The organism is Segatella copri, assembly GCF_026015295.1.
GTDB lineage: Bacteria > Bacteroidota > Bacteroidia > Bacteroidales > Bacteroidaceae > Prevotella > Prevotella copri_C.
The window spans coordinates 1,958,709-2,016,379 of record NZ_JAPDUW010000001.1; the positions used below are offsets into that span (position 1 = coordinate 1,958,709).

39 protein-coding genes, 2 tRNA genes, 1 other RNA gene and 2 pseudogenes (2 of these 44 cut by a window edge) are annotated in these 57,671 nt (G+C 46.4%); 22 read left to right on the forward strand and 22 right to left on the reverse strand.

The annotated features are described in order from the left end of the window. Together ONT18_RS08385 and ONT18_RS08390 are read right to left on the reverse strand one after the other, a co-directional pair. On the reverse strand, positions 1–802 hold the 5' portion of the coding sequence (locus ONT18_RS08385; protein WP_437183716.1) for a M64 family metallopeptidase. It extends 545 nt beyond the left edge of the window; only the first 802 of its 1,347 coding nucleotides appear in the window; the start codon lies at positions 800–802; its stop codon lies off the left edge, out of view. Positions 803–858: 56 nt separating this feature from the next. Continuing rightward, complete coding sequence (locus ONT18_RS08390) at positions 859–2,211, reverse strand: DUF6055 domain-containing protein (protein WP_264904911.1); 1,353 nt, start codon at positions 2,209–2,211, stop codon at positions 859–861. Between the two features lie 135 nt (positions 2,212–2,346). On the opposite strand from ONT18_RS08390, the gene ONT18_RS08395 reads away from it, so the two are divergent. Further along, positions 2,347–2,607 carry a hypothetical protein gene (locus ONT18_RS08395; protein WP_264904913.1) on the forward strand — a complete coding sequence of 87 codons (261 nt, stop codon included), beginning with the start codon at positions 2,347–2,349 and terminating at the stop codon, positions 2,605–2,607. A 107-nt stretch (positions 2,608–2,714) separates the two neighbouring features. On the opposite strand, the gene ONT18_RS08400 is transcribed toward ONT18_RS08395, so the two are convergent. From ONT18_RS08400 to ONT18_RS08410, 3 genes are all read right to left on the reverse strand, one after another. Continuing rightward, positions 2,715–4,766, reverse strand: coding sequence for a RagB/SusD family nutrient uptake outer membrane protein (locus ONT18_RS08400; RefSeq protein ID WP_264904915.1), 2,052 nt, complete (start codon positions 4,764–4,766; stop codon positions 2,715–2,717). Positions 4,767–4,779: 13 nt separating this feature from the next. Continuing rightward, positions 4,780–8,064 carry a SusC/RagA family TonB-linked outer membrane protein gene (locus ONT18_RS08405; protein WP_264904917.1) on the reverse strand — a complete coding sequence of 1,095 codons (3,285 nt, stop codon included), beginning with the start codon at positions 8,062–8,064 and terminating at the stop codon, positions 4,780–4,782. 221 nt (positions 8,065–8,285) lie between these two features. Continuing rightward, complete coding sequence (locus ONT18_RS08410) at positions 8,286–11,186, reverse strand: beta-L-arabinofuranosidase domain-containing protein (RefSeq protein ID WP_437183717.1); 2,901 nt, start codon at positions 11,184–11,186, stop codon at positions 8,286–8,288. 278 nt (positions 11,187–11,464) lie between these two features. On the opposite strand from ONT18_RS08410, the gene ONT18_RS08415 reads away from it, so the two are divergent. The 3 genes from ONT18_RS08415 to ONT18_RS08425 are packed head-to-tail and all read left to right on the forward strand — an operon-like array spanning position 11,465 to position 18,419. After that, complete coding sequence (locus tag ONT18_RS08415) at positions 11,465–13,450, forward strand: glycoside hydrolase family 97 protein (RefSeq protein ID WP_264904919.1); 1,986 nt, start codon at positions 11,465–11,467, stop codon at positions 13,448–13,450. Positions 13,451–13,478: 28 nt separating this feature from the next. Next, complete coding sequence (locus tag ONT18_RS08420) at positions 13,479–15,938, forward strand: family 43 glycosylhydrolase (protein WP_264904921.1); 2,460 nt, start codon at positions 13,479–13,481, stop codon at positions 15,936–15,938. Between the two features lie 6 nt (positions 15,939–15,944). Continuing rightward, positions 15,945–18,419, forward strand: a complete 2,475-nt coding sequence (locus ONT18_RS08425; RefSeq protein ID WP_264904923.1) for a glycoside hydrolase family 127 protein — start codon at positions 15,945–15,947, stop codon at positions 18,417–18,419. 405 nt (positions 18,420–18,824) lie between these two features. Here ONT18_RS08425 and ONT18_RS08430 read toward each other — a convergent pair whose 3' ends face one another. The 6 genes from ONT18_RS08430 to ONT18_RS08455 all read right to left on the reverse strand — a co-directional run bounded on the left by ONT18_RS08430 (position 18,825) and on the right by ONT18_RS08455 (position 26,801). Then, positions 18,825–20,252 carry a PepSY domain-containing protein gene (locus ONT18_RS08430; RefSeq protein WP_264904925.1) on the reverse strand — a complete coding sequence of 476 codons (1,428 nt, stop codon included), beginning with the start codon at positions 20,250–20,252 and terminating at the stop codon, positions 18,825–18,827. Then, on the reverse strand, positions 20,221–21,123 hold the full coding sequence (locus tag ONT18_RS08435) for a hypothetical protein (RefSeq protein WP_119228953.1): 903 nt from the start codon (positions 21,121–21,123) through the stop codon (positions 20,221–20,223). Before ONT18_RS08435 ends, ONT18_RS08430 begins: the two co-directional genes overlap by 32 nt. A gap of 124 nt (positions 21,124–21,247) precedes the next feature. Next, entirely contained in the window at positions 21,248–22,186 is a 939-nt protein-coding gene (locus ONT18_RS08440) for an HmuY family protein (RefSeq protein WP_264904927.1), read from the reverse strand. Then, complete coding sequence (locus ONT18_RS08445) at positions 22,186–24,540, reverse strand: TonB-dependent receptor (RefSeq protein WP_264904929.1); 2,355 nt, start codon at positions 24,538–24,540, stop codon at positions 22,186–22,188. The genes ONT18_RS08440 and ONT18_RS08445 overlap by 1 nt, the downstream gene beginning before the upstream one ends. Positions 24,541–24,690: 150 nt before the next feature. After that, positions 24,691–25,356 carry a DUF4903 domain-containing protein gene (locus tag ONT18_RS08450; protein WP_264904932.1) on the reverse strand — a complete coding sequence of 222 codons (666 nt, stop codon included), beginning with the start codon at positions 25,354–25,356 and terminating at the stop codon, positions 24,691–24,693. An 8-nt stretch (positions 25,357–25,364) separates the two neighbouring features. Next, on the reverse strand, positions 25,365–26,801 hold the full coding sequence (locus ONT18_RS08455) for a hypothetical protein (protein ID WP_264904933.1): 1,437 nt from the start codon (positions 26,799–26,801) through the stop codon (positions 25,365–25,367). 861 nt (positions 26,802–27,662) lie between these two features. Here ONT18_RS08455 and ssrA point away from each other — a divergent pair. Further along, positions 27,663–28,060, forward strand: a transfer-messenger RNA (tmRNA) gene (ssrA, locus tag ONT18_RS08460). Between the two features lie 64 nt (positions 28,061–28,124). Here ssrA and ONT18_RS08465 read toward each other — a convergent pair. The 4 genes from ONT18_RS08465 to rsmA are packed head-to-tail and all read right to left on the reverse strand — an operon-like array spanning position 28,125 to position 31,437. Then, positions 28,125–29,039: a helix-turn-helix domain-containing protein gene (locus ONT18_RS08465; protein ID WP_022121437.1), complete on the reverse strand. Its 915-nt coding sequence runs from the start codon at positions 29,037–29,039 to the stop codon at positions 28,125–28,127. Positions 29,040–29,087: 48 nt separating this feature from the next. Further along, positions 29,088–30,020 (reverse strand): ribosome small subunit-dependent GTPase A, encoded by a 933-nt coding sequence (gene rsgA / locus ONT18_RS08470; RefSeq protein ID WP_264904940.1) that lies wholly within the window; start codon positions 30,018–30,020, stop codon positions 29,088–29,090. A 34-nt stretch (positions 30,021–30,054) separates the two neighbouring features. Next, entirely contained in the window at positions 30,055–30,615 is a 561-nt protein-coding gene (gene frr, locus ONT18_RS08475; protein WP_006847159.1) for a ribosome recycling factor, read from the reverse strand. Between the two features lie 12 nt (positions 30,616–30,627). Further along, a complete protein-coding gene (rsmA, locus tag ONT18_RS08480) occupies positions 30,628–31,437 on the reverse strand; it encodes a 16S rRNA (adenine(1518)-N(6)/adenine(1519)-N(6))-dimethyltransferase RsmA (RefSeq protein WP_022121436.1) in 810 nt (269 codons plus the stop codon). Positions 31,438–31,665: 228 nt separating this feature from the next. Here rsmA and ONT18_RS08485 point away from each other — a divergent pair, with 228 nt between their 5' ends. The 4 genes from ONT18_RS08485 (at position 31,666) to ONT18_RS08500 (ending at position 37,460) form a co-directional block, all read left to right on the forward strand. Next, positions 31,666–32,664: a lysylphosphatidylglycerol synthase transmembrane domain-containing protein gene (locus ONT18_RS08485; protein WP_264904942.1), complete on the forward strand. Its 999-nt coding sequence runs from the start codon at positions 31,666–31,668 to the stop codon at positions 32,662–32,664. An 82-nt stretch (positions 32,665–32,746) separates the two neighbouring features. Next, the gene (locus tag ONT18_RS08490) at positions 32,747–34,210 is read left to right on the forward strand and encodes an aminoacyl-histidine dipeptidase (protein ID WP_022121434.1); all 1,464 of its coding nucleotides are present in this window, start codon (positions 32,747–32,749) and stop codon (positions 34,208–34,210) included. Between the two features lie 318 nt (positions 34,211–34,528). Beyond that, positions 34,529–35,455, forward strand: coding sequence for a magnesium transporter CorA family protein (locus ONT18_RS08495; RefSeq protein ID WP_022121433.1), 927 nt, complete (start codon positions 34,529–34,531; stop codon positions 35,453–35,455). A gap of 235 nt (positions 35,456–35,690) precedes the next feature. Next, the gene (locus ONT18_RS08500) at positions 35,691–37,460 is read left to right on the forward strand and encodes a DUF349 domain-containing protein (RefSeq protein WP_118191423.1); all 1,770 of its coding nucleotides are present in this window, start codon (positions 35,691–35,693) and stop codon (positions 37,458–37,460) included. 118 nt (positions 37,461–37,578) lie between these two features. Here ONT18_RS08500 and ONT18_RS08505 read toward each other — a convergent pair. Beyond that, positions 37,579–37,649: transfer RNA gene (locus tag ONT18_RS08505), tRNA-Gln, on the reverse strand. Between the two features lie 25 nt (positions 37,650–37,674). After that, positions 37,675–37,745, reverse strand: a tRNA-Gln gene (locus ONT18_RS08510). Positions 37,746–37,957: 212 nt separating this feature from the next. Here ONT18_RS08510 and rsfS point away from each other — a divergent pair. The 3 genes from rsfS to ONT18_RS08525 all read left to right on the forward strand — a co-directional run bounded on the left by rsfS (position 37,958) and on the right by ONT18_RS08525 (position 41,356). Continuing rightward, complete coding sequence (rsfS, locus tag ONT18_RS08515) at positions 37,958–38,317, forward strand: ribosome silencing factor (RefSeq protein WP_117586022.1); 360 nt, start codon at positions 37,958–37,960, stop codon at positions 38,315–38,317. A gap of 70 nt (positions 38,318–38,387) precedes the next feature. Beyond that, the gene (ftsH, locus tag ONT18_RS08520) at positions 38,388–40,478 is read left to right on the forward strand and encodes an ATP-dependent zinc metalloprotease FtsH (protein WP_117691719.1); all 2,091 of its coding nucleotides are present in this window, start codon (positions 38,388–38,390) and stop codon (positions 40,476–40,478) included. Between the two features lie 11 nt (positions 40,479–40,489). Next, positions 40,490–41,356: a phosphatidate cytidylyltransferase gene (locus tag ONT18_RS08525; RefSeq protein WP_022121429.1), complete on the forward strand. Its 867-nt coding sequence runs from the start codon at positions 40,490–40,492 to the stop codon at positions 41,354–41,356. A gap of 228 nt (positions 41,357–41,584) precedes the next feature. Here ONT18_RS08525 and ONT18_RS08530 read toward each other — a convergent pair. From ONT18_RS08530 to surE, 3 genes and pseudogenes are all read right to left on the reverse strand, one after another. After that, positions 41,585–41,758: pseudogene (locus ONT18_RS08530) on the reverse strand (cellulase family glycosylhydrolase); the annotation flags it as partial. 389 nt (positions 41,759–42,147) lie between these two features. Further along, positions 42,148–43,290 (reverse strand): annotated as a pseudogene (lpxB, locus tag ONT18_RS08535) (lipid-A-disaccharide synthase); the annotation flags it as partial. Next, positions 43,287–44,051 (reverse strand): 5'/3'-nucleotidase SurE, encoded by a 765-nt coding sequence (surE, locus tag ONT18_RS08540; RefSeq protein WP_264904949.1) that lies wholly within the window; start codon positions 44,049–44,051, stop codon positions 43,287–43,289. The pseudogene lpxB and the gene surE, both read right to left, overlap by 4 nt. 100 nt (positions 44,052–44,151) lie before the next feature. Here surE and ONT18_RS08545 point away from each other — a divergent pair, with 100 nt between their 5' ends. The 6 genes from ONT18_RS08545 to ONT18_RS08570 all read left to right on the forward strand — a co-directional run bounded on the left by ONT18_RS08545 (position 44,152) and on the right by ONT18_RS08570 (position 51,541). Beyond that, positions 44,152–44,916, forward strand: coding sequence for a ParA family protein (locus tag ONT18_RS08545; RefSeq protein WP_117586026.1), 765 nt, complete (start codon positions 44,152–44,154; stop codon positions 44,914–44,916). 56 nt (positions 44,917–44,972) lie between these two features. Beyond that, the gene (locus ONT18_RS08550; RefSeq protein WP_022121424.1) at positions 44,973–45,884 is read left to right on the forward strand and encodes a ParB/RepB/Spo0J family partition protein; all 912 of its coding nucleotides are present in this window, start codon (positions 44,973–44,975) and stop codon (positions 45,882–45,884) included. Positions 45,885–45,940: 56 nt separating this feature from the next. After that, positions 45,941–46,627 carry a DUF5683 domain-containing protein gene (locus tag ONT18_RS08555; protein ID WP_264906836.1) on the forward strand — a complete coding sequence of 229 codons (687 nt, stop codon included), beginning with the start codon at positions 45,941–45,943 and terminating at the stop codon, positions 46,625–46,627. A gap of 80 nt (positions 46,628–46,707) precedes the next feature. Further along, entirely contained in the window at positions 46,708–48,063 is a 1,356-nt protein-coding gene (locus ONT18_RS08560; protein ID WP_264904952.1) for a lytic transglycosylase domain-containing protein, read from the forward strand. A gap of 65 nt (positions 48,064–48,128) precedes the next feature. Beyond that, on the forward strand, positions 48,129–50,414 hold the full coding sequence (locus ONT18_RS08565; RefSeq protein ID WP_218459866.1) for a RelA/SpoT family protein: 2,286 nt from the start codon (positions 48,129–48,131) through the stop codon (positions 50,412–50,414). 137 nt (positions 50,415–50,551) lie between these two features. Next, on the forward strand, positions 50,552–51,541 hold the full coding sequence (locus tag ONT18_RS08570) for a pectinesterase family protein (protein ID WP_264904956.1): 990 nt from the start codon (positions 50,552–50,554) through the stop codon (positions 51,539–51,541). A gap of 65 nt (positions 51,542–51,606) precedes the next feature. Here ONT18_RS08570 and ONT18_RS08575 read toward each other — a convergent pair whose 3' ends face one another. Next, complete coding sequence (locus tag ONT18_RS08575; RefSeq protein ID WP_022121419.1) at positions 51,607–51,954, reverse strand: MerR family transcriptional regulator; 348 nt, start codon at positions 51,952–51,954, stop codon at positions 51,607–51,609. Between the two features lie 177 nt (positions 51,955–52,131). On the opposite strand from ONT18_RS08575, the gene alaS reads away from it, so the two are divergent. From alaS to ONT18_RS08590, 3 genes are all read left to right on the forward strand, one after another. Further along, entirely contained in the window at positions 52,132–54,795 is a 2,664-nt protein-coding gene (gene alaS, locus ONT18_RS08580; protein ID WP_264904958.1) for an alanine--tRNA ligase, read from the forward strand. A 177-nt stretch (positions 54,796–54,972) separates the two neighbouring features. After that, on the forward strand, positions 54,973–55,482 hold the full coding sequence (locus ONT18_RS08585; RefSeq protein WP_144153801.1) for a gamma carbonic anhydrase family protein: 510 nt from the start codon (positions 54,973–54,975) through the stop codon (positions 55,480–55,482). Positions 55,483–55,619: 137 nt separating this feature from the next. Next, positions 55,620–55,853, forward strand: a complete 234-nt coding sequence (locus ONT18_RS08590; protein WP_264904960.1) for an AAA family ATPase — start codon at positions 55,620–55,622, stop codon at positions 55,851–55,853. Between the two features lie 62 nt (positions 55,854–55,915). On the opposite strand, the gene ONT18_RS08595 is transcribed toward ONT18_RS08590, so the two are convergent. Beyond that, the gene (locus tag ONT18_RS08595; protein ID WP_264904962.1) at positions 55,916–57,121 is read right to left on the reverse strand and encodes an IS256 family transposase; all 1,206 of its coding nucleotides are present in this window, start codon (positions 57,119–57,121) and stop codon (positions 55,916–55,918) included. Positions 57,122–57,186: 65 nt separating this feature from the next. Here ONT18_RS08595 and ONT18_RS17330 point away from each other — a divergent pair, with 65 nt between their 5' ends. Further along, positions 57,187–57,671, forward strand: partial view of an ATP-binding protein gene (locus tag ONT18_RS17330; protein ID WP_264906837.1) — the beginning only. Its footprint extends 529 nt past the window's final position; only the first 485 of its 1,014 coding nucleotides appear in the window; its start codon is at positions 57,187–57,189; the stop codon falls past the right edge of the window.

The window sequence follows — 57,671 nt, forward strand, 5'->3', positions numbered from 1 at the left end:
TGCTCGTGGTGAGATAACGGTTCGAATAGAAAGTATCGTAATGAGAGCAAGCCATCGTGTTCTTCCATTTCCCTTCGTGCGGAATACTTGGTCCCTCATCGAGCGATGGAGCCGCAACAGCCACCACGTTGAATCTCGACTTGAGCGAAGCGAAAGGTTCGCGCTCGAAGATGGCATCGGCTGCCCGCTGCGCATCCTGATAGAACTTATCCATCTGGTCCTGGCGATAACCCTCGGCGATGATGGCGAGGTCAACACAGTCGGCAGCCTCTCCGCTCTTCACGATATAGCGGTAAGGGATGCCATTCTCGCCCAATGGTCGGATGAGGATATCCTGTGGATTGATGGTATGGCGCAGTTCTGCAGTCACCTTCTGATGCGTATCGCTCAGGGTGATGCTTACATCCACCGGCTTCTTTGGGAACGGCACGAGGAAACTGCTCTCGAATGATTTCTGCAGATGCTTTGCCTCCTGTGTAAGCTGCCATTCCTGGAAGAGTGTTGAGAAAGTATTTACATAGAGCACCTTGTTGGTACCATGCTCATACACGGTCACCTGTCCGTTGCCGTTCAGGAATTTCTCATCCAGTCTTGTCTTTCTTCCCGCCCATGTAGGGTTGCTGTAAGCCTGTTCGAAATAGATAGCCTGGTTCACGCTATCGCCCGCCACGATGTAATCCAGTCGCAGCGTCTTATCTTCGAAGTTGTCTTCAAAGCGTTGTGCCTGCATCGGCAAAGCCATCATCAAGGCGAGAGATGCAGCAAATAAAGTCTTATTCTTTATAAAAGTCTTATTCTTCATAAGCGATGATATTTTTATTTTAAGCAGATGATTCTTATCCAATCCGTACTTCACTCTTATTTCACTCTTACCTCATAAGGGAAACGGCGGGAAGATGGATCGAGCGAATGATTCGAAGGAGCACCCATCACCACGAGATAGAGCGCCTTGAGAGGCTGGGACTTTGGAGCCACAAGCGAAACCTTTCCGTTCATCGCTTCACCCATCGGACTGTAGATACATTCATCGGTATCGGCAGTTACTCCCACCAATCCATAACGGTAACCGATGGTGCGTGCCATCTTGTCCTTGGATGCCTTGAACACCTTGTCCTCGGCATCGAGGGCTCTGAAATCTACAGTAACCTTCTTGCCTGCCTTCGGGATTTCCAACTTGATGGCATTAAAGCCATAGTTCTCTGGAACCGAAGCTGTATCCGGACGAAGATAACCATTCTTCTGCTTCAGCATCCTGGTATCGAAGGTGCAGGCATAAGGTCGGGTCTCCTTACGGGCATAACCGAAATCGAAGTTCACGAGATGACGATAGCAGTCGAACATCTCATCATTAAACTGCTTCTGAGTCATCTTATACTTCCGCTTGTAGGTAACAACCGGGTCCTCTCCTACTTTTCCCTCACGATAGAGCTGGGCGATGCTTTCCAAACCATGCTTCTCAGCCCACCACTCTATCACGTATGGCGAATGATAGATGTTGTCCAGATGCAGATAACCCTTATGGGTAAGCTGTCTGAAGGCATCGAAATGATACTTCTCATCTGTTATCCAGTCGGGATTCACTCTCCAGAGCATCCATTGGGATGTCATCTCGAAGAAGCCGCTTCCACCCCAGGCTTCGCCCGTTTTGTCTGCCATAATCTGAAGCTGGAAACTGTGTCCCAACTCGTGAGCCAAACAGTTGAGTTTCTTATCTTGAATACGGTTAGGTGTTACCCAGAGCGCTCCGATAAAGTCATCGTAAGTTCCGCCGTAAGCAGTTCCTTCCAGCGAATAGTTCACCATCACCATCATCTTATACTTGTCGCAGATGCTGCCCGGCAGAGAGAACTTCAGGGTGTCACGGAAGAAACGATAGAACCGTTCTACCTGAGTCTGTAGATTGCCCAGGTCGAATTTCATCGGCTTACCTTCGAGCGAAGGAGGATTCTGCGGATTATCTCCAAACGGCTTTTCCCAGAAATACACGATATTCTGGGTCTGTGCACTATGTCGCCAGCACCATCTCTCATCATCCTTATTGAAATCATAGGGTTTCAGAGAGTCCGGTACGAAGATGAGTTTCTGTGGTGCAGAAACAGGATTTACGGGTCTGGTGGCAGGAGCCTCAGATGGGTCCTGCTGCGCCAGGGCTGCAGTAGCCCAAGGCAAGGTAGCTGCTGTAAGTATCAGCGATAAGAATATTCGTTTCATTTCGGTTATGATTTTTGCGTTATTTATTATTTCGCCACAAAAGTACTGATAATCTTGCAAAAACGCTCGCAATATCGTCTAAAATGATACAAATATCGTATCTTTGCCAAAAGAATTCTATAAAAAGAACAGATTATGAGATTATCAGAAGAACGATATATCAGCTTACTTACCGACTTTGGTTTCAAACAAGAGCTACGAGAATACGAGGACAGCCTCAAGGCTTACCGAGATATAAAAAATTCGATCGATACTGCGAAGGAAGAAGGCAGAGAAGAAGGTGTTGCCAAAGAAAAGTTGGCCACCGCAAAGCGTCTTCTCGGCATGGGGCTCACACAAGAACAAGTTGCCAAAGGTACAGGTCTTTCTATTAAAGAGATTGAAAAACTTATTTAGGTTTAAAAGAAAACAAAGCCCCCGATAGCATTGTTACTATCGGGGGCTTTTATATATATCCCCTTGTCTTATCTCTAAAGACCTCAAGGGAAATTGAAATTCAAGATTTACTGCTCTGCAGCCTCATCTGGTTCCATAGGCCAGTATGGATTCTGGTACAATGGAGAGTCTGCATAGGTCTTATGGTCAGGAGCGGTAAGCATAAACTGACGCAAAGGCATTGGCTGTAGGTACTGAGCCATAGACCAGGTCATACCATTGTAAAGCATATTGGTAGAAACAATCTGGTAAGGACGGAAATACTCAGTCAACTTACGAGAAGATACTGTAGCTGTAACAGAACCATCATCTACCAACTGGTCTTCTGTATACCATTTTTCCATTGGAGTATTCCAAAGATGGAAGCCCTCAAGCTGATAAGGCTGTTTCATCAACTGATCGAGTGAACGCCAGCGAATCAAATCCATCCAACGAAGACCTTCAGCCATCAACTCTGTACGACGTTCACGACGAATACTATACAAAGTAGGATCAGTCAATGCCTTGCCTGCAGAAAATGCACCCCAATCATATTGTGTACCAGAACCATCGGTATAACCCTTTAACTCCTGTGCCATATCTGTGGCAGCAATAGTTGTCTGAGGGTCAGCAGCCTCACCCGTAAAGCCAGCAGCCTCACGGATAGCCTTCCAATATGAAATGCTCTTTGCATTCAAATGATGATCGAGCATATATTGAGCTTCAATATAGTTGAGCAAAGCCTCTGTTGCACGGAATGTGATAGATGCTGTATAACCAGCCTGGTTTTCGGCCAGGTTCTGATTAAACGTACCACCCTTTCGAATAGCATAACCAGTAGTATAAGTTACGTCAAATGAGCGAGTAAACACTTGAGGAACTGGCTCTATTGGACGAACCTGCTCAGCAGCAATATTATTATCCTCACCCTGAAGAACGTTCTTCTGACCAGGACGCTTCAAGAAGATAAACAAACGTGGGTCACGATTGCGAACTACTGCATGAGTCGTTGTATCTTCATATACATATCCATCATGGTGTGCATAAGTAGGCTTACCATCCTTCATCAGAAAGGCATCAATCATACCACGGGTAAAACCAGTATAGGTATTACCACGGTTTACAGCTACCTCAATGTTATCAGTCACACCTTTACCCTTATTATAGGCCTTCCAGAGAAGAACCTCAGGATAGGCAGACATGTCGGTATTACCAAACTTATAGAAATAAGGATTGGTATCAGATAAAGACTGAGGTACGATACCTGTATTCTTATCCAATTTGCCTACATAAGCATCACCTACAATGGCAGCCTCATCAACCGCCTTCTGGAAGAAGTACTTAGCTTCAGCCTCAACGCTACCTGTAGGATACTGATAATTTGCATTATAGTCTTTTGCCTTTCCTGGCCATCCCTCACCATTAGGAACGAACGGAGTACCAGCGAAGTTGGTCAACCAAGAACCCTCAAACAAGGCTACACGTGATGCAAACAGATGAGCAACTGCAGGAGAGATACGTGTGGTTGCTTCCCAACCATCAGGCTCCATATAGGTTACAGCAGAATCCAGATCGGCAAGAATGAAACGAGCAACCTCGTTGCGAGGACTACGCTTATTAGCTGCTACAAGGATAGCCTCATTTTCAGGCATGGCCTCTGTCACAATAGGTAAGTCACCGAAACTCTTGTAAAAACTGAAATAAGCATAGGCACGGAAGAAGTGTAACTCGCCGATATATTGACGAATCTTATTTTCATTACCCGCAATCAATCCATTCTCATAGTTAGACTGTGCTATATTCAACTGATAGTTGATATCACGAATATTGTTCCAGCTCCATGAAGAGTTGTCGTTACTAGTCTTCCAACTACCTTTCTTATACTTAGAATCGCCATCAGAACCAGTCTGATTATCTGTACCATTATCGTATGCGAATGTACCATAGCCTGCACCACTATGATATGGCAATACAGTCTGATAAAAAGCATTAGCTACAGCTTGAAGCTGAGTAGCATCCTTGTAATAGTCGGTAGGAGTAATATCTGTAAGAGGCTCTTGCTTCAGGAAATCATTACAAGAAGCCATCAACATACCGCATGCCAACAAAGGAAGTACCTTTAAAGATATATTGAATTTCATATCATTCTAATATTTATAATGTTAAACTTAAACCAAAAGAGAAGGTTGTATTCAATGGATATCCATTACCATACCATGTACCGATGGTCTCTGGGTCATACTGCTTGCGAAGAGATGTTCCTGTCCAGAGATTCTCACCCGAGAAGTAAACACGAAGTTTCTCAATAGAAATCTTACGTGTCAAATCCTGTGGCAAGGTATAACCAATCTGAAGGTTCTTCAAACGAATGTAAGAAGCATCCTGCAGATACTTTGTCTGAACCTGCTCATTCTTGGCGCTATAGGCTGCACGTGGCAAGTAAGCGTCCTTGTTTGGCTCCTGGAAGCCATTGACAACAGACCAAGAGTTCTCGTCACGATAATAGTCTTGCAAACCATCCAGGCAGACCTGATACCAACGACCATATTCGAAAGTACCAAAGAAGTAACGTGTACTGGCCCAATATTCACGCTTCATGACACCCTGGAAGAAACAACGTACATCGAAGCCTTTCCAAGCAGCATTCAAGTCGATACCGAAGAGATAACGTGGTGTGGAATTACCTATCTTCTTAAGATCTCCATGATCTTCCAATGTATTGGCACCCCAGGAAATCTTACCATCATTATTGAGGTCACGATACATGATATCACCAGCACCCCACTTGTTATTGTCAATTGTACTCTGGTCAACCTTTGCGATATGAGCATCCATCTCTTCTTGACTCTTAGCTATACCGATGGTCTCAAAGCCGTAGATATCACCAATACGCTGTCCCTCAATATAGTTACCCAATGAATGAGAAGGGTTATTAGGATATCTTGTGATAGTAGCATAGGCATCAGAGAGATTGAGGCTGATTCCATACTGCAAACCATTAGACAAGCGGTCGTTCCAACCGATAGTCAACTCCCAACCATTGGTACGCAAGTCGGTATTGTTAGTAACAGGTACAGCTGTACCCAAGATGCTTGGAAGTTCAGGAGCATTACCTATCATATTTTTTGTCTTACGCACATACCAGTCAAATGATCCATGCAAGCGATCCTTCAAGAACGCAAAGTCAAGACCGACATTGAAACTCTGGATGGTTTCCCATGTCAAATTCTGAGAAACCAGGCCTGGTGCCCAAGCTGTCATAGGTTTCAAACCATCCTGCAGCCATGTACCATTGTTGGCATATACACCAATCTTCTGATAAGTCTGGTAAGTACCAACATTTTGGTTACCCAAGTTACCATAAGATACACGAAGCTTCAACTGACCAATCCAATCATTGATTGGCAGCATGAACTTCTCTTGTGCTATATTCCAACCTGCAGATACAGATGGGAAGAACTTCCACTGATTTCCCGGGCGGAATCTTGAAGAACCATCATATCGGCCATTAACCTCAAAGAGATACTTGCCCTGATAATCATAATTCAAACGACCAAAGAAACCACAAGTTGTCCAACGGCTCATGTTGCCAGACACAGATGGATCCACAGGAGTACCATAAGCATCAATACCAGTTGTACCATCAATTTGAGGCTTATTACCAACGATGAGACCAGCTCTATCTGCATATTTGTACTTCATACGCTCATCCTCAGACTGGAAACCAGCCATAATATGGAAGTTATGCTTCTTCTGCAAATTGAACGAATACTCAGAATAGAGTTGGAAATTTGTATAATTTTCCTTATAGTAATCTTCACCTACATAGGTAAAATTATTCTGGTCGTAAGCCTCACCATTCAGATTATACAGATAAGTATGCTGCATATCTGTATGACTCTCATTATGGGATGTACGATAGTTGAAGATAGCATGGGTAACCCAATTCTTGATTGGTTCAATGTCCAAACCTACTTGATGATTATACTCATCATTCTGATAACGATATGTACCACCATTAGTCATGGTATTTACCATCTCATTATAGAGATTACCATTTCTATCATACAAAGGAACACATGGCCACTGTCCACCAAGATATTCATATACACCAGAACCCAAAGACTGAGGACGATGATAATCCTTGCGAACAAAACGGAGAGAGTAGTTAAACTTCATCCAATTCGTCCACTGTGAAGAAATCTTGGCTGTAGCAGTATATCGGCTACTACCTTCATCAGCAACCTTGATCAAGCCATCCTGACCTAAATATCCAAAAGAAGCATAGTAGTTGAGTTTTTCGTCACCACCGGTTGCACTTACATTGTGCTCCTGAGAGAATGTATGCTTTTTGTATATTGCATCATAGAAATCGGTAGAAGCATAACCATCGGTAAATCCACTCAACCAATAGCCTTTAGCATCCGCATCCAAAGAATAAATCAAATTGCCATTTTTATCCTTACGGGTACCAGCATTAACATATTCGCCCTCTATCCAATCCTTCATACGCTGAACATGGTCTGGTGTAAAAAGCTGACCACCACCAATGTTCGTATTCGCATCATTCTGCATACAAGCAAAATCGACAGAATTCATACTATGCTTCATACGAATTGGGGTACTGAAGCGGAAATTATTGTTGTAGTTTACACTTACCTTGTCACGCTTGCCACCCGTCTTTGTAGTAATCAATATGACACCGAAAGGTGCACGAGAACCATAAATAGATGATGCAGCTGCATCCTTCAATACTGATACGCTGGCAATATCCTGAGGATTGATGGTATTGATATCACCCTCCATACCATCGATCAAGACCAACGGACTTCCGCTGGAACCCTGTCCGATTGTAGTTGTTCCACGTACATTCAAGCTTGGAGTATCATCCAAACTACCTGCAGCCTGGGTAATCTGCAAACCAGCTACCATACCCTGCAAAGCCTGGGTGGCATTGCTTACAGGTCGACTATCCAATTCCTCGCCCGATACTGCAGTCACCGCACCGGTAAGGTTTACCTTTTTCTGGGTACCGAAACCTACGACCACCACTTCATTCAATTTGGTATCGTTAGATTTCAAAACCACTTTTGAAGTTCCGGCAGGAACTACCTGAGTAGCATATCCCAAGTACGAAATAGTCAACTGAGCATTACGCTTTACCTTAATAACATAGTTACCATCAATATCAGTAACCGTACCATTACGGGTTCCTTTTTCCATAATGGTAGCTCCGATGACTGGCTCACCGGCATCATCAACAACTGTACCCTTTACGGTAATTTCACTCTGCTGAGCTTCCTCTACCTTAGGGTTTGATAAGGTCTCGCTTGCTGCTAAAGTAGGTAATGTACCTCCGCAGGCAAGGACCAAACACGCGATGGCTTTTACATAAGCTTGACTATGTACAAAGCCTGAGATTTTTTGTGTCTGTCTCATATTCTATTCATGCTAGGTTTATTATTGTTTAAATTTCGATTGCAAAGTAACAAAATATTTTGTATATTATGCTACATTATCGTCTAAAAAAGTGAAAATATCGTCCAAACCTGGCGATTTAGACGATATTTTCGTCTTTTAAGCCGATTTTGTTACACTTAAATGTTGTTTATTCTAAATGATGTCTTTGTTGTCTTTAATGTTTTATTGTTTCTATATCTTTATTGTTTCATCGCCTTCTTCAGTTTTCCCACAGCGGCATGAATCATGTCGTGAGTTCCACTTCCGTCGGTCACGTATTTCTGAACCATTCTGCCATAGCTGATGGCTTCCTTGAGTTCCTCGCTGGTGTTGTCATCCGGCCAGCCGGCACGGCGAAGCAGACCGGAGAGTTCTCGGAGGTCTTCCATCTCTGCAAGATTGCCAGGGCGCATCGTGTTGATGGCACGGTTCAGGATGGCAGTAGTACCTTCCAGTTCATCCTGGGTCACCTTCTTCTTGCCCTTTGCCACCAGTTCCTGTGCCTGAGCCATCACCTTCTGCATGCGCTCATAGCCGAATGGTGCCCATGGAGCATACTCCGGAACCTTCTGCGAAAGGGCATTCCACTTCTCCTGGTCAGCCTTACGCTCTGCGGCAAGATTCAGGAGAGAATTCAGTTCGGTGAAATCTATCTTCACCTTCTTGCTCTTCTTGCTCTTGGCATCGGTCAGGTTGATGCGGTAGTAGTGGGTACTGTTGGCGTTGCGGTAATAATCGGGCTGGAATTCCTTGCCATCCAACTTCAGGGTAAGGAGATTGGCTCCTGCGCCTGTGGTCACGCCGTTCGATTCGCCCACGGTGATATTACTCAATCGGGAGTCGATGTTCAGCGTAGCCTGGTTCCAGGTCTGTGCACCTGTACCCGCCATCACCAATGGTCCGTACATCAGGGTTCCTACCCAGGATGTCTTCAGCGGAGTACCATCCAGACTTGCCACATCGCTCGAAAGCTTGTCGGCACCATATTCGATATGCTTGCTGAATGGCATGTCGATTTCTACGACATCTCCCACCTTCCAGTGCTTCTGCTCCAGTTCTACATAGGTGCTAGGCTGATAGCTCTTTGCCACTTCCTTGCCGTTCACCTTGATGGAGAAACCTTGAGTCGCCCAGTATGGTACACGGAGTTTCAGGGTGAAATCGCCCTCGCCTTCCGTAATCTTGATGGCTGAATGCTGTGCCGGCCACAGGCAATCCTGCTTGATAGTCACGCCCTTCTCCTTCCAGTGGAGGGTGGTTGGCATATAGAGACCTACCCAGAGGGTATGATCGTTGGCAAAATAAGCCGACTGCTGGTACTTGGTATGATTTTCAGAACCTGTACCACCGCAGCAGGTGCTCTGAGGTGTCTCGTTGCCGAACGGCTTGGTGGCATTCAATCCTACTGCATACTGATAGCAGGTTTGATACTGGTCCGGATTGAGCGAACCGATAATCTGATTATACAGCGTACGCTCGATATAGTCGAGATACTGTGCATTATCAGGGTTATAACAGTTCAAATCCTTGCTCAACTTGACGAGGTTATACGCGCAGCAGGTTTCGTTGATATCCGGATAAGCCTCCGATTCGCCTTCCTGCAGTCCATTGGTTGCCATACTCAGAATCTGGGTATATGGCTGGCGGAACATCTCTCCATTTCCTACACCACCCATCGCATACATGTATCTCCCCTGCACCAGTCTCCAGAAGTTCTCTGCCAGATTGTAATAGTATGGCTTCTGATTGCTCTTGTAGCTGCGCAGCGCTCCGATAATCATCGGAATATGCTGGTTGGCATGGCGGGTGCGGATGTCATCGATGTTCTTGCTCAGCGGATCATAGAACTTAGGCGCATCGAAACAGTTGGCAGCCTCGAGGAGCTTTGCCTTTTCATCCGGATTGGAAACCATCTCAGAAAGACGGGCGAGCGATTCACTCATACCTCCCACCTCACCGGCGATGTACATGTCCCACATCTCGTAGCGGTTGCCCGGCTTGGCTCTGCGCTCATCCTGGGTGCCGTCCTGCTTTACGTAAGTGCGGTAGTGCATGCGGTTCCATACCCAGAGTCCCATATCCTTGGCGATGAGGAGTGCCTTGTCGCAGATTTCCTTATCATCAAAGTAGGTAGCGATGTCTATCAGACCGGCAAGTTGCTTGTGTACGCTGTAATAAGGTGCCCAAACCCAATCGGAGTTGTTGTAAGCACGATACATTTCAATCAGAGCACAATGCTGAGCCGGAATGGCGTTGATATAGCCGTAGCCATAAAGTTCAGGGTGCTTCTTATACTCATCAAAAGCAGCCCAGGTGCCCTTCATCTTTCTGAGTTCTGCCTCAGGTGCGAAATCACGAGCCTCCCAGTTGCGCTTCAGCTCCTTATTATATACGAAGGTCTTCTCCTGACACTCTCGCAACTCATTCACCATTCGGGTGATGTTCTTGCGGAGGATGGCTTTCTGCTCTGGGTTAGTTGCCACGGCGTATGCCTGTGCGATAGCCGACATATAGTGGCCAGATCCATGACCCTTGAGTTTGGTGTCTGGCGAATCCCAGCCATCACTCTTGGTATAGCCCTCCGTGCTCAAACCATAGGTATCACGATAGTTGTAGAGTTGCTGGGTAACATCCCAGGAACAGATCTCACGGAGTGCCTCATCGCGGTTGTGGGTGAGTCGGTTGTCACCATCTATGCTCACATCAGCGAGTGAGAAGGTATGAGCCACTTCCTTTTCTGGAGTCTGATAGCCTCCTGCCACCACCTTGATTTGTGCCTTGACAGGATAACCATTGTCGGTAGTCTCATCACCAATCACAAAACCACCTATCTCATATTGGCTCCCGGCAGGATGTTTCTGCGCATCAGCCTCAGCCTGCTCATCAGCAAGCGGAGCGTTAGCCCAGCGCACCTGGCGATACTCTGAATAACCATCAGAATAGGTTACCCATACGAGATTAGGAAGTCGGGGAACTGTGCCCACCGGACAATCTACTGATATTGCCTCCACCTTAGAGATGGTGCGATAAACAGTGGCTGCCGTTGTCATGGATGGCAAACTGGCTACACCTATCAATAATGTAAACTGCTTTAAATCCATATCTTCTAGGTTTATTATTGTTTCATTTATTTTTCTGGCTGCAAAATAACAGAAAAAATCAACGAAGTCCTAAAATTATCGTACATAAAGATACAATTATCGTCTAACAGGATACTTGTGATACGATATTTTCATCATTTTGGACTTTCTTTGCATTACATAAACAATTCTATTCGTAAATTTGCAGCAGAAATAAAAACTTGTGGTAATCCGGTAATACAGGCATTGCCACCAAGCGAACAACAAAACGGACAAAACAACAATAAACCTAGAAAGTTATGGTTAAGAAACTCTTTTTCATCGCCACCTTATTATATATAGGGGCAACAGTATCGGCAGAGAACTATCTGGTGAAATCACCAGATGGTAAAATCGTAGCAGAACTCAACACCAACAAGTCTCTCTCTCTTCAATTTAAATACAATGGCTCCATTCTTTTACAGGAGTCTTCAATAGGTGTAACGCTGAACGATGGAACGGACATGGGTAAGAATCCGAAGGTAGCAAGTCACAAGCTTAGCAACCATAAGGAAACTATCCATGCGCCATTCTATCGTCAGCAAAACTTTGAAACAGCATATCAGGAACTGAATCTGAAACTGAAGAATGGTTTCGGCATCATCCTGAGAGCTTACGATGAGGGAGTGGCTTACCGATTCTATACCCAGCGAAAAGGCAAGACCATCATACTGAATGAAACCGCCGCCTACCAGTTTGGCAAGGACAAGAAGGCATGGTTGCCATACACTACGACACCAGAAAAGCCTTTTGCCATGGCTTTCCAGAATATCTATCACGAAACACGGCTCGATACCGCTAAGCAGGATTTGGCTTTCCTGCCAGCTACCATAGATTGCGGAAAGGCGAAAGTCACTATCCTGGAGAGCGACCTGGAGAAGTATCCGGGCATGTGGCTGAAGGCTAACAGCAGCGAACAGGATCAGGAGAAGGGAATCCTGAGAGCCGCCTTTGCTCCCTACCCTAAGGAGATGACCTACTACCCTTGGCGACACATGAGCCACGTAAAGAGCACCTGCGATTACATCGCAACCAGCACCGGCAAACGCAATTATCCTTGGCGCATCTTCGCCATCACAGAGTACGATACCCAGATGCCAACCAGCAATCTGGTGTACGCCCTGGCTGCTCCCAACAAGATAGGCGATACTTCCTGGATCAAACCGGGCAAGGTGGCCTGGGACTGGTGGAACGACTGGAATCTGAAAGGTGTGGATTTCAAGGCAGGCATCAACTTCGATACTTACAAATATTACATAGATTTTGCTCATAATCACGGCTTGGAATACATCATCCTTGATGAAGGATGGTACAACTCGAAAGAGGGAAGCATTCTGAAACCAATAGACGATATCCAGTTGCCTAAGCTCATAGAATATGGTAAGAGCAAGGGCGTGGATATCGTACTCTGGGCAGTCTTCAACGTGATGGACGAGAACCTGGAAACCATCTGCAAGACCTATGCCGATATGGGCATCAAGGGATTCAAGGTGGATTTCATGGACCGCGACGACCAGACCGCCATCGAAATGGTGGAACGCCTGGCTGCCTGCACAGCCAAGCATCATCTCATCCTCGACCTGCACGGCATCTACAAGCCACACGGCCTGAACCGCACCTATCCTAACATCCTCAACTACGAGAGTGTTTTCGGTATGGAAGAGTGCCGCTGGACGGAAGCCAAGAATGATATGCCACTCTATGATGTCACCTTCCCATACATCCGAATGATGGCAGGACAGGTGGATTTCACACCGGGAGCGATGAGAAACGGAACCCGAGACAACTGGAAGGCAATCTACACCAAACCGATTTCGATGGGAACCCGATGCCACCAGGCTGCCTGCTACATCGTACAGGACAGTCCGTTTACAATGCTTGCCGACACTCCTACCAACTACGAGGCTGATGAGCCATACACCCGATACATCGCTTCATTGCCAGTAGTCTTCGACAAGACCATCGTGCCACAGGGCGAAATCGGAAAGTATATCGTTACCGCTAGAAAGAAGGGCAACGACTGGTATGTAGGCGGTCAGAGCAACTGGGATGAGCGCACGCTCACCCTAAAGTTTGATTTTCTCCCAAATGGAGATTACGAAGCAATCGTATTGAAGGATGGCATCAATGCCAACCACGATGCCGAGGATAACAAGATAGAGAAATCTGTCATCAATCAGAAATCGGAAATGAAGATTCATCTTGCTTCGGGCGGTGGATTCGTCATCAAGGTTATCAAGAAATAAAAAAGCATTTAGAAAAAAAGAAGTTGATATGGTTAATAAGAATATAATTGTAACACTATTCGTAACAGCAGCTGCGGCAGTACCTCAAACGGGGGCTGCCCAGAAAGCTGCTTACAACACTCCGGGAGCCAGCAACCCTATCCTGTCTGGCTATTTTGCCGACCCAACCATCAAGAAGTTTGGTGATACCTATTATATATATGCTACTACTGACGGTAGCGGAGCCGGTTTCGGACCGGCACAGCTCTGGTGCAGCAAGGATTTCAAGAACTGGACCCTGATGCCGATGAACTGGCCGGACAGCCACTGGATATGGGCACCGGATGTGATGAAGAACGAAGCCGACGGCAAGTATTACTACCTCTACTGCCAGCCTTGCAAGCTTCATCTGGGTGTGGGCGATACACCTCGCGGTCCTTGGAAGAACGTGCTGGGCGAGAGCGAAGCCGTGCTCGTACCGGATAGATTCGTAAAGAATGCCATCACCCTGGATGGTCAGACCTTCCGAGATGATGATGGTTCGGTCTATATGTATTGGGGCACCTGGGGCATCTACAAGGGCTTCGGTTGCGGAGCAGGCAAGCTGAATCCTGACATGAAATCGTTCAGCGAAACCAAGCTCATCCCGAATACCGAGGTTACTCACTTCTTCGAAGCGCCATTCGTATTCAAGCGCAATGGCATCTACTATTTCCTCTACTCTTGCGAACATTGCGAGGATGCCAGCTACCGCGTAGATTACGCCACAGCCAAGAGTCCGCTCGGGCCTTACACCTACCACGGCACTATCCTCAAGACCAATGCCGATGGAACCGTTCATGGTCCAGGACACAACAGCGTGCTGCAGGAAGGCGACAACTACTACATCGTATATCATCGCCACGACAATCCGCATTCCAACCGTGGATTCCATCGTCAGGTGGCAATCGACAAACTCGAATTCAATGCAGACGGTACCATCAAGGAGGTCGTTCCAACCCACGAAGGACTCGATCTGAAACCGGAGATGAAGGTAGCAAAGAACCTCGCCTTCGGCGCCAAGGTTACCGCCTCTTCCTACTACGACAACGATTTCCGTCCGGAATATGCGGTTGATGACAACAACGGCACACTCTGGCGCCCTCGCACCACCGGACCAGCCTGGATCCAGCTCGACCTGGGCAAGAAGCAGAGCATCAAGAGCATCTGGACTCAGTTTGAATACGGAACACAGTTCTATCAGTATCTCATCGAGACTTCGAATGACGGCAAGCACTGGCAGACCTTCTCCGACAAGCGACAGAACCGTCTGGCTGGTTCGCCGATGGTAGATTTCGGAAATGCCAAGGCGCAGTACATCCGCCTCACCTATACCGGCGGACAGAAGAATGGTTTCGGTGGCGCCATCTGGAACATCAAGGTTTACGGTTCCGTAGAAGATTCAGCCCCACAGCAGTGGCTAGGCCTGACAGCAGCCGATTTCGATGGTACAACCTGGCATAACAACGAGGGAATGCTTGCTGGCAAGTTCTCGCTCCTTCAGGGCACCGCCCTCAGAGAGCGCATGGCTGGCAAAGATGCCATCACCCTGCAACCGGGCACCCAACTGGTGATGACTCATCCGCAGCTCGGCAAGACACGCAAGCATACCCTCACCGCCCAGGCTTTCGACAACGGAAGCTGGCATCAGATAGATGAAAACGATCCTCGACTGAATCTTTCTGAAGGAAAACTGGAAATTAGTGCAGGCGAAAAACAATTTACCCTCACCAATCTCCGTTATTATAACTGGGAACAGGAGGTGGCAGAAAAGACTTTCGATGCCCAGAGCAACATCGTGCGTGAGGCAGTAGCCGACAAGAACAGTCAGGGACTGGTGGTAGATATCAGCGCTGACTACTACAACGAGGGCGATACCGTGCCTTACATCAAGAACGGCAGTCCGCTGGATATTCACCTCAAGGGCGAGTTCGAGACGCAGCACGATACAGCAGCCATCATCAAGACCATAGAGGGCAAAAAGGCATTCGCCTTTACCGGCAAGGAGAGTTACAGAAGCAACTTCATGCTCCCAGCCACCATCCGCGACAACGCACCATATACCATCGAGGCATGGATTCTGAATCCGGAGATTGCCGAGAATGAATGCGTAGCCGATTTCACATCTTCTCACGATGAACTGGAAAAGCTGATGCTGGTAAACGGCACCGAACCACGCTGCGGTGTGATGAACCACTACGGATGGTATGAGGATGCCGGCTACAAGGAGATGAAGACACTGGAAGACAAGTGGCAGCACGTATATGTCTGCTTCGATGGCAGAATCGAGAGCATCTACATCAACGACAAGCTCATCAGCCAGAAGGATATCCAGCTCCTCGTCAAGCCATCGCAGTTTATGCTTCTGGGCAAGAATGCCGAAGAGGCATGGCCTTTCTCAGGCTATCTGCACTCATTGAAACTCTGGGATGAATACATTCCTTACAAAAAGACAAACAAAATAAACTAGCAATACATGAAAAAGATTTTGATGACATCAGCCTTGGCAGCATTGGCATTGATGCCTGCTTCGGCACAGAAGGTGAACAAGAGCTCGGGTGGTTATCCTATCACTCCGGTGCCTTTCACATCAGTAAAGGTTTGGAACAATACGTTCTGGGGACAGCGTATCGAAACCTCTCGCAAGGTAACCATCCCGCTGGCTTTCAGCAAATGCGAGTCGGAGGGAAGATACAAGAACTTTGAGCGCGCTGCTCACCCTAGCGACAGTTACGACGTGGGCAAACTGATGCCTTACAGCTTCGACGATACCGACCCATACAAAACGATTGAGGGTGCCAGCTACGTGCTACAGACCTATCCAGACAAGAAACTCAAGGCTTATATCGATAGCGTGCTCGATATCATTGCTCCGGCTCAGGAGGCTGACGGATATCTCTATACCGCCCGTACACAGAATCCGAAGCATCCTCATTTCTGGGCTGGCGACAAGCGCTGGAGCAAGGAAGAGGATCTGAGCCACGAGCTCTACAACCTCGGTCACATGGTAGAAGGTGCCGTGGCTCACTGGCAGGCTACTGGTAGCCGCAAGTTCCTCGACATCGCTATCCGCTATGCCGACTGCGTGGTTCGCGAGGTTGGTCCTAACCCAGGACAGGCTTGCGTGGTACCGGGACATCAGATTGCCGAAATGGCGCTCTGCAAGCTCTATCTCGCTACAGGCAACAAGAAATATCTCGAAGAGGCAAAGTTCTTCCTCGACTATCGTGGCAAGACATCTATCAAACAGGAATATTCTCAGAGCCACAAACCGGTATTGGAGCAGGACGAGGCTGTAGGTCATGCCGTACGTGCTACCTATATGTATGCTGGTATGGCAGATGTAGCTGCCCTTACCGGAGATACTGCCTATATCCACGCCATCGACCGCATCTGGGACAACATCGTGAGCAAGAAGCTCTACATCACCGGAGGTATCGGAGCTACTAACAACGGCGAGGCTTTCGGCAAGAACTACGAGTTGCCTAACATGAGTGCCTACTGCGAAACCTGCGCAGCTATCGGCAATGTTTATGTCAACTACCGTCTCTTCCTTCTCCATGGCGAGAGTAAGTATTACGATGTATTGGAGCGCACCCTCTACAATGGTCTCATCAGTGGTGTGAGCATGGACGGCGGCGGCTTCTTCTACCCTAACCCATTGGAGAGTATGGGCCAGCACCAGCGCCAGGCTTGGTTCGGCTGTGCCTGCTGCCCTAGCAACATCTGCCGCTTCCTGCCATCCCTCCCAGGCTATGTATATGCCGTAAAGGACAAGAATGTATATGTCAACCTCTTCCTCAGCAACTCTTCTTCTCTGAAAGTGGCTGGCAAGAAGGTGGCTTTGAGCCAGGACACAAAATATCCTTGGAACGGCGACATCGCCATCAAGGTGGATGACAACAAGGCAGGTCAGTTCGGTATGAAGATCCGCATCCCGGGCTGGGTAAAGGGTCAGCCAGTACCATCAGACCTTTACTACTACAGCGACGGCAAGCGACTGGGCTATACCATCACCGTAAACGGAAAGAAGGTAGAGGCTAAGGTAACAGAGGATGGCTATTATACCATCAACCGCAAGTGGAAGAAGGGCGATGTGATTCGCGTTCACTTCGACATGGAGGCACGCACCGTACGTGCCAACAACAAGGTAGAGGCCGACCGTGGCTGCATCAGCATCGAGCGTGGTCCTATCGTATATTGCGCAGAGTGGCCAGACAACCAGGGCTTCGACATCATGAGCATTCTGGAGAACCGCGAACCTCAGTTCGCTGAGGGCAAGCTCTCGTACGATGACTTCATCGACCCTAAATATAAGAATGTGCTGACACTCTACAAGGGTCAGAACATGGAGACCTTGACCGAGAACGTGCAGACCCTCGCCTACGACAAGAGCGGCAAGCTGAGCACCAAGGACCAGACCCTGACTCTCATCCCATACTTCGCCTGGGCTCATCGTGGCAACGGCAACATGAAGGTATGGTTGCCACAGGATGTCAAGGCTGCAAAGCCATCAGCTCCTGCAACTCTCGCAGCTCAGGCTAAGGTAGAATTCTCTTCTCCAGTGCCTGCCAAGAGCAGCATCACCGACGGACTGGTTCCAGCCGATGAGAACGACCGCTCTGTCCCATACATCCACTGGTGGCCAAAGAAGAACACTACAGAGTGGATTACCTACACCTTCCCAGAGAGCAAGGAGATCAAGACCAGCACCGTATATTGGTACGACGACCAGCCATGGGGCGGTTGCAAGGTGCCAGACAGCTGGAAGCTCTACTATCAGGACGAGGCAGGCAACTGGAAGGAAGTTCCAGGAGCCGATGCTTATCCATGCAAGCGAGGTGTAGCCTGCATCGTGAATTTCGACCCAGTGAAGACCAAGGCTGTGAAGCTCGAACTGAAGCAGCCAGAAACTCTGTCCTGTGGTTTGTTTGAGTGGAGCGTGAAGTAATAAGACTTATTTTTAAATATTTTTTTTCAAGAATTGCCATATTGCCATACCAGCCAGTAATCTCTCTGATTACAAAGCTGTTAGGTGTATGGCAATTCTTTATTTTTAGGGGTTATCTGCCATATATTGCCATGAACAATCTTTATTCATAACTTCGCCATCGATGCGGAAGAAATTACGTCCCGACGTAGCATCTGATACATCGCGACGTAACAACAACTGCGTCCCGACGTAGCATCTGATACGTCGCGACGAAAATGAGGGTACTAATTCTCACTATAACAATATATGGCAATTCCCGGCGCTTTTCCGAGAATTGCCATACGTACTTTTACGCTGAGTATCAACCATTTGCACATACAATATGGCAATATGGCAATTAAAACAACGCATTAAAACTTTTTTTTATTTTTTCTTCACCAGTCTAATGACATACCCAGACCAAAGACACCATACGGCAAGTATTCCCATCACGAAGATAAATATATATGTAGCAATACTACCTATGAAGATTCTACCGCTATGAGCCTCCAGAGCCACATTCCATAATGACATGGGCAGTTGGTTCATATAAGCGGGTTGTGGCGCAAAGTCGGTTCCTTCATTATACTCAGCAATGACAGGCGTATCAGAGAAATCCTGGCTCATACCTGCTATCGCCTTTTTTCCGAATGGTGCGCCAGTGTTCTTTAAAGCAGCTTTCCCGGTAGAATAATCAACGGTTGTCCCCTTTACTCTATCCCAAACAAAGAGACCACTAAACGAACCGCAATACCATTTACCATCTTTGTTTTGCTGAAGGACATTCAATCCCATAACACTGACTGGTGGAGTATTGGGGATGGACTCCAACTTTCCTGTCTGGAAATTCACGGAAAAGAAACCATCCGAAGTTGACAAGAGCCAGTCACCGAACTTTTCATCATAACGCACCACACGGAGTTTGTCATTCCAAGGGTTCTTGCTATGAAGCGTCGTCCCAGGAATAGACGGCATCTTGTTCAACACCAAGGCTATCATCACAGGTGGACGAAGGCACCAACCTGTCAGGGCTATCAACAAAGTAAGCATGATGGTATATCGGCCTATTTTGTCATGCCATTGTAGCGAAAAGCGAAGCAACCTCTTCTGTTTAGGCTTTAACCAGAAGATAAGACCTGAGATGCAGAGCAACACCAGGATGATGGCAATGCCATCTACGATGAGTTTACCAATGCTGCCAAACAACTCTCCACTGTGAAGCAGCCATATCGTACGAAAGACTGTAACCTTCCCATCATACTCCTTTGGCATAGGTAATTCTATCCGGTGGAAGTTCTGATAAGGTGGCAAGGAAACATAAGCATAGGAGCGGCTGAGAACCAAAAGCGTATCTCCATGAGCAGAAATGTCGCTCAACTTCTCTTCCGGCTCTGTCGGAAGAGTTACGCTTTTCCATATTTTGTGACTCCCCAACCGGTAGAGTGAAAATGGAGATACCGACCAGACAGAACCATCATCCGTTCTGATAACATTTCTTATCTGTCGGCAGTCTGCTCCTGCTGGAATCCCCTTATTAAAGTCCTTGAATGTGGATGCTGTAGAATCCGTTTGCCAGATTCCCCCGTTTCCATACAGCAATATGGCATCATCCAAAGCAAGCGTTCCTCTCAGCAACCCGCCATTCCAATTCTTGAATTCATAGCGGCTTGGCAGATATTTTCTGCTCACGTCCACATCTTTGATAAGCGAACGGTGGTTGAGCAAAATACCCGACAAGCAGAACATCAGCATGAAAAAGCTCATACCGATGCCTAACCATTTATGTTGTTTTCTCCAAGTTATTTTCTTCATTGTTCACCTGATTTAACGTTAGTCTTCTTTTAGATGCTATCATGATGTAGCCGAGCAATACCACGAATGCAACGAGGATAGAAATCATCTGTGTGGTGTATTTCTCTGGCTCAATCCAAATCTCCTTGAAAAAGTCCAAACGACCGAGCACTTCCACTGGAACCCAGAACACAACAACCGTTGCGATAGCCATACGGATGTTTGCTCCCCATGTGCTCAAACGCAACTGTTTCCTGAAGATGAAGAAACTGCCAATGAGGCAAGCCGCTGCCACGATGGAGGTGACAGGGTGATGGTCGCCTAGGAAGTTCTTGTCGTAGCAGAACATCAACAGGAGATAGCTAGTCCAGAGAATCATGTTCAGTTCCATGAAGGTGACGATACTTGTATGATGTGTCATCGGACGGGCGGCAATCTCGTTCTTGCGGGAACGGAAGAGAACACGCTGCCACCAGTTGATGAAGTTACATCCGTTCTTGGTTGAGAAGATGTAGAGCACCATCACCATCATCCACATGCCGAAGGTGGCAGGGAGGATGAGGTATTCAGGGCGAGTCACAACTTCGCCATTCTCCATCTCCGGCTGTGTACCCCAGCGGGTAGCATAGTACTGGAACAGAAATTCTATCCAACCGGTCCAGAAAAGCAGACCTCCGAAAAGTCCCCAAAGAGTCTGTTTGGTGTCTCCCTTTACGAAGACACCGATTACTACCATGATAAGACCTGCCAACCCCATGAAGAAGGCTGAGTAATGCACAGCTTCAGGAGTCATCGTCTTATCCATTATCATCATCAGCGCATGTCCCAACGGCATGGTAAAGAGTACCACGAGGAACGAGGCGATGGATTTCCACCAATTCAATTGTTTCATATTTTTTAATGTTGAGTGTTTAATGTTGAATGTTGAGTGTTGAGTGTTGAATGTTGAATGTTGAATATGCTGAGTATATGAGGGCGTATGCCTAACTCAACATTCAACACTCAACATTCAACATTTACTTTAATTCATCTAAGTAATAACTGATTCTTCCTCCCTCATCACCTATCTGCACATTGGCATCATACCAGGAGATAATCTGGAGTTTGTAATATCTCTCGCCATCCCATGAACGGATTACGTAGGTATGGAAAGAAGGAGTATATACTGGAGGTGGACCAGAGAAGTTCATTGCCTTTTCGAGCACCGGATTGCCGCTTACCAACTGCTTGGCTGGTCCGTTATTCGGGTCGAACCAAGGGTTCTTGTTCATATCCAGTTTGTTGGCGATGCAATACTTGTTCCAGTCGTTCTGCGACATGGTGACATAGACGCTTGCTGAATCATCCACGGCGAAAGTCATGTTGTGTTCAGCCAGATAAGCATCCACCTGCGCCTTGCTCGTCCACTTGTCATATTCGCCATAGCCCAGGTCGGCAGCACCGCCCTTGCCTGGACCGCTCGTTCCACTGTTGGTGCGGAGCTGATAACCATTGAAGGCGAGATCCCACTCCGTAGCAGGATAAGCCATCGTATTGGGGTCATCCTCCATGTTCTCCATCACCAGCAGACTGTTTGCCTTTCGGGCAACCATCTCGTAGCCCTGCTTCGGATTGTTAGGATTCACCAGCACCTTATTACCATCGGCATCGCGCTTATAGTCCTGGAACACGTTCTTCTGAACGCCCTCCGTCCAATATACGGTGGTGTCGCCCTTGCAACCAAAGTAATCCTTCACCGGTTTGCCATCAATAAAGGCGATGACACTCTGGTTAGGATTCAGCACATTATAGCGATGTCCCGTCTTCAGGTCAAAATAGAGCCAGTCGTTGGTAACACCCGTGCTATAACCTGTTTTTCGGGGCAAGGTATGACCAGTGAAGTCCTCAGCCTCATAAGATACGCAGCTCGTCATTGCGGCTGCCATACCTATTATATATAGTAATGCTTTCTTCATTATTTTTTCTTTCTAAATGCTTTTACCAATTCATCTACCAACACTTCCACCTGCACATGCGCCTTGGCTCCTGCCGTGGCTGGCACGTTAAACATGGTGATGCCCGAACCTAAGGTCTTTGGCACATAGTTAAAGATGTTATCCACACCCACCGTCACCTTCACCTTATTATAGAAGGTCTGAATCACCGACAGGTTGCACAATACATACTGAGGCAACTGGCAGCGGAAGTAGGCATCGTGGCTCTCGCCGTTTACAGAGAGTAGGTCCTGCACATCAAACTTCTTCTCACCCATGTAGCTTGCCGAGAAGGTGGCGCCCAGTCGGTAGTTCTTCTTGCTGTACTTATAGTCGAGGCTCGCCGTAGCAGCATGAGGCGAAGTGGTGTTCACCTGGATGCCATCTGTCTTGCTCACGTTCACGTAGCTGTAGGTGGCATTCATCGTGAAGTGGTTGAGGAAGTGCCAGCGCATGATGGTCTCCAGTCCGATGAGGTTCTGCTTCGACAGATTAGTATATTCGAAATTGTACTGCATTTTGTAGATGCGCCATACACCCTCAATCTTCTTGCGGAAGAAGTTGCCATACACATTGCCCGAGATGAAGAAGTTATCGTTCGAGTACTCTGTGCCCAGACTCACGTAGTTGTTCTTCTCAGGCTTCAGGTCCTCGTTACCCTTAATCATGAACATGCCGAGGTGGTCCCAGTTGAAGAACAGCTCCTTGATGCTTGGCGAACGGTAGCCCATCGAATAGTTGGCTCTCCACGCCCAGTGATCCGAAGGACTCCACTTGAAGGCAATCTTAGGCATCGCCATCAGTCCGAAGGCACGGCTGAAGTTGGTTCTCACACCTGCCGAAACCATCCAGTGGTCGTTCATCGTCCACTCGTCCTGCAGGAAACCCTCCGTTTCCTTCAGCGAACGGGTGCGCATGATGTGGGAGGCATCGCCGTTGAATCGGTCGCTCGTCAGGTCATCGCTCAGGTGCTCGATACCGAGGATGAGGTCGTGGCCCTCGAACTTCTGCGAGGTGATGGAGAGGCGAGGCTGGAAGATACGGCTCTTATACACCTTGGTACGCTCGTCGATGCGCTCATGACGCTTGAAACGATCGTAGAAGTCGCCATGAAGGGAGGCGGTAATCTTGAACCAATCCTTGAAGGAGTACTTAATCTTGGTTCCAGCCGTCCAGTCACGCGCCTGACTGAAAGTCATATCCTGAATGAGGTCGTAGGTATTCATATAGAACGCACTACCGTAGGCAAGAATCTCCAGGTTCTTGAAAGGGTCGTAGAATACCTTCTGCGATACCGAGATATGCTCCGTGCCCTCGATGCCCATTGGCGGACGGGAAGCCACGCTGGTGATGGTCACGTCGTGGTCGAGCCAAGGGTTCGCCTCTTGGGTATATACCTTCTTGTCGTTCTCCGCCTGATACATGTAGAAGGCATCGCTCGAAGAATACCACACGTCGGTCTGCGAAGTTACCTTGCCTGCATTGAATCCTGCCGACACCCAGCTCTGCAGGTTCGGGCGGTCAGCGTTCTTCTCAAACATATACAGGAAGTCCTTCTTGGAAGGATTCTTGTAGTTGCGCTCGTTCATCTGTCCCCAGCGTACACCAGCCTGAATGTCGATAGGCTTGGTGGTCTTCTTGGTGATGAGGTTGATGACGGCACCCGATGCACGGCTTCCATAGAGGGTACTGCTGGCACCTTTCACGATTTCGATGCGGTCGATGGCATGGAGGTTGAATCGCTCATAGTCGAGGTTACCCGCCATGTCGCCCGTCAATCGCTCACCATCCTGCAGGAAGAGCACGTGGCGGGCATCCAAGCCCTGCATGGAGATTTCGTTGCCGAAGCCCACTTTCTGGATATTCATACCCGGGGTTTCCTGTTGCAGTGCCTTGGTCAAGTCGGCATAGCCTGCATCTACCAGTTCCTTACCGCCGAGCACCTGCGTGCTCACTGGCGAGAGCTTGATAGGTCGGGCGGTACGGGAACCAGTAACCACCACCTCGTTCACCTTCATCACGTCCTCGGTCATGAAAAGCTTGAGGGAGCTGTCGCTTCCGATGGTTCCCCTCAGAGGGTTATAGCCCACGGATACCACCTGGTAATAACACTTGCCGCTCTGAGTCACCGAGATAGTAGCCTCACCATCCATGTTGGTAACAACACGCTGTGGCGATTTCAATTTCTCGTTGTCGGCGTAGGTGATGACTGCGCCGATGATTGGCTGCTCAGTGGCTTTGTCGAAGATACCGAACTTCACCTTTCGCTGTGCAGCGACAGGGAGGGCGAGTATCAGCAGTAAGCCGATAAGCATTACATTTCTAATTGTCTTCATTTATATTGCTATTCTATTTTTTCCAAATCCTTACACGATTTCAGCCTCGCTATGGCTTGTTTCTCTTCCTTTCATTTTTTACTTGCAAAGGAAAGAGAGATATGTCTGGACATACCCCTCTTTCCTTGAATAGATATAAGCTACAGTCTCTTATTTGATTCCGTGCTCCTTTTTATACGCAGCCAAGTCTTTTTCGTACTGTTCAAATTCAGCTGCATAATTGTTGATGCGATTCTTATCTATTGTTTGCAAGAAACAATCTGAACGTACATTCATCATGTTATAGCTTACAACAAACTGAATTTGATGCGTGTTAACATTATAATAGCCTTGTATAAAACTACCTTTGACAACAGAGCCATTTGAACCATCACCATCGAAATCTGAGCCATCTTCATTTTGTCCCCAGCAAGAACCATTCTCACCTTTGAACTTAATCCAACCGCTTCCTGAATATTCTTTTTGTTCCCATGAATTCAGTTCTGTACATTTAACATCACACTTAAAATTGATGGTCATACCCATGGCACCTACAGTAAAGCCTAACAACGATATGTTGAAAGTTTGTTTGTCAGTTCCACTCCATTGAAACTTAAATTTCGTAGGACAGCCAGTTGCAAGCAACGTTTTATCGACACCGCTCATTTCCGCTTTTGTGCTAAGAACAATGTCTCCATTCAGATAGTTTTTGGCACTTTCGACCAAAGCCTCGTCAGCATTACCTTCTGTAATTTCTTGATCAGAAGAGCAAGAAGAGACCAATATGACAGCGAAGATGGCTCCAAGAATTATCGAGATATAACGAATTGATTTCATAATTATATTTATTTTACCAATTTAGTCCATCTTATCGCACCGACTTTGCGATAACTCAGCCATCCGTCATCTAAGTGTTCTCTGTATTTTCTAATAAATGTTTCGGCTCCATTATCAAATACATCTTGAGAAACGGCAAGAGTTGTTTTTATATTTGTGCTTTCGAATGGTTCAAGAGTCGGTACACCAGCCATATTTGCATAAGCATGTGTCAGTTCCGGATAGACAATCTCACAATCTCCCAAATTAAGAAGCGTGAAATAACCCAAAGCGTAAATGGATTTTAAATCAAGTTTTTTCAACGAAGGCAAGTCTCGTAACTCAATACCATCCATCACACCACCATTGTTCATGTCAGAAAATATAATATTCTCAAGCTTTTCACAATTATTGCACACAATTAGATTCCCCAGATTATGATCAAAGTCATTGTAATTTTGATTAGCGATAAGCGTACTGGACAAATCAAGTGAAACCAAATTGTCGTTTCCTGTTAATTTCAAATTAACGAGATTCGTAGCTTTTGACAAATCTAATCCTTCCGTTCTTGTTTGAGTAAGCCAAAGACCTTTGATGTTGCTTCTTGGCATTACATATCCAACAGAGAATTGGCGTTTTTCATTTTCATAGCCAAAAACGACATAATTTTCAGGATAGTAAGGATTGTTGATTACATATTCTATTCCTTCAATCGACTTAATATCACCAATATGCTCATACTGATTTGGATATACTAATTGAAAATTAGCCATATCCATCTTAGCCATAGGTATGCTAATATCTATTTTATCATCTGCTGTAAAAATTTTAGGAAGTGCTTGCTTCAAAAATGTACGGAAATACTCGTCTGGAACTTCTCTCAAAGTATTGTACTTCTCCAAAGAGCCCTTATCATTTACCATTTGCATATCAACTGTCTTATTCTCTGCCTCATTCTGGGTATAGAAAGGCATCAAATCCTCTACATTATACTTGCAGGAAGCAGGGAGATAAAGTTTTGTAAACTCATGAAGGATGGTAGCTTTCACCTCATCATTCTCAACCTTGGCTGTTACCAAGCCGTCGAAGTCGTAGATGTCATTGCCCTGCAAATCAAGACCTGTAATCTGTGAAGGAAGTGAAGCGATATGGAAAACTGGACCATAGCCATTGCTGCTAAGGTTCAACTCTTTCAAATTAGGAAAAACAGAAAGTTCCTTCAAGGCAGCGGTATCAACCTTTGTGCCTGAAAGGTCGAGAGATGTGGTGCTGTTGGCTTTGTCGTCAAGGAGCATTTTGCCATTTTCATCAAACTGGTATCCCTTAGCTTTGAGGATAGTCATCAACTCTGAGTTGCTTACAGCCACATTGCTGTAAGAAGGTGCATCGTCGTCACTGCTGCAAGAAGCGAAGCCGAGGCAGAGAGCCAGGGCAGCGAGACCGATGAAATTCTTAAAAATCTTCATTGTTTTCTAAACTTTTAAAGTATTTATAATTAAAATTAAATATTATCTTGAATCAGGGTGCAAAGGTACATATTTCTAAGAAGGTATGCAATACCTAAAAATTAGGAAAATTACGAATACATCATCCTCATTTATGGGGATACAAAAGCAAAAATCATGTTTTACATGCTATTCTCCGCATACTCTAGGTATTTTAAGCCCCGTTTCCTGTGCTTTTTCTGGTCTTCATTGATGACCGGCGCCTGCCATCATTTAAGACCCGCTGCGGTCTTCTATGATGACCGCCCTAAGGCACAAAAGGCTGTTCAGTATTCAGTATTCAGTTTTTTTCGCTGTTGTTTCCATCCGCTCTATAGATAGTATGAGGGTGTGTCATAAGTCTGAATAATAGTTGGCGCATAACAGTTGACCAACGCATGCACATCACCTGTTGTGCATGCGCATATCAGCTGTTATGCAAGCGCACAACAGCTGTTGTGCGACCGAAGATACTGACTGTTTCAACAACATATCCTAACTCTTCCAACAACATATCCTAACTCTTCCAACAACATATTCTGTCTCTTCCAACAACATATTCTAACTCTTCCAACAACAAGAAGAGGGTGAATTATAAACTTATGACACACCCTCATAAAATAATTACTTACAATTTGTAACCATAGAAAGGGTAACTATCGCGAAAAAAACTGAATACTGAATACTGAACACCCTTTTAGGTGTCGCACGCCCTGAGGTATAACAACACTCATAAATCGCTCATTTTAAGCTATTCGGAATATTTGGGCAGAATTTTTCCTTAAAAAATTTGGTAGTTTCAAATTTTCGCCTTATCTTTGCACCCAATATCAGAAAATTCTCGGGGTTGACTGGATTTGACGGCGAGATGAAATGGTACGTAAGCATGCGGAGGCTCGTTGGCTACCTCCTAAATCCTAGTGAACAAAAAATTAATTGGCGAAAATAACTACGCTCTCGCTGCCTAGTCGAAGTATAGTAAACTAGCTTTATTCCAGCACAGGGTGCTGGAACGAGACATCGCTCAACGGATGTTGTTCCGAATCTTGTTGATCAAGCGGTGCAGGTAAATCGGAAATAGTTCATGTACGCCTCGTTGCATGGATGAAATTTTAGAGGATAAGGGTATGATTGGTGGTCCAGGTCCTGTCATGCCTCGAAAACCGAAGGCTGGAATAAGCATGTAGAAAGCGTATGGTTTCCTTGTGCGGACGAGGGTTCGAATCCCTCCAGCTCCACCCTATTTGATAGAAACAAAAAACTCGCAGATTCTTTCTTTAGAATTTGCGAGTTTTTATTTTGCTGTTATTGTTTTCTCAAACTTTCACGATACTTCAGAGGTGACATGTGCAGATGCTCTCTTACATATTTACCGAAGAATGAGGTATTGGAGAAGCCCAGTATACCTGAAATCTCCTTGATTGTTTTCGTTGTAGAACGGAGATAATAGGTGATATCAGCAAGCGTATACTCCGTAATCCACTCGATGGCCGTCTTGCCGGAATGGCGCTTGCAGATGATGGAGAGATATTTTGGCGTGATACAAAGCTGCTGCGCAAAATATTCTACAGGCTGATGCTTGATTTCGCTCTGCTGCAACATCTCCAGGAACTTATCAAAGAAATCGCTGGCACTGGTTCCCAAAGTTTCTTTCGGGAGATCAGTCAGCAAAAGATTGCTCACAGCAAGGAGAGCACTCTTCAGGAGCGTCTCCACAATCTCACGGCGATATGGTTTCCATGAACTGCGGTCGTTGAACTTCGGATCCAGACAGAGGCGCACCAAGTCGGTAAACTTAGAATAGAATACCATATCCACCTCGTTCATCTTCAACACCGAAACCTTGCTCACATACATGGCACGGTTCCATACCGAGATATGAGAACGAAGAATACCAAGCAAGCCGTGATTGCTGACACACATGGCTGTGCATGCAAAATCTTCCGACACCTCTTTGATGTCGAGAATAGAGTTAGGCGGACTGATAAATATATCGCCCTTCTCCACGGTGAATTCCCGCCCGTTGAGTTCAGCTCTCAGGCTGCCTCTCTGACAGGATGCAATCATGTTCATCTGGAATCTCATAGGGTCGGGGTTCTGCAACACCTTGACATTATCTATAATCAAGATGTCCTCATCCAGATAGCTCGCACTGATTTCTGCACTCTGTGCGAACTCACCTTCTTCGATACGCTGCCTGACGTCCTTCTGTTCTTTCATTAATATGCTTTTTAAATTTCTTCACTCTTCGTTCTTCACTCTTCACTATCAAAAAGCCTCTCTGTATTTGTTTTCGTCCTTATCCTCCAACATAGAGAGATAACTCTGATAGCGGCTAGCTGCAATATAATGTTCCTCAACCGCCTTGATTACCGCGCACCCCGGTTCGTGGGTATGGGTACAGTCAGAGAACTTACAATCCTGAGAGAACTTGAAGATTTCCTTAAAATAGCTGGTCAGCTCTTCCTTTTCGATATCAAAGGTACCAAAGCCCTTGATGCCCGGAGTATCAATGAGATAACCACCTTCCGGCAGTTCCAGCATCTCACTGAAGGTTGTGGTATGCATTCCGCTATTATGCGCCTCGCTGATTTCGGCGGTACGCTGCTCTGCTTCAGGAATGAGCTGGTTGATGAGGGTTGACTTTCCTACCCCACTGTTGCCGCTCAACAAAGATTTCTTATCCTTGATAAGAGGTCGCAACAGTTCAACTCCTTCTCCTGTAGCTGCCGACAATTCGATACATTTATATCCGATGGTCTCATAGAGCGTACACATCATCTTCTCGTAATGCAATTCTTCTTCTGAAAGTATGTCACTTTTATTGAAGATGATGATAACAGGCACTCTGTAGGCCTCAGCGCCAGCTAGGAATCGGTCGATGAAGGTAGTAGAAGTCTGCGGATAATTCACCGTTACCACAAGCAGCGCCTGGTCTACATTAGCAGCCAGAATATGACTCTGCTTACTGAGGTTAGGTGATTTACGAATGATATAGTTTTGGCGGTCTTCGATAGAAGAGATAAATGCCGTACCCTCCTGGTTGGTAATAAGCTGCACATAATCGCCTACAGCCACAGGATTGGTGCTGCGGATGCCCTTCAATCTGAAATTGCCCTTGATTTTACTTTCTATCAGCTGGCCATCGTCTGTCTTGACGGTGTACCAGCTGCCTGTATTTTTAATAACGAGTCCTCTCATTATCACTTATTAAATAATGTAAGTCCAGAATGATTTAGACTGTCATGATTTCCTTCTCCTTCTCGTCCATCAGGTTTTCGAGCTGCTTGATGTACTTGTCGTGGAGTTTCTGCAAATCGTTCTCAGCATCCTTCTCCAAGTCTTCAGAAAGTCCATCCTTGATAGCTTTCTTCAACTTCTCCTTGATTTCCTGGCGCACGTTGCGCACCTCAATCTTAGCACGCTCAGCAATCTTGTTACACTGCTTTACGAGTTCCTTACGGCGCTCACCTGTTGGCTGAGGAATACCCAGACGTACGATTTCGCCATTGTTCTCAGGAGTGATACCTACACCACTATCCATAATAGCCTTTTCGATATCCTTGATAGCCTTTTTGTCCCAAGGGCGGATAGCGATAGTACGGGCATCAGGGGTTGTAACTGTAGCTACCTGGTTCAGAGGAACCATACTGCCATAACTATTTACGCGCACACCATCGAGGATGGCTACATTAGCACGACCAGCACGAACATGAGAGAGTTCCTCTGCGAGATACATTGCTGCCATCTCCATACGCTCTGCTGCAGAATTCAAAGTTTCTTTAACGTCTATCATAATTATATGTTTTTATTTTATTAATTCTAATCTTTTCAATTCTTCGCCCACATAGTTGGTGAGTTCTACAAACTGCTGGATAGTGAGCTGCTCAGGACGCTTGGTCATAATGTCTGTGGTGTAGAAATCCTCGCGTGGGGTTACCCCCGGGAACATCTGCTTGAGGCTTACACGGAGCATCTTGCGACGCTGGTTGAAGACAGTCTTTACCAGACGCTTAAACAGTTTTTCATCACAGCCAAGGTCAGTCACCTTGTTGCGAGTCATACGGATTACCGCACTCTTTACCTTTGGTGGTGGGTTGAACACATTCTCATCTACCGTAAAGAGATATTCCACATCATACCATGCCTGGATGAGCACACTGAGAATACCATAGGCTTTGTTACCTGGTTCTGATGCCATACGCAATGCCACCTCGCGCTGAATCATTCCGGTACAGCAAGGAATGAGATCCTTGTAATCGAGCATCTTGAAGAATATCTGCGATGAGATATCGTATGGATAATTACCTGTCAGTACAAACTGCTTTCCATCGAATATCTGGTTCAAATCCATTCTCAGGAAGTCTTCACCGATAATATTATCCTTGAGTGTCGGGAAATTCTCATGAAGATACGCCACCGACTCCGAGTCGATTTCCACTGCCTTGACGGGTCTTGGTTTCTCTACGAGATATTGGGTAAGAACGCCCATACCTGGTCCGATTTCGAGAACAGGTATATCCGGGCAGGCATCCACCGTATCGGCGATGCGCTTTGCTATATTGAGGTCGGTCAAGAAGTGCTGACCGAGATTCTTCTTAGGCTTTACAGCTTTCATATCTTATCTTTATATTATATATTTTGCAAAAATACGATTATTTTTTGAGAATCCACACGAAGTATGCGATTTTTTTTATCTTTTTGGGTAAAAAAGGGAAAGAGCCACTTGTTTCTTAAAAAAAAGGCTATACTTTTAGCCATAAATGGCGCCCAAGCGTTTATTTATGCTAAAAATATGCAGATTCGAACGATATTGTCAATAAAAGTATTATCTTTGCATCTAATTATGGATATAAAGAAGATAGCAAACAACATATGGAAGGTGGCTTTGTCGCTCATTCTGGGTGGCGCCATCCTTTATTGGATGTATCGCGGATTCGACTTCAAGCAAGTAGAAGATGTTCTGCTTCACAAGATGAGTTGGACCTGGATGCTGCTGTCGTTCCCTTTTGGCATCTCTGCCCAGGTGTTCAGAGGATGGAGATGGAAACAGTCGCTGGAACCATTAGGCGAGAAGGCACGCTCCAGTATCAGCGTCTACTCCATCTTCCTGTCCTATGCTCTGAGTCTTGTAATTCCTCGTGCGGGCGAGTTTGCCAGATGCGGCGTATTGAAGAAATGGGATGATGTTTCGTTTCCGAAAGCCTTGGGTACCGTCGTTACAGAAAGAGCCATCGATTCACTCCTCGTGCTGCTGATTACGGCGCTGGTCTTTGTAATGCAGATTCCGGTATTTCTCAATTTCTTTGAGAAAACAGGTACGAGCATGGACAGTTTACTCTGTCAGTTTACAGCCACAGGTTACATTGTGACCGCCATCTGTGGCATAGCAGTACTCATCCTTGCTCACTATCTGCTCAAGCGACTCGCTATATATAATAAGGTAAAAGCAACACTGGGAGGACTCTGGCAAGGTATCATCTCGCTGAAAGGTGTCAGAAATGTACCGCTCTACATCGCCCTTACACTGGGCATCTGGTTGAGCTATTTCTTCCACTACTATCTTACCTTCCAATGCTTCGAAGCAACCTCCCATCTCAATCTGATGTGCGGCCTGGTGACATTCATCGTGGGCAGCATAGCGGTCATCGTACCAACGCCTAACGGAGCCGGTCCTTGGCATTTTGCCGTCAAGACAATGCTCATACTCTATGGCATTCAGGCAAACGATGCCCTCTTCTTCGTTCTCATCGTACACTCCGTGCAAACCCTGCTTGTAGTCCTTTTGGGAATCTATGCCTGGATAGCACTGGCGTTTACCGGGAAAGTGAAGAGTGAAGAGTGAGGAGTGAAAAGTGAAGAATCCTCTTGCTTTAGGGCGTATGCCCAACTTAACATTGAACATTTAACATTAAAATAAAAATATTATGGCTGACATTAAGAATTTGAACCCAGTTGAAATCTGGCGCAACTTTGACAAGTTAACACAAGTTCCACGTCCATCAGGACATTTGGAAAAAATTCAGGCTTATTTGCTCGATTGGGCAAAAGAAGCAGGTGTAGAGGCTTTCCAAGACCCAGCAGGCAACATCGTGATGCGCAAACCTGCTACTCCAGGTATGGAGAACCGCAAAGGCGTTATTATGCAGGCGCACATGGACATGGTTCCTCAGAAAGCACCAGACAGCAAGCATAATTTTGAAACAGACCCTATTGAAACCATCATCGATGGCGACTGGGTACGTGCTAATCATACAACACTCGGTAGCGACGACGGACTTGGCGTAGCTACAATCATGGCTGTAATGGAATCAAAAGATTTGCAGCATGGTCCTATCGAGGGCTTGATTACCGCCGACGAAGAGACAGGCATGTATGGTGCCAACGATCTCCCTGCAGGCGAACTGAACGGCGACATTCTCTTGAACTTCGATACCGAGGTTTGGGGCGAGTTCGTTATTGGTAGCGCTGGCGGTATCGACATCACAGCAACTCTCGATTATAAAGAGGTAGAAACCGACAAGGAAGATGCTGCCGTTAAGGTAACCCTCAAGGGATTGAAGGGCGGTCACTCCGGTATCGAGATCAACGAAGGCAGAGCGAATGCCAACAAGTGCATGGTTCGTTTCGTGCGTGAAGCTATTTCAGAACTCGATGCCCGTCTAGCTTCATGGCAGGGCGGCAACATGCGTAATGCCATCCCATTCCAGGCTGAGGTTGTTCTGACCCTGCCTAAGGAGAACATTGAAGCTTTGAATGACCTGGTAGCAGACTGGAAGGACGAAATCTGTGATGAGTTCGAAGGCATTGAGACAACCGAGAACATCGAGTTCTTCGCCGAGAATGTAGAGACTCCTAAGATGCAGGTTCCTGCCGAAATCCAGGATAATCTTGTAGATGCAATCTACGCTTGCCACGATGGCGTATTGCGTATGGCTCCATCTATGCCTGAAATCGTAGAGACCTCTTCAAACCTCGCAATCGTTGAGATTGGTGACGGCAAGGCTGCTATCAAGATTCTGGCCCGTTCCAGCCACGAATACTACAAGATGTATCTTGCCACAATGATAGAAAGCTGTTTCAACATGGCAGGCATGAAGGTTGAATTCAGCGGCAGCTACATGGGATGGAACCCTAACCCTAAGAGCGACATTCTGGAACACGTATTGAAGGTTTACAAAGAGCAGAACGGCACAGACGGTAAGGTACAGGCTGTTCACGCAGGTTTGGAGTGCTCTATCATCCTGAGCAAGTATCCTAACCTCGATGTCGTATCATTCGGTCCTACTCTTCTTAGTCCTCACACAGCCAATGAGCGTTGCCAGATCAGTTGCGTTGCTCCTTTCTGGAACCTCGTCAAGCAGCTCCTGACAGAGATTCCTGCAAAGTAAAAAATGGGGTACGAAATTACAAAAAGATTAAAAAAGAAAGCCGAGAGTGAAAATTCTCGGCTTTTTTGTTCCAGTTTTCAAAAGAAATCATTACCTTTGCAGTCGATTTCGCAAGTCTTGTAAAATCTCTGTAGCAGATCATACAAATTCACTTGCATAAGTTTCATTAAAATAACACCAAAATGGACGATTATCACGCGGAGAACAATAATGAATTGTAAGGCGTGGAGATTCAGCAACGATGAAGCCTTTCAGTAGGCCGTACCCAAGCGCTAGTCTCCATACCCCAAACTTTTATTATGTGGAGATTAGCAAACTATGAAGACTTATTGGAATATAGACAAGAATCTGACTGTACTCAATGAGTGGCAGCCAAACTGCTGGATACAAGTAACATGTCCAACTGATGAAGACCAGCGCTTGCTGGAAGAAGAATTCAAGATCCCTGATTATTTCCTCTCGGATATCAGCGATACCGATGAGCGTGCCCGCTATGAATATGACGATGGCTGGATGCTCATCATCCTCCGTATCCCTTATGTCAAGGAAATACGCAGCCGTACCCCATACACCACCGTGCCTCTGGGTATCATCCATAAGCGCGATGTTACCATCACCGTATGCTATTATGAAACCAATATGATGATTGATTTCGTAAGCTACCAGCAGAAGCGCAGCGAGGGGTTCACCGACTATGTAGACATGACCTTCCGTCTCTTCCTGTCATCAGCGGTTTGGTATCTGAAGCGATTGAAACAGATCAATTCGCTCATAGAAAAGGCAAAACGAAACCTCGATCATGGTGTGAACAATGAGAGCCTGATTGGCCTGAGCCGCCTGCAGGACTCCCTTACCTACTTCATCACCTCTATCCGAGGCAACGAGAATCTCCTGTCTAAGTTGAAGTTCAAGCTGCAGGTGGACGAACTTGATGCCGACCTCATCGAAGACGTAAACATCGAGATGACACAGGCACGCGAAACCACAAGCATCTACTCCGACATTCTGGAGTCGACGATGGATACCTATTCGAGCATCATCAACAACAACATGAATACCACGATGCGTACCCTGACCAGTATCAGTATCGTCATGATGTTGCCTACGCTGATTTCCTCATTGTTCGGTATGAACTTAATCAACGGTATGGAAGACAGCCATTACGGATTTGCCATTGCCCTGGTTATCTCCGTGCTCGTTTCTGCACTTTCATGGGGCTTCCTCAGATACAAACGCCTGCTCTAAGCATATACCACTCTGATATGCATTAAGTAGCTCGAAAGAGCACATAAAACGATGATTAGCAAGAAAAAGGCAATTATAAATACAAAAAAAATTAAAAAATCGAATATCATGGCAAGATATTCGATTTTTTTTTTTAAGTTTGCAACTTATTAATAATATAATTTTGTATGGGGTCGAATTGCAGATAAGCGACTACCGGCCCAAGAAACTCGAATCATAAACTAAACAAAGTGACATGATGGACTCTCAAGAAAAAGCTCTGTTGCAGCAGAGCACCCTGGAAGACCCTGCCAAGAAGGCTTATGCCACCAAGCAGGAAGTGCTCGAAAGAGTAAAGGAAATCGCTCATAGCAGCGAAAATCCAAACAAGGAGGAACTCGACCTACTCAAGACAACTTTCTACAAGATTCATCTCGCAGAAAGAGACGCACAGATGAAAGAGTATCTCGCAAAAGGCGGTGACCCAGAGAAGTATATCCTTCTACCGGATGACACCGAAGAAGCCTTCAAGGCTGAGATGCAACTCATCAAGGAGAAAAGAGCCAAGATCTTCCTGGCACAAGAAGAAGAAAAACAAGATAATCTCCGCAAAAAAGAGGAAATTATCGAAAAGATAAAGGCCATGACCACCTCACCGGAGGAGGCCAACAAATCATATCAGGACTTCAAGGCCTTGCAGCAGGAATGGAAGGAAATCAAGAACATCCCTGCAGACAAGGCAAACGAGGTATGGAAGAACTACCAGCTCTATGTAGAGCAGTTCTACGACATGCTCAAGTTGAACAGCGAAGCCCGCGAATATGACTTCAAGAAGAATCTTGAAGCCAAGACCAAACTCTGCGAGGCTGCAGAGAAACTCAATGAGGAAGAGGATGTTATTTCTGCCTTCCACCAGCTTCAGGACCTCCACCAGCAATATCGTGAGATTGGTCCTGTTGCCAAGGAGTTGAGAGAACAGATTTGGGAGCGTTTCAAGGCTGCCAGCACTGTTATCAACAAGAAGCACCAGCAGCACTTCGAAGACCTGCGTGCCAAGGAAGAGGAAAACCTCGCCAAGAAAACTGCCCTCTGCGAAAAGGTAGAGGCTGCCAACCAAGGAGAATACAAGACTGCTAAGGACTGGGAAAAGATTACCCAGGAAATCATAGAGATTCAGAAAGAGTGGCGCACTATCGGTTTTGCCCCTCAGAAAATGAACGTCAAGATTTTTGAGCGTTTCCGCATCGCCAACGATGAATTCTTCAACAAGAAGGCAGAATTCTTCAAAGGATTGAAAGATACCTACTCTGCCAATCTCGAAAAGAAACAGCAACTCGTAAACAAGGCAAAGGAACTGGCTGACAGTACAGACTGGAAGAAGACTGGCGACAAGTTCATCGCTCTCCAGAAAGAATGGAAGAAGGTGGGTACCGTACCTCATAAACAAGGCGAATTGCTCTGGAAGGAATTTCTGGATACCTGCAACAAGTTCTTCGAAGCCCGCAACAAGCAGAATGCCGGTTCACGCAGCGAGGAACATGCCAATCTGGACAAGAAGCGCAACATTATTGCCCAGCTCAAGGAACTTGTAGTTGCAGAGATTTCAGACAACGATTTCCAAAAGAAGCTCAAAGATCTTGCCAAGCAATATAGTGCAATCGGACACGTCCCTTTCAAAGAGAAAGACAAGGTCTATAAAGAGTATCATGAGGCTATCGATGCAGCCTATGAGAAACTTCACGCCACCAATGCCAAGCGCCACTTTGACAACTTCAAGAACAACTTGAAGAATGTTGCCAAGGAAGGCGGCAATGCACTCGGCAATGAGCGTGGTAAACTCTTGCGCCGCTACGACCAATTGCGCAGCGAGATTACTACCTACGAGAACAACCTCGGTTTCTTCAATACGGCCAGCAAGAAGGGCAACAGCCTGGTAGAAGAAATGAACCGTAAGATTGAGAAACTCAAGGCTGACCTCGAAATGGTAAAGCAGAAAATCAAGGCTATTGATGCCGAGAAGAAATAAATACAATAAACCCCAGGGCGAAAGCTCTGGGGTTTATTGTTATGAATACTCCATAAAACAGAATTTCTATAAACAAAAAAAACACCTTTCATTACTGAAAGATGCCTTACCGTATGAGTTGGGATACCCGGACTCGAACCAGGAATGACAGGACCAGAATCTGTAGTGTTACCATTACACCATATCCCAAACTTAAAATAGAACTTTTTGATTGTTGGGATACCCGGACTCGAACCAGGAATGACAGGACCAGAATCTGTAGTGTTACCATTACACCATATCCCAATATCAGCAAAAGAGATGTTCATTTCTCAATTGCGAGTGCAAAGGTACTAGTTTTTTTTGAACCTACAAAATTTTTCGGCACTTTTTTCTAAAAAAAGCGCAATTTCTTTAATTTTCCACATTTTTTTTGCCTTTTAAGTCGATTTTCCATTATAATAATGTATCTTTGCAGAAAAATAGAGAATATAAATTAAGTAAGAAAGAAAAGATAAATGAACACAGTTAAACAACTCGTAGAGACTATTAAAGAAGGTATACAAGAAAAGAAAGGTCAAGACATCGTTATCGCCGACCTGACAGAAATCGATGGAAGCATTGCCAAGTACTTCATCATCTGCCAGGGAGGAAGCCCTACTCAGGTTGAAGCTATCGCAGGTTCTGTGGGAGACATCGTGCGCAAGAACCTGAAAGAAAAACCTGTAAATGTAGCAGGTCTCGGCAACGACCAGTGGGTGGCAATGGACTTTGTTGACGTATTAGTACACATCTTCCTTCCGGAAGTACGTGCTTATTACGACCTCGAACATTTATGGGAGGATGCAAAGCTTACCCATATACCTAATCTCGACTAGTCAGTCTCTCCCATCCTACATGATGGTTCAGACATTGTTTTTCGACTAAAAGTTATACATATAAAATAAAATGGAACAAAGCAATAATATGAAGCCTCGTGGCAATGGCGGACCAAAGATGCCACGATTTAATATGACCTGGCTTTTCACCATCTGCCTCATCACCATGATTATCCTCTTCTTTACAGGAGGAGGCGATGCGATTGGAGGCAGCGCTGCCAAGGAAGCCACATACACCCAGTTCAAACAGTATGTAGACAAGGGTTATGTGCTCAGTGTTGTGGCCAATAAAACAGAAAGCACCCTCAAAATATACATCAACCCGAAATATACGCGCGATGTATACAATATGCCGGCAAAGTCTGTAGGTCCTAACCCGTACGTAAAAGTACAGTTCGGCTCGGTTGACGAAGTTGAACGCTATGCCAACCAGATGTTGAAGGAAAAGAAGATACGCTCCTTCAGCTACGATAACCAGAAGGATAACGACTTCTTAAGCACGCTCTTCAATCTGGCACCTCTGCTCTTCTTCGTATTCTTCATCCTTTGGATGTCTGGAAGATTCAGCGGCGGTATGGGCAGCGGCGGTATGGGCGGCGGCATCTTCAGCGTGGGCAAAAGCAAAGCTAAGATGTACGAAAAGGGAAATGCCATCGGCATCACCTTTAAGGATGTGGCCGGACAGGAAGGTGCCAAGCAGGAAGTGAAGGAAATTGTAGACTTCCTGAAAAACCCACAAAAATATACCGATTTGGGTGGTAAGATTCCAAAGGGAGCCCTTCTCGTAGGCCCTCCGGGAACTGGTAAGACCCTCTTGGCTAAGGCTGTTGCCGGCGAGGCTGGCGTACCTTTCTTCTCCATGAGCGGTTCCGACTTCGTTGAAATGTTCGTAGGTGTAGGTGCCTCACGTGTACGCGACCTTTTCCGTCAGGCTAAAGAGAAATCACCTTGTATCATCTTTATCGATGAGATTGATGCTGTAGGCCGTGCCCGCAGCAAGAACCCAGCCATGGGTGGTAATGATGAGCGCGAGAACACCTTGAACGCTCTCCTTACAGAGATGGATGGTTTCGGCACCAACAGTGGTGTCATCATCCTTGCTGCTACCAACCGTGTAGACATGCTCGACAGCGCCTTGCTCCGTGCCGGACGTTTCGACCGCGAAATTCACGTAGATCTCCCTGGTTTGAACGAACGTAAGGCTATCTTCCTGGTTCATCTCAAACCTATCAAGATAGACGAAACTGTAGATGTTGATCTCCTGGCCCGCCAGACTCCAGGTTTCTCGGGTGCAGATATTGCCAACGTTTGTAACGAGGCAGCCCTCATTGCTGCACGCCACGACAAGAAGGCTGTGTGCAAACAGGATTTCCTCGATGCAGTAGACCGTATTGTAGGCGGTCTGGAGAAGAAGACTAAGGTGATGACTGCCGACGAAAAGCGTAGCATCGCTCTCCACGAAGCAGGCCACGCAACCATCTCATGGTTCTGCCAGTATGCCAACCCTCTCATCAAGGTTACCATCGTACCTCGTGGTCAGGCTCTCGGTGCTGCATGGTATCTTCCAGAAGAGCGCCAGATAACCACCAAGGAACAGATGCTCGACGAGATGTGTTCATTAATGGGTGGACGTGCCGCAGAAGAACTCTTCACCGGTCATATTTCGTCAGGAGCCATGAACGACCTGGAGCGCGCCACAAAGAGTGCTTATGGTATGGTAGCTTATCTCGGTATGAGCAAGACGTTGCCAAACATCTGCTTTTACAACCGGAACGAATATGCATTCCAGCGTCCGTACTCTGAGTCTACAGCCCGCGAAATAGACCAGGAAGTTCTGAAGATTGTCAACGAGCAGTATACCCGTGCCAAGAACATTCTGATGGAGCACAAGGAAGGCCACAATGCCTTAGCAGAACTTCTGATTAAGAAAGAGGTGATTATGGCAGAAGACGTAGAACATATCTTTGGCAAGCGCCCTTGGTTGAGCCGTTCACAGGAAATCATGGAAGACGAACAGCCTAAGATAGACGATGACGCCGTAAAGGAACTTCCTGAAGTTCAGGCTGCCATCAAGGAGCATGAAGAGAACCAGAAGAAGAATGCAGATTCTGATGAGACTTCCAAGAAGGATGAAGGTTCGGAAGAAAACAAGAACGAATAAAACAAACCGATATGACTGACAAACAGAAGAATCTAGTGATAAGATCCATCACAGGCGTATTTTTCGTGGTGTGCATGGTATCTTGCTTTCTCAATCCCAGAGCAATGGTTATCCTGTTCGCCCTCATTACAGGATTGAGCATCTGGGAGTATTGCGGATTAGTTAACCAGAAGGAGAATGTTACGGTAAACCGTTTCATCAGCACCGTAGCGGGTGTTTACTTCTTCCTTGCCGTGGCTGGTTTCCGCATGGGCATTGTGGGCAATTTCGTGGTTTTCGTACCTTATCTGCTCACCATCCTCTATCTCTTCATCAGCGAACTGTATACGGGCAATAAGGATGCCATCAACGATTGGGCTTACACTATGCTCTCTCAGTTGTACATCGCCTTGCCTTTCTCGATGATTAATGTATTGAGTTTCGAGACATCAGCTTTCGATGGCCAGATACATTACGACATGCTGTTGCCTTTGAGCATTTTCATTTTCCTCTGGACCAATGATACCGGTGCCTATTGCAGCGGATCGCTTTTCGGCAAGCATAAGCTCTTTCCTCGCATCAGTCCAGCCAAGAGTTGGGAAGGCAGCATAGGCGGAGGCATATTCGTACTGATAGCAGCAGGTATCATCGGCTATATTGCCAACGATGGCGAAGCCCACCGTCTCAGCATTCTCGGTTGGGAAGGTTTAGGTCTGGTTGTGGTATTCTTCGGCACATGGGGCGATTTGGTAGAAAGCCTCTTCAAGCGTACCCTCGGAGTAAAGGATAGCGGCAACATCCTGCCAGGACATGGAGGCATGCTCGACCGCTTCGACTCTTCGCTCATGGCGATACCAGCAGCAGTAATCTACCTATACACCATCCAGTTGTTTGGATAATACATCTTTTATGAGATAAAGGCCAAACCTGCAGTTTGACCAAGCACAAAGAAAGGCAGGGATTCCTCAAAGAGAACCCCTGCCTTTTTTTTCATATCACCATAAAAAACACAAGTAGCTTCGTTGGCTTACGAAAGTACTTGCGATAAACTATGCTGTTATCTGTTATATTTCTTCAGTGCCTGCTTCACCATCTTGCCCCATGGCTTGATGAGATCATCTGTAATCTTTATGGGTGGCTGCATAGAAATGAAGGGTATACATCACATCCTCCACACCCTCGATAGGGCTCTTTGCCACGATATCAATATCCTGGTCCCAATGCGGACAGCCCATCAGGATGATATTATCCGGATCATACTTTCTGATTTCCGTGATGATGGTTTTAGCGTATACCTTCAAATCTGCCTTAGTCAGCAGTTCTGCAGCGGATTGATATCCGCCACAGAACTGAAAGAGATTGCTTTTTATCAAAACATTTCACCTTTTTCCTGTTCTTCTTCAAAGCGTTCACCCTTCTGGGCTTCCTGCGCCTCATACTGTGCTTGGGTTGCACGCTGCTGAGCCTCACGTGCCTTAGCCTCAGCCGCCAGTCGGGCTTTTTCTGCTCTTATTCTTGCCAGTTCAGCCTCTTCTTCTGCTCGCTTCTGCGCCGCCAAAGCTTCCTCTTCGGCACGTTTCTTAGCAGCCTCGGCTTCAGCTATCGCCTTCTGGCGCGCACGTTCTGCAGCCTCAGCTGCAGCTTTGGCTTCAGCTTCAGCACGCTCACGAGCCATACGGAGAAGCATTTCCCTACGCTTAACCAGAAGATCAAACATGATGCCCGCAGCCTCATCCGGCGCAACCTTATCGCCTAACTGAGTTCGAACTTCCTGATATTCTGCCAACATTTTATCCCTGCCAGGTTCTCCCGGAAGAATCTGATAAAGTTCGTTGGCAATACCATCAACCGAAAAGCGGTCGGCAAGCATCTCCGGCACAATCTCCTTATTGGCGATAAGATTCACCAGCGAGATAAACTTCACCTTGATGATATGCTTGAAACCGAAACGGATGAGATGAGGTACAGGCGTTTCATAACATACCACCTGAGGCACATCAAAAAGAGCCGTCTCTAAAGTTGCAGTACCACTGGTAACAAGAGCTGCCGTAGCATGCGACAAGAGCGGATAAGTCTTGTTACGCACCAGTTTGACAGGTGTACCTTTGATAAACTTCTCATAGTAAGCATCGTCTATCGAAGGAGCACCGGCAAGTACCATCTGATAATCTTCAAAACGCTCAGCCACCTCAATCATCGCCGGCAGATTGTCTTTGATTTCCTGCAGACGGCTTCCTGCCAGCAAAGCGATAACAGGGCGATAAGTGTCAAGATTATTCTCCTGACAGAATTCCGTAAAACTCTGATGATATCCCGACCTGAACTCCCCTACTTCCTGAGCCGTAGGATTACCTACATAGTGAATAGGATAACGGTGCTTCTTTTCGAAGAACGGCACCTCGAATGGCAAGATTGAAAAGAGTTCAGCGATATCACGTTTAATGCTGCGAATCCGCCACTCCTTCCATGCCCATATCTTAGGAGAAATGTAATAATAGGCAGGGATATTGGTGTTCTTTTTCAAGAACTTAGCTATCTTGAGATTAAATCCCGGATAATCTACCAGTATCACTACATCCGGCTTCCATTTCACAATATCTTCCTTGCATCTCTTCAGGTTCGAAAAGATGGTACCCAAATGTAGCAGTACAGGCACAAAACCCATATAAGCCAACTCCTTAAAATGCTTGACGCGAGTGCCACCTTCAGCAGCCATCAAATCACCGCCGAAGAAACGAAATTCAGCAAACTCGTCTATTTTTTTCAACGAGCGCATCAATCTGCTGGCATGCAAATCTCCACTAGCCTCGCCTACTATCAGGTAATACTTCATAATTCAAAATTCTTTAACCAATCATAATCCGTTACATCAATCTTAGTTGGGGTAATAGCGATGTAACCATGATTCACAGCCCACTGGTCGGTATCCGTTGCCTCCGGTTCGTCATTACGGTATTCACCCACCATCCAATAATAATCATATCCATGCGGATGAGTGCGATGATCCACCTCGTTGATCCAGGAGCCATGAGTCATCCGGCAACCCATGAAACCCTTGAACGGAGGCAAAGCCGGGAAGTTAACATTCAGACAGGTATATTCTGGCAATCCCTTCTCCAGCACCATCTTAACAACCTTCAGTACCCCATCGTGCAAAGGAGTGAGATCAGCATTTTCATCATAATTGCAACTGCTGAAGGCTATGCTTGGAATATGCTGCATACAGCCCTCCTTAGCTACACCCATAGTTCCCGAATAATGATTATTCACGCTCGAATTGTCACCATGATTGATACCGCCGATAATCAGATCAGGCTTGCGATCAGCAAGAAACTGATCCAACGCCAGTTTCACACAGTCAACCGGTGTGCCGCTACATGACCAAACCTCCACATCATTCCCCATATTGTGGCGACGCTTCAAGCGCAAGGGAGTAGTAGCCGAGAAGGCACAGGCGAATCCCGAACGGGCACTTTCCGGTGCTACAACCAGCAGGTCGCACCAGTCTTTCAGAAAGTTCACCAGGGTCTTGATTCCATTGGCATGATAGCCATCATCATTCGAAATTAATACTAACGGTTTCTTATTTTCCATAAAAATATCTTTCTTTTTGGTGCAAAAGTACGAAAAAACCTTTAAAGATAGCGACTTTCTCACAATATTTTTGTATCTTTGCCGAAAATTTACTAAGAAAATGGGAAAAATCATCGCATTAGCTAACCAAAAAGGCGGTGTAGGAAAGACTACTACCACCATTAACTTGGCAGCATCGCTTGCCACGCTAGAGAAAACTGTACTCGTAGTGGACGCCGACCCACAGGCAAACGCTTCCAGTGGATTGGGCGTGGACATCAGCGAGGTAGACTGCTCGCTCTACGAATGCATCATCGACCATGCAGACGTGCGCGATGCCATCTACACCACCGACATTGATGGACTCGACATCATTCCTAGTCATATCGACCTGGTAGGTGCCGAGATAGAGATGCTGAATCTCAAAAATCGCGAAAAGGTGATTAAGACATTACTGCAGCCTATCCGTGACGAATACGACTACATCCTGATAGACTGTTCGCCTTCGCTCGGCCTCATCACCGTCAATTCGTTGACGGCTGCCGACAGCGTCATCATCCCAGTTCAATGTGAATATTTCGCTCTTGAAGGTATCAGCAAATTACTCAACACCATCAAGATCATCAAGAGCAAGCTGAATCCGAAACTCGAGATAGAAGGTTTCCTGCTCACCATGTATGATAGTCGTCTACGCCTTGCCAACCAGATATACGACGAGGTGAAACGCCACTTCCAGGAATTGGTGTTCAAGACCGTAATCCAGCGCAACGTGAAGCTGAGCGAGAGTCCGAGCCATGGTCTCCCAGTTATCCTTTACGATGCAGAAAGCAATGGAGCCAAGAACCATCTGGCCTTGGCAAAGGAGATTATCAACAAGAATAGTTAAGATTTGGAAATTGAACCCTTTTAGAAAGTTCAATGTTCAAAATTAAAAGTAAAAAAATGGCAGTACACAAGAAATACAACAACGGTACAAAGAGCAACGCTTTAGGACGCGGACTCGATGCCCTCATCTCTACCGAGGGAGTGCGCACCCAGGGCAGCAGTACCATCAATGAAATTCCTCTCGACCAGATTGAGGCGAATCCCAATCAGCCACGCCGGGAGTTTGACGACGAAGCCCTACATGAGCTCGCCGAAAGCATCAAGGCCATAGGCATCATCCAGCCTATCACCTTAAGACAGGTTTCAGAAAACAGATTCCAGATTATCGCCGGTGAACGCCGCTGGCGCGCTTCACAACTTGCGGGGCTGACAGCTATCCCTGCATACATCCGCACCATCAGCGATGAGAACGTAATGGAAATGGCGCTCGTAGAGAATATCCAGCGCCAAGACCTCAACGCCATAGAAATAGCACTCGCCTACGAACACCTTCTGGAAAACGAGGGTATGACACAGGAGAAAATTTCAGAACGTGTGGGCAAGAGCCGTGCAGCTATCGCCAACTATCTGCGACTGCTCAAACTTCCTGCCCAGGTGCAGATGGCACTACAGAAGAAAGAAATCGACATGGGTCATTGCCGTGCCCTACTGGCCCTCGACTCACCTTCGCTGCAAATCAAGTTGTTCAAGGAGATACAGAAGAACGGCTACTCAGTAAGAAAGGTTGAAGAGATGGTACAGCGACTCAAGAGCGGAGAAGACATCGAGAGCGGTAAGAAAACCATCACGGCTAAGGCTCAGATGCCTGAGGAATTTACACAACTCAAAAACCGCCTGTCACAGTTCCTCAATACCAAAGTGCAGTTCACCTGCTCTGCTAAGGGCAAGGGAAAAATCAGCATTCCATTCGCCAACGAAGAGGAGCTGGAGCACATCATGAATGTTTTCGATCAGTTAAAGCAAGAATAAAAGTGAAACTCAGTATATCACAAATCTGTTTGGCAACCCTGCTGCTTCTGGCACCGATGGGCGCACAGGCACAGAAGTCGAAACAAAAAAAACAAGTGACCGATGTGCCAACCATTGCATCAGCCGACTCGGCAAAAATAGCCATAGACTCGATGCTTACCGCACAAGACAGCAGCAAACTGGCAAGCCTCACCCAACCAACAAAGCCTGTACGCAAAAAGCGCAACTGGGCAACTTGGCGACCTGATACCAAGCGTGCCATGTGGTTGGCACTTGTATTACCTGGTGCCGGACAGATATACAATCGCAAATATTGGAAACTGCCTTTCATCTATGGCGGTTTCGTAGGCTGTACATACGCCATCACCTGGAACAACCAGATGTATCACGACTATTCGCAAGCCTACATGGATATTATGGACGATGACCCCAACACCCAGAGCTACAATCAGTTTCTGCACTTGGGCGCCCAGATCAACGAATCGAACATAGAACGCTATAAGGAAATCTTCCGCAAGCGAAAAGATAAATATCGCCGTTGGAGAGACTTGGGAACCTTCGTCATGATAGGCATCTATGCCTTCTCAGTGATTGATGCCTACGTAGATGCATCGCTCTCGGAATTTGACATCTCCGATGATCTCTCGCTCAGAATAGAGCCTACCATGCTGAATAACGGCAACAAGACTGCCAATCCATTGCGGTCTGGAAGCCTCGGCGTAAGTTGCTCACTCACATTTTAATGCGTGAGGAGTTAGAATACACCTATATATATTATAACGCAAAATAGAAATTAGAAACATAGACGAGATAAAACATCAATATGAAGAAAATACTAGTCATGGCAGCAGCGATGCTGTTCAGCTTACAAGGCATTCATGCCCAAACCGACGTTACAGAAGAAACAGATAGCGATGATATCATCACCGTTACCGACAAAGACGGAAAGCAAGAGGAAATCGAAGTACCAGAGGGAATGGAAGATAACCTCGACAGCCTGCTCCACCTTTACAATGCACAGACTTACATGATGGCAGATACAACCTGCAAATACCGCGATGTAAACCCTGTCTTCGAGAAGGAAGTGTATATCGACCGTCTGAAGAGAATGCCTACCATCATCGAAATGCCATACAATGAGGTAGTACAGAAATTCATAGACCGATACAGCGGCAAACTACGCCGTTCGGTAAGTTTCATGTTGGGAGCAAGTAACTTCTACATGCCTATCTTCGAAGAGGCATTAGAGGCTTACAACCTGCCACTGGAACTGAAATATCTGCCAGTTATTGAATCGGCACTCAACCCTAAAGCTGTATCACGCGTTGGTGCCACAGGTTTATGGCAGTTTATGCTGCCTACCGGCAAGCGATATGGACTGGAAGTAAACTCACTCATCGATGAACGCCGCGACCCGGTAAAAGCATCCTATGCAGCCGCTCACTATCTGAGCGACCTGTACAAAATATTCGACGATTGGAGCCTCGTGATTGCAGCTTACAACTGCGGTCCAACCAATGTCAACAAGGCCATCCATCGTGCAAAAGGCAACGCCGACTACTGGAACATCTATCCATATCTGCCAAAGGAAACACGTGGATATGTACCAGCTTTCATCGCTGCCAACTACATCATGAACTACTACTGCGATCATAACATCTGCCCTATGGTAAGCGAACTGCCAGTAAAGACAGACACTATCGTAGTATCAAAAGATATCCACCTGGAGCAGATTTCCAAAGTGCTGAACATCAACATCGAGCACCTGCGCAATCTGAATCCACAGTATCGTCATGATATCATCAACGGATTGAACCATCCGATGGTATTGCGTCTTCCATCTACCCTCATCGGTAGTTTCATCGACCAGCAGGACAGCATCTGTGCTTACAGAGCCGATGAACTCTTCCTGAAGCGCGCTACAGTAGATGTCAACGATGCACAACCTACCTATAGCCGCCCACGAAGCAGCTACAGTCGCCACAGCTCTTCTTCACGCAGCAAGAAGAGCAAGCGAGGCAGAAACAGAAAACAAGGCAACAAGAGTGTAACCATCAAGAATGGTGATACCCTTTCTGAAATAGCAGCACGCCACGGAACAACCGTTAAGAAACTGCGCAAACTGAACGGCATCAAGGGTAACAGTATCCGTGCCGGAAAGAAAATCAAAGTGAAATAAAAGAACTACGTCCGCTGTAGTTTTTTCAGTCTAATTAAGAACATTATTTATTGGAGGGACCCACTATGGATGACCAGAACTTGAAAGACCTCGAAAGAGAGCAGGCTGACAACCAGTTGATTGGCGATGCCTTTCAACACCTGCTTGACACCTACCTGAGTTCGCGACACCGCAAGAAGGTAGATATAGTGACCAAGGCATTCAACTTCGCCCGACAGGCGCACAAAGGTGTGCGCCGCCTTTCGGGCGAACCATATATCATGCACCCTATCGCCGTGGCTCAGATAGCCTGCGAGGAGATGGGGCTCGGCTCAACGAGCATCTGTGCCGCACTGCTTCATGATGTGGTAGAAGATACCGACTACACAGTAGAAGATATCTCAAACATCTTTGGAGCCAAGGTGGCACAAATCGTTGATGGACTCACCAAAATCAGTGGTGGAATCTTCGGCGATAAGGCATCAGCACAGGCAGAAAACTTCAAAAAACTGTTGCTCACTATGAGCGATGACATCCGTGTTATCCTTATCAAGATTTGCGACCGCCTGCACAACATGCGCACGCTGGAATCGCAACCGGCCAACAAACAATACAAGATTGCGGGCGAAACCTTGTATATTTATGCACCTCTCGCCAACCGATTGGGCTTGAACAAAATCAAGACCGAACTCGAAGACCTCAGTTTCCGCTACGACCATCCACAGGAGTATGCCAATATTGAGCATAAACTTGCCGATACCGAATCGCAGCGCGATACCCTCTTCGAGAGTTTTACTGCACCTATCCGCGAAGAACTCGACAAGTTAGGCGTAGAATACAAGATTAAAGCACGTGTGAAGAGCCCTTATTCTATTTGGAACAAGATGCAGAACAAGCACGTTACCTTCGATGAGATTTACGACATTCTTGCTGTGCGCATCATCTTTACGCCAAAGGTGAGAGCAAACGAAGTAAACGAATGCTTCAATATCTACGTAGCCATCAGCAAAATCTACAAGAGCCATCCAGACCGTCTGCGCGACTGGTTGAACCATCCGAAAGCAAACGGTTATCAGGCACTCCACGTTACCCTGATGAGTAAGCAGGGAAGATGGATAGAAGTGCAGATCCGTTCCGACCGTATGGACGAGGTAGCAGAAAAGGGGTTTGCTGCCCACTGGAAATACAAAGAAGGAAACGAAGGTGAATATACAGAAGATGAGAACGAGCTGAACGACTGGCTCAGCACCATCAAGGAGATTCTGGACGATCCGCAGCCGGATGCCATGGACTTCCTCGATGCCATCAAGCTGAACCTCTATGCTTCAGAAATCTTCGTCTTCACACCAAAGGGAGAAATCAAAACGATGCCGGCAGGCTGTACTGCCCTCGACTTCGCCTTCCAGATTCATACCTTCCTGGGCAGCCACTGCATTGGAGCCAAGGTAAACCATAAACTGGTTCCGCTGAGCCATAAGCTGCAAAGTGGCGACCAGGTTGAGATTCTTACTTCCAAGAGCCAGCATGTACAGGAAGAATGGGTAAACTTCGTCAGTTCAGCCAAGGCAAAGAGCAAGATTCTTGCCATCCTGCGCCGCGATTCACGAGAGGTTCAGAAGAAGGGAGAAAACATACTCACCGAATGGCTCAAGAAGAACAGCATTGAGATGAGTGCGTCGGTGGTAGACCGCCTATGCGATTTTCATAATATCCAGAAGCCTGAAACCCTCTTCCAGTCATTGGGAGACCATCAGATTATCCTGGGCGATAAAGATTTCGATGAGTTGCAGGGCAAGCCTAAGAAACAGCAGGCCAGCAGCTGGCGCAATTATATCCCATTCCTGGGCAAGAGCAAGGAGAAGGCTCAAGAAAAAGGCATCGTGAAGCCTCAGGATCTTTTCGTGGTGGGCAAAGACTTCAACAAGAAGAAGCCACTCATCCTGACCGAGGAGAACATCAACCAGTTTATCTTCCCTAGCTGCTGCCATGCGATTCCTGGCGATGACGTTATGGGCTTTATCGACAACAAGAACCGCATCGAAATACATAAGCGCTCTTGCAGCATAGCAGCCAAACTGAAGTCCAGTTTCGGCAACCGCATCGTAGATGCCAAATGGGATATGCACAAGCAGATACTCTTCGATGCTACCATCGAAATCAAGGGTATCGACCGTAAGGGCATGCTGCTGGATGTAAGTAAGGTGATTAGCGACCAGTTGGGTATCAATATCCACAAGATAACAATCAGTAGTGATAACGGCATCTTCGACGGAACAATCGAACTCCGTATTCACGACCGCGAAGAAGTCAAAACCATTATGAATCAACTCCGAAATATTGATGATCTGCAGGAAGTACAGAGAATCCTGTAACTTAGGAGTTTATGATAATAAAGAAAAGATAAATAATAGAGAATCGCCGGATTTAAAATTTGGCGATTCTCTATGAAATCATACAGATTTCAACATCTTTATAGAAATCGATTCAAAACAAAAAACTTAAAAACAATATGAAAAAATTATTCTTATCATTTTTAATGATGTTGACCCTGTTGCCTCTGGCAGCAGCCAACAAGTATGACAACCCAGATACCCTGGTAGTATCCCGTGACGGAACAGGCGAATTCCGCACCATCGACGAGGCCATCGAAGTGTGCCGCGCCTTCATGGACTACACCAAGGTAATCTATGTAAAGAAGGGAGTTTACAAGGAGAAGCTCATCATCCCAACCTGGCTCACCAACATCACCATCTGCGGTGAAGACCGTGACCAGACTATCATCACCTGGGATGACCACGCCAACATCCTGATGCCTATCGGCGGTCTTGACTCCGAGGCAGCAGCCAAAGGCAAGAAGATGGGCACCTTCCGCACTTACACCCTCAAGGTGCAGGGCAACTATATCACGCTGAAGAATATCACTATCGAGAACAATGCCGCCAAACTGGGACAGGCAGTGGCTCTCCACATCGAAGGCGACCATATTCTGGTACAGAACTGCCGACTCTTGGGAAATCAGGACACCGTATATACAGGCAGAGCAGGCTCTCGCATTGCCTTCTACGACTGCTACATCGAGGGTACCACCGATTTCATCTTCGGTCCTAGCCTGGCATGGTTTGAGAATTGTGAGATTCACAGCAAGGCCGACAGCTACATTACAGCCGCATCAAGCCCAGCCGGTCAGAAATACGGCTATGTGTTCAACAAGTGCAGATTAACAGCAGCCGATGGTGTAAAGAAAGTATATCTGGGTCGTCCTTGGCGTCCGTTCGCCAAGACTCTCTTCATGAATTGCGAGATGGGCAGCCACATCCGTCCTGAGGGTTGGCACAACTGGAACAACTCTAAGAACGAAGAAACGACAGAATATAGCGAGTACAAGAACCATGGTCCAGGTGCCGCCACCAAGGGCAGAGTAGCCTGGAGCCATCAGCTGAGCAAGAAAGAGGCAGGCAAGGTTACTATCGCCAAGGTTTTCGGCGAAGAAGCGTGGTAAACCACCATCCCCTACCCTTTCAACTAATCATAAAGTTCAAAGCTCAAAGTTCAAAGCTCAAAGTCTTAAACCAGTCCATCGAGCTGCTTTTTGAGTTCTTTGAGCTGGTCTCTTACAGAAATAAGGGTGTCGAGAACTTCAGAAGATTTCTCGGCACCCGTTCTGTTTTGGTTCAGATACTTACGGGCAGCCGCAATCTTCAATCCCTTCACCTTGATAAGGTTGTAGATGAGCCTTACCTGCTCAATATCCTTATCGGTATACTGGCGCACTTTATTGCCAGCAACCTTCGGTTTGAGAAAAGGAAACTCCTTTTCCCAATATCTCAACGTAGAGTCGTTTAGACCAAACATTTCACCTACTTCCTTGATAGAATAGTACAATTTCGTTGTTTTATCTGGAATTATTGCCATTTTTTCCGTCTTTAATTTCAAAAATAATTAATTTAGTTGCAAAATTAAACAATTCTTCTTATCTTTGCAAAGATTTTCGGAAGAAAATGCCCTAAAGGGCAAAAATATTTTCTGAGAGGACTCTCAATCCCCTCTCCAAAACAGGAAAAAGAAATTAAAGATAAATATAAAAAAGATATGATGACAGCTAATGAAGTGCGCGAATCCTTCAAGAAATTCTTCGAAGGTAAAGGCCACAAGATTGTTCCATCAGCACCTATGGTTATCAAGGATGACCCAACGCTGATGTTTACAAACGCTGGTATGAACCAGTGGAAAGACATCATCCTCGGTACGAAAGACCCAGGCAAGGATGTTCGTCGTGTTGATACTCAGAAATGTCTCCGTGTAAGCGGTAAGCACAACGACCTCGAAGAGGTGGGTCACGATACTTACCACCACACCATGTTCGAGATGCTCGGTAACTGGAGCTTCGGCGACTACTTTAAGGAGGGTGCCATTGATTTGGCATGGGAGTATCTTACTGAAGTTTTGAAACTCAACCCTGCCGATCTCTACGTTACCGTATTCGAGGGTAGCAAGGAGGAAGGTCTGGAACGCGACAACGAGGCTGCAGGTTACTGGGCTAAGCACGTGCCAGCCGACCACATCATCAACGGTAACAAGCACGACAACTTCTGGGAGATGGGCGAAACAGGTCCTTGCGGTCCTTGCTCAGAGATTCACGTGGATTCTCGTACTCCAGAGGAGAAGGCTCAGGTGCCAGGCCGTGAGTTGGTAAACAAGGATAACCCTCAGGTCATCGAAATCTGGAACATCGTGTTCATGCAGTACAACCGCAAGGCTGACGGTTCTCTCGAACCTCTCCCAATGCACGTTATCGATACAGGTATGGGCTTCGAGCGCTTGGTTCGCATGTTGCAGGACAAGCACTCTAACTATGATACAGATATCTTCCAGCCAATCATCAAGGAAATCGAGGCTATCTCTGGCAAGAAGTATGGCTTCACTACTCCTACAGGTGAGAATGGCGAGGGTAAGGATGAGCAGGAGAAGATTGACATCGCTATGCGTGTTTGCGCCGACCACCTCCGTGCCGTAGCCTTCTCTATCGCCGATGGTCAGTTGCCAAGCAACGCCAAGGCAGGTTACGTAATCCGACGCATCTTGCGCCGTGCCGTACGTTACGCTTACACATTCCTCGGCCAGAAGCAAGCATTCATGTACAAGCTCGTCAATGTATTGGTAGAGCAGATGGGTGCAGCCTTCCCAGAGTTGCCAGCTCAGCAGGAGCTCATCACCCGCGTGATGAAAGAGGAAGAGGATTCATTCCTCCGCACCTTGGAGAAGGGTATCAACCTCCTCAATGGCGATATGGACGAGCTCAAGGCTCATGGCGAGACTCAGCTTGACGGCGTGAGCGCATTCCGCCTCTTCGATACATACGGTTTCCCTCTCGACCTGACAGAGCTTATCTGCCGTGAGAATGGTTACACCGTAGATGCTGCAGGCTTCGACGAGGAGATGAAGAAGCAGAAAGAGCGTGCCCGCAATGCTGCTGCCGTAGAGAACGGCGACTGGGAGGTTTTGAAGGAAGGCGACCAGAACTTCGTAGGTTACGACTATACAGAATATGAGTGCCACATCCTGCGCTACCGCAAGGTGACTCAGAAGAAGAACTCTTTCTATGAGTTGGTACTCGACAACACTCCATTCTATGGTGAGATGGGTGGACAGGTTGGCGACAAGGGTGTACTCGTAAGCGAGGATGAGACCATCCAGGTTATCGACACCAAGCGCGAGAACAACCAGAGCATCCACATCGTAAAGGAGTTGCCAAAGGATGTAAACGCTGATTTCATGGCTTGCGTTGATATCGAGAGCCGCGAGGGAAGCGCTGCCAACCATACAGCTACCCACTTGCTCGACTACTGCCTGAAGCAGGTTTTGGGCGAGCACGTAGAGCAGAAGGGTTCTTATGTAGATAAGGATACATTGCGTTTCGACTTCTCTCACTTCCAGAAGGTAACAGATGAGGAGCTCCGCAAGGTAGAGCACATGGTAAACGAGATGATCCGTGCCGACTACGCCCTGGACGAGCACCGCGATACTCCTATCGAGGAGGCTAAGGAACTTGGTGCTATCGCCCTCTTCGGCGAGAAGTATGGCGACAAGGTTCGTGTGGTTCGCTTCGGTCCATCAGCCGAGTTCTGTGGTGGTATTCACGCCAAGAGCACCGGTAAGATTGGTTTCTTCAAGATTATCTCTGAGAGCAGCGTAGCAGCCGGCATCCGCCGTATCGAGGCTTTGACAGGCAAGGCTTGCGAGGAGGCTATCTACGGCTTGCAGGATACCATCGTAGCCTTGAAGGGCTTGTTCAACAATGCCAAGGATCTCGAAGGTGTCATCAGAAAGTACATCGACGAGCACGATGCCTTGAAGAAGGATGTTGAGAAGTTCCAGGCTCAGGCTGTAGAGCGTGCCAAGGATAAGCTTGTAGAGAATGCAAAAGAAATCAATGGTGTGAAGGTTGTTACAGCCGTATTACCAATGGAGCCAGCAGCTGCCAAGGATTTGGTATTCAAGGTTCGCGAGGCTTTGCCAGAGAACATGATCTGCGTAGTAGGTTCTGTTTATAACGACAAGCCAATGCTCAGCGTGATGTTCAGCGATGATATGGTAAAGGATCATGGTTTGAACGCTGGTAAGATGATTCGCGAAGCTGCCAAGTTGATTCAGGGCGGCGGTGGCGGTCAGCCTCACTATGCTCAGGCTGGCGGTAAGAACAAGGACGGCTTGAGCGCTGCAGTAGATAAGGTTGTAGAGTTGGCTCAGCTGTAATCAGCTTCCACAAATGAATATATGATAGAGTTATCTTAACTCTTATATATAATAAGGTATAAAGGGTTGCAATCCATCTTTTCGAGGATTGCAACCCTTTTTCTGTAAAATGCTGCGTATGATTTCAATATTTTTATTACCTTTGCACCCGAATTGTAAAACATATACATATTTAATATGGCTATTATAAAGACTGTAGAGGGAAAGACTCCTCAATGGGGAAAGAATTGTTTTATCGCTGAGAATGCCGTACTGACCGGCGACTGTATTCTTGGTGATGACTGCAGCATCTGGTATAGTGCGGTATTGCGCTCTGACGTGGATGCCATCAGATGTGGAAACAGAGTGAATGTACAGGATTGCGCCTGCATCCATCAAACCGGTACGATGCCTTGCATTCTGGAGGATGATGTATCAGTGGGACATGGTGCCATCGTTCATGGAGCTACCGTTAGAAAAGGTGCTCTCATCGGTATGAATGCCACTGTGCTTGACAAGGCTGACATTGGAGAAGGGGCTATCATTGCTGCAGGTGCTGTAGTTACCCATGGCACCAAGGTTCCTGCACATGAGATTTGGGCGGGTATTCCAGCCAGGAAAGTAAAGGTCTGCGCTCCTGGACAAGCCGAAGAATTTGCCAAGCATTATTCCGGATACATCAAAGACTGGTATCTTAAGGAAGATTAATTGTTACAACGAGCATTTAATATCATTGAAACGATACCATCTATAAGTTATAAAAACTAAAAATAGATAAGTTTTATCACTTATAAGTGAAACTTTTCGTATATTTGCAAAAAGTTTCATTTATAAGTGATAAAAATATGGCAACTATTATTCGTCAATCATATATCGACAAGATAGAAAGGTATCTTGGAAAGGAGACCATCATCGTATTAGTAGGTCAACGTCGTGTAGGTAAAAGCTGCATGATGAAAATGATTCGTGACCGCAAGAAGGCAGATGACAGCAACAATATCATCTTTATAGATAAGGAGAAAAGAGAGTTTGACAACATTCGGGGGTGTAATTTAAACTGTGTCAAGGCTTGTTCTTAACTTTCATTCCCACTCCCTGCTGGGGGCATGCCCCCAGCAGGGAAGCCTTTTCGGCTGCAAAGTTACATAATTTTAAATCTATCTCCAAATTTTATTGCCAATTGTTGAGAAATTTGTCCCCAATTTGCCAGTGACATAGTCCATTTCTTACGGATGTTGCGGTAAGCTAAGTACACAAGCTTCTCCAAAGAATTATCCGTAGGAAAGACCCCTTTAGTCTTTGTGACCTTTCTTACCTGTCTGTGATACCCCTCAACCGTATTGGTCGTATAAATGAGTTTACGGATGGCTGGAGTATATTGGAAATACTCTGTCAGACGTTCCCAATTGTCACGCCATGACTTGATGACAATTGGGTACATCTCTCCCCACTTAGACTCTAACAGGTCTAAATTAGCAGCAGCGGAGTCTTTGTTTACTGCACCATATACTGTTCTTAAATCCTTGATAAACTCCTTTTGATGCTTACTGCCAACATACTTGATAGAATTGCGTATCTGATGGACAATACAGAGCTGCACAGAACTCTCAGGAAATACGCTTTGGATGGCATCTGGGAAGCCTTTGAGACCATCAATACAACAAATCAAGAGGTCTCGAACACCACGGTTCTGAAGATCCGTAAGAACTTCTAGCCAGAAGTTAGCTCCTTCACTCTTAGACACATACATACCTAACAGTTCTTTTTGGCCTTCCTTGTTGATACCAAGAATGTTGTAAATGGCTCGTGTGACAGCTCTGCCATTCTCATCCTTTACCTTATAATGGATAGCATCAAGCCAGCAAATGACATATACAGGATTGAGCATGCGAGACTTCCAGGCGGTGATTTCGGGTAATACACGGTCTGTTATAGAGCTGATTGTATCGGCTGATAGAGTTGTGTTGAACTCACGCTCAAAGTAGCTGCTGATGTCACGTGTGCTGGTGCCCATGGCGTACATCTCAATAATCTGGTCTGCCATGCCATTGGCAAGAATAGTCTCACGCTTCTTTACGGTCTCAGGTTGGAAAGTTCCGTCTCGGTCACGAGGAGTCTCTATAGTGACCTCACCATATTTTGTTTGAACCTTCTTACTCATCTTACCATTACGACGGTTGCCGGAAGAGCGTTCCTCGTCACTTAAATGAGCGTCCATCTCACCTTCGAGAGCTGAGTTGAGAATACGCTCTAACAATGGAGCTAATGCTCCGTCCTTGCCAAATAAGGCTTCACCACTACGCAACTGCTGAGCTGCTTTCTTGTAATCAATTTCTAAGTTGTCCATAATATAAAAACTGTGTTAAACTACTTTTATTGTAGCTTGACACAGTTTAGTTTACACTCTCCAACATTCAGACCTATCAGGATCTCAACGACTATATCGGAGAGCACTTTCAGTCCGATAAACATAACTATATCCTTATCGATGAGATACAAGACATCAAGGAATTTGAACGATCCATCCGAAGTTATCGCACAGAACCCAACACCGACATTATCATCACAGGTAGCAATGCCCGCATGCTGAGCAATGAACTGAGCACACTCATCGGTGGCAGATATAAGGAAATCTATATCCAATCGCTGAGCTATAACGAGTTTCTGGAATTTCATCAACTATCAGATAATGACGAAGCACTTGCTCTGTACATTCAGTATGGCGGTTTGCCTGGTCTGGCAAAGATAGGTCTTGAAGAGGATGATGCACGTGAATACCAGATGGATATTTACCATACCGTTTTGCTTAAGGATGTCATCATGCGCAACCAGATAAGAAACGTGCCATTCTTAGAGAACCTGGTGCGTTTCCTTGCTGATAATACAGGTAAACTCAT

Bases quoted from the DNA above. Each gene is read 5' to 3' on its own strand.
- ONT18_RS08425 (WP_264904923.1), top strand. From the start codon at position 15,945: ATGAAAAAGATTTTGATGACATCAGCCTTGGCAGCATTGGCATTGATG.
- ONT18_RS08500 (WP_118191423.1), top strand. From the start codon at position 35,691: ATGATGGACTCTCAAGAAAAAGCTCTGTTGCAGCAGAGCACCCTGGAA.
- ONT18_RS08555 (WP_264906836.1), top strand. From the start codon at position 45,941: ATGGGCGCACAGGCACAGAAGTCGAAACAAAAAAAACAAGTGACCGAT.
- ONT18_RS08595 (WP_264904962.1), bottom strand. From the start codon at position 57,121: ATGGACAACTTAGAAATTGATTACAAGAAAGCAGCTCAGCAGTTGCGT.
- ONT18_RS08405 (WP_264904917.1), bottom strand. From the start codon at position 8,064: ATGAGACAGACACAAAAAATCTCAGGCTTTGTACATAGTCAAGCTTAT.
- ONT18_RS08430 (WP_264904925.1), bottom strand. From the start codon at position 20,252: ATGAAGAAAATAACTTGGAGAAAACAACATAAATGGTTAGGCATCGGT.
- ftsH (WP_117691719.1), top strand. From the start codon at position 38,388: ATGGAACAAAGCAATAATATGAAGCCTCGTGGCAATGGCGGACCAAAG.
- ONT18_RS08570 (WP_264904956.1), top strand. From the start codon at position 50,552: ATGAAAAAATTATTCTTATCATTTTTAATGATGTTGACCCTGTTGCCT.
- ONT18_RS08410 (WP_437183717.1), bottom strand. From the start codon at position 11,186: ATGGATTTAAAGCAGTTTACATTATTGATAGGTGTAGCCAGTTTGCCA.
- ONT18_RS08440 (WP_264904927.1), bottom strand. From the start codon at position 22,186: ATGAAGAAAGCATTACTATATATAATAGGTATGGCAGCCGCAATGACG.
- ONT18_RS08545 (WP_117586026.1), top strand. From the start codon at position 44,152: ATGGGAAAAATCATCGCATTAGCTAACCAAAAAGGCGGTGTAGGAAAG.
- ONT18_RS08585 (WP_144153801.1), top strand. From the start codon at position 54,973: ATGGCTATTATAAAGACTGTAGAGGGAAAGACTCCTCAATGGGGAAAG.
- ONT18_RS08390 (WP_264904911.1), bottom strand. From the start codon at position 2,211: ATGAAACGAATATTCTTATCGCTGATACTTACAGCAGCTACCTTGCCT.
- rsgA (WP_264904940.1), bottom strand. From the start codon at position 30,020: ATGAGAGGACTCGTTATTAAAAATACAGGCAGCTGGTACACCGTCAAG.
- ONT18_RS08565 (WP_218459866.1), top strand. From the start codon at position 48,129: ATGGATGACCAGAACTTGAAAGACCTCGAAAGAGAGCAGGCTGACAAC.
- ONT18_RS08550 (WP_022121424.1), top strand. From the start codon at position 44,973: ATGGCAGTACACAAGAAATACAACAACGGTACAAAGAGCAACGCTTTA.
- ONT18_RS08415 (WP_264904919.1), top strand. From the start codon at position 11,465: ATGGTTAAGAAACTCTTTTTCATCGCCACCTTATTATATATAGGGGCA.
- ONT18_RS08560 (WP_264904952.1), top strand. From the start codon at position 46,708: ATGAAGAAAATACTAGTCATGGCAGCAGCGATGCTGTTCAGCTTACAA.
- rsmA (WP_022121436.1), bottom strand. From the start codon at position 31,437: ATGAAAGCTGTAAAGCCTAAGAAGAATCTCGGTCAGCACTTCTTGACC.
- ONT18_RS08455 (WP_264904933.1), bottom strand. From the start codon at position 26,801: ATGAAGATTTTTAAGAATTTCATCGGTCTCGCTGCCCTGGCTCTCTGC.
- ONT18_RS08485 (WP_264904942.1), top strand. From the start codon at position 31,666: ATGGATATAAAGAAGATAGCAAACAACATATGGAAGGTGGCTTTGTCG.
- ONT18_RS08495 (WP_022121433.1), top strand. From the start codon at position 34,529: ATGAAGACTTATTGGAATATAGACAAGAATCTGACTGTACTCAATGAG.
- rsfS (WP_117586022.1), top strand. From the start codon at position 37,958: ATGAACACAGTTAAACAACTCGTAGAGACTATTAAAGAAGGTATACAA.
- ONT18_RS08450 (WP_264904932.1), bottom strand. From the start codon at position 25,356: ATGAAATCAATTCGTTATATCTCGATAATTCTTGGAGCCATCTTCGCT.
- ONT18_RS08400 (WP_264904915.1), bottom strand. From the start codon at position 4,766: ATGAAATTCAATATATCTTTAAAGGTACTTCCTTTGTTGGCATGCGGT.
- ONT18_RS08445 (WP_264904929.1), bottom strand. From the start codon at position 24,540: ATGAAGACAATTAGAAATGTAATGCTTATCGGCTTACTGCTGATACTC.
- alaS (WP_264904958.1), top strand. From the start codon at position 52,132: ATGATGACAGCTAATGAAGTGCGCGAATCCTTCAAGAAATTCTTCGAA.
- ONT18_RS08490 (WP_022121434.1), top strand. From the start codon at position 32,747: ATGGCTGACATTAAGAATTTGAACCCAGTTGAAATCTGGCGCAACTTT.
- ONT18_RS08590 (WP_264904960.1), top strand. From the start codon at position 55,620: ATGGCAACTATTATTCGTCAATCATATATCGACAAGATAGAAAGGTAT.
- surE (WP_264904949.1), bottom strand. From the start codon at position 44,051: ATGGAAAATAAGAAACCGTTAGTATTAATTTCGAATGATGATGGCTAT.
- ONT18_RS08575 (WP_022121419.1), bottom strand. From the start codon at position 51,954: ATGGCAATAATTCCAGATAAAACAACGAAATTGTACTATTCTATCAAG.
- ONT18_RS08525 (WP_022121429.1), top strand. From the start codon at position 40,490: ATGACTGACAAACAGAAGAATCTAGTGATAAGATCCATCACAGGCGTA.
- ONT18_RS08395 (WP_264904913.1), top strand. From the start codon at position 2,347: ATGAGATTATCAGAAGAACGATATATCAGCTTACTTACCGACTTTGGT.
- frr (WP_006847159.1), bottom strand. From the start codon at position 30,615: ATGATAGACGTTAAAGAAACTTTGAATTCTGCAGCAGAGCGTATGGAG.
- ONT18_RS08465 (WP_022121437.1), bottom strand. From the start codon at position 29,039: ATGAAAGAACAGAAGGACGTCAGGCAGCGTATCGAAGAAGGTGAGTTC.
- ONT18_RS08420 (WP_264904921.1), top strand. From the start codon at position 13,479: ATGGTTAATAAGAATATAATTGTAACACTATTCGTAACAGCAGCTGCG.
- ONT18_RS08435 (WP_119228953.1), bottom strand. From the start codon at position 21,123: ATGAAACAATTGAATTGGTGGAAATCCATCGCCTCGTTCCTCGTGGTA.